Source organism: Pseudomonas sp. P4_D7, assembly GCF_056401755.1.
Genome location: NZ_JBFUIR010000025.1, coordinates 1 through 55,235, shown reverse-complemented (window position 1 = coordinate 55,235; position 55,235 = coordinate 1). Strand labels below are relative to the sequence as shown.

The following is a 55,235-nucleotide window of genomic DNA, read 5'->3' as shown; positions in this document are numbered from 1 at the left end:
GCGTGATGAACTCGACCAGCAAGTGCGCGACACCCTTGAAGAAGGCGCAACGCTGTTGCTCGGCGGCGGCAAGTCTGAAGGACCGGGCAACTACTACGAGCCGACCGTGCTGGCCGATGTCACCGACCGCATGACTTCGTTCAAACAGGAACTGTTCGGCCCGGTCGCCTCGATCATCACCGCTCGCGATTGCGCGCATGCCGTGGCCTTGGCCAACGACAGCGAATTCGGCCTGACCGCAACCATTTACACCGCCAACGTCGCACTGGCCCAGCAACTGACCAGCGAACTGGACACCGGCGGCGTGTTCATCAACGGCTACTCCGCCAGCGATCCGCGCGTGACCTTTGGCGGTGTAAAGAAGAGTGGTTTCGGCCGTGAGCTCTCGCACTTCGGCGTGCGCGAGTTCTGCAATGCGCAGACGGTGTGGCTGGATCGCAAATAATCCAGAGACCGGAAACCCCTGTAGCGAGCCTGCTCGCGATGAGGCCGGCCCAGTCAACATCTCCATTGTCTGACTCACCGCTTTCGCGAGCAGGTTCGCTCCCACATTGGGTTTATGCAGCAGCCTGTTGTGGCTCGGCGACACTGCGATCCTTGCTCAACAATCCCAGCACCACCGCCGCCGATGCGAGGGTGATCACCGTCAGGATGTGCAGCAGATACTGAAACGCCGCCGCATAACCTTGCACCAAACGTTCATTGGCCAGACCTGGCACGGTGTTGATCGCATGCGCCATATCGCCGGTGGTCACCCGGTGCGCGTTCTCGGCGATCAGCGACGCCTCGGCACCCGCCACCACGTGCACGGCACTGGCAGACTGGTGCCCGTACTATCCGGGTCTGCACTTGTACTACCCGAGCCGCCGTCATGTGCCGGCAGTGCTGAAGGCGTTTATCGACTTCGTGCGCAACCGGCGTTAGGCGTTTACAGATACTTCAACCAGGCAATGTCGCGGCGCCGCGCCTTCAACGCCGAAAACCAACGCACGGCCGGGAACAGTGCAATCGCCAGAATGACTGCGGCCAGCCAGATTGCCGAGACGGACGAAAAACCGAAATAGCTACCCTGATTCAGCCCGAACAAAGCCACGCCAATCAGGTACAAAACCTTCAACGCGTACAGATGCAGCAGATAGAAAAACATCGGCGCCGAACCGAACACAGTCAGCCAGCGAATCCAGCGACGATCCTGTACACGCTCGAAGGCCAGCAGCAGCAACAGCCCGACGCTCACGGTCAGCGCGATAAACAACAATGACGGCGGGTACTTGGTGATGTTGAAAAAACTCATCAGGGTTTGCACCGACGTGTCACCCACGGCCCATGGTTTTTCGCCATAGCCGTTGATCAGCCGCAGCCCGACAAAACCCAGCAGTCCGGCGCTACCCGCGATCAGCAGGTGGCGCTGACGCAAACCTGCTTCAACGCCACGAGCAAACCACGGCCCGAGCGCATAACCCAGACCGATCACACCGATCCACGGCAGTAACGGATAGGAGGTGCGCAGGCGCAGATTTTCACTGACTTCGATCCAGCCACGATCATGCAAAATCGCCCACGGCACATGCAGCGCCGACTCCACCGGGAAATGCACCGCGTCGAGCAGGTTGTGTCCGGCGATGATCATCAGGCTCAACGCCAGCAACAACCAGCGCGGCAGCCACACCAGCAATGACAAGGCGATCATGCTCAAACCGATCGCCCAGATCACTTGCAGATAAATCACACTCGGTGGCAGTTGGAAGGTCCACGCGAAGTTCACCAGCGTGAACTCCAGCACCACCAGAAACAGACCGCGTTTGAACAGAAACGCACTGACATCGGCCTTGCCTGCGTACTTTTCGCCGAACAACCACGCCGACAATCCCGTCAGCAGCACGAACACTGGCGCACACAGATGCGCCAGCGTGCGACTGAAAAACAACGCCGGTTCAGTGCTGGCAATGTCCATCGGGTCGGCGACCTGGCGGTGCAGCAAAAAAGTTTCGCGCACGTGGTCCAGCAGCATGAACAGAATGACCAGGCCTCTGAGGGCGTCAATGGACAGCAGCCGGCCAGTGGGCGAGGCAGAATGGGGGAGCGCAATTGTCATGAGCGTTTCGCAATCGAAGGGTTAACAGCGGGCGCCGACAAGGACGGCCCTGAAAATTTTTCGTTACCTTATAACACTAAAAAGCAAAATCCAAAGCCCAATCGATAGCAATTCTCAGAAAACCGCAGCCGATCACACCGTCCAGGTTGCCCAATAGCCTCAGGCTTCTATAGTGATCAGGTCCCCCTGCCCTTGCGGCCTGTTGTCGAGCGTTGTCCATGGTCAACACCGAACACCTGATCATTTGCGAGCACTGCGACTGCGTGTACGAAAAAGCCGTGCTGGCCAAACACCAGAAAACCTCGTGCGTGCGTTGTGGCGGCGTGCTCCAGCGCTTCAACGGTTTGACCGTCGAACAGCGCCTGGCCCTGACCTTCACGGCGGCGATGCTGTGGCTGTTTGCCAATTTCTATCCGGTGATGAGCATCAGCCTCAAAGGCCTGAAAAACAGTGCGACGCTGTGGGATTCTGTGCTGGCGCTGAGTCAGGGGCCGATCACCTTCATAGCGATGGTCGCGGCAATTTCGATCATTATTGCCCCGGCATTTCAACTGGTCCTGCTGACCTGGGTGCTTAGCTTCGCGCTGTCATCGCGACGCGCACCGGGGTTCAAGTTGTGCATGCGCTGGCTGGAAACCCTGCGGCCGTGGAGCATGCTCGAAGTGTGCCTGCTGGGGGCGATGGTCGCGGTGTTCAAACTGGCGGGATTGCTCGACGTGTTGCCCGGCATCGGCCTGTTCGCATTGGCCGTGCTGAGTTTGATGATGATCAGGATTGCCGGCCGCGATATCCGCGACCTATGGGATATTCCATGAACCGACCCGCGACTGCCAGCGAACTCAACCTGTGCCTGTGCCACAGCTGTGGCCTGGCTTGCGACATGACCGACGAGCCGCATGAATGCCCGCGCTGCGATGCGCCGCTGCACCGGCGCAAGACCAATTCACTGGCGCGCACCTGGGCCTACATGCTCGCGGCGCTGGCGTTTTACGTGCCGGCCAATCTGCTGCCGGTGATGAACACCACCATGCTTGGCAGCGGGTCTGACAGCACGATCATGAGCGGCGTGCTGGAGTTCTGGCAGCATGGCGCGTGGGACATCGCACTGATCATCTTCATCGCCAGTATCGCCGTGCCGGGCGTCAAGTTCGTCGCCCTGTCGCTGTTGTTGATCACTGTGCAACGCGACAGTAGCTGGGCACGCCGGGAGCGCTCGAAAATGTTCCGCTTCGTCGAGCTGATCGGCTACTGGTCAATGCTCGATGTGCTGGTGGTCGCACTGGTCGCAGCGTTGGTGAAGTTCCAGACACTGGGCGATATCGAACCGCGACCGGGCATCCTGTTCTTCGGCATGGTCGTGGTGCTGACCATGCTTTCGGCAATGAGCTTCGACCCTCGGCTGATCTGGGACAACGCTCCAGACGATGAACCACTCAGCGACGCAGAGCCGTCAGCAACACCTGCAACGGATGGCGCAGTGCCTGATCCGACTGGCGCTTGACCTGACTGCGGCAGGAATACCCCGTGGCCAACGCTTCGCCCTGCTCTGCCGGAGCCGCCACCTGACGGGCCCACGACTGCTCGTAGATCACCGCTGAGGTTTCGCGGTTGCGCGCTTCGTGGCCGTAGGTCCCGGACATGCCGCAGCAACCGGTGGCTTGCGTGGCCAGTTTTAACCCTGCGCGCTCGAACACCTGTTCCCACTGCCGAGTCGCGGCCGGGGCGTTGGTTTTCTCGGTGCAATGGGCGAGCAGTCGGAACGAGGCGGTTTTATCCTGCGGCGCCTGCTCTGGCATCACCTTGAGCAACCATTCCTGCACCAGTGCCACCTCCGGGCATTGCTGCATTCCCGGGACTTTCAGGTATTCCTGGCGATACACCAGCGTCATCGCCGGATCGAGGCCCAGCAACGGCACACCGATGTCCGCCAAATCACGCAACTGCCGAGCGTTGCTCAACGCCGCGCGGTTGAACGCCGAGAGGAAGCCTTGCACATGCAATGGCTTGCCGTTGGCGCTGAACGGCGCGAGATACACCTGATAACCCAGACGCGAAATCAGCTCGACCAGATCGGCCAACAGCGGCGCTTCGAAGTAGCGCGTGAAGGCATCCTGCACGATGACCACACTGCGTTCGCGTTGCGCTGGAGTCAGCGCCGCCAAGGTCGACACCGTCGCTGGCTGCACTTGCCAACGGCGCATCGCCGCGTGGAAATCGAAGCGACTGAGCAACGGCACATCGATCATGCCGCCGACGCGTTCCAGCAGCCCGCGAACCCATGCAGCGCCCATCAACCCGTTATACAGCGCCGGAATCCGCGCCATGTACGGGATGCTATATTCCAGCGAGGCGATCAGGTAATCCCGCGCCGGGCGCAGATAACGGCTGTGATACAGCTCGAGAAAGCGCGAACGAAACTCCGGCACGTTGACCTTGACCGGGCACTGCCCCGCGCAGGACTTGCACGCCAGGCAACCGGCCATGGCGTCGTAGACTTCGTGGGAGAAGTCTTCGGCCTGCGCACGACTGTTGCGCCAGCGCTGCCACAACGTGCTGAAAAACGCCGGCTTGCGAATCGCCTCGGACAACACATCGACACCCGCCTCGCCCTGCAAACGCAGCCACTCGCGGATCAACGAGGCACGGCCCTTGGGCGACTGAGCGCGCTCGCGGGTGGCTTTCCACGACGGGCACATGGCGTCGTCGGGGTCAAAGTTGTAGCAGGCGCCGTTGCCATTGCAGTGCATGGCCGCGCCGTAGCTCTGCCAGACCTTTTCGTCGATCTGTCGATCGAGTTCACCGCGCAAAGTGACTTCGTCGATTTTCAGCAGCGCTGCGCCAGTGTTGGCCGGGGTGGCGATTTTGCCGGGGTTGAACTGATTGAACGGGTCGAACGCGGCTTTCAAGGCTTGCAGCGCCGGGTACAGTTCACCGAAGAAGGCCGGCGCATATTCCGAGCGCAAGCCTTTGCCGTGCTCGCCCCACAGAAGGCCACCGTAACGCTGGGTCAGCGCGGCGACACCATCGGACACCGGACGCACCAGCGCCGCTTGCTGCGGATCTTTCATGTCGAGGATCGGCCGCACGTGCAGCACGCCTGCATCGACGTGACCGAACATGCCGTATTGCAAACCGTGGCTGTCGAGCAGGTCGCGCAATTCAGCGATGTACTCGGCCAAGTGCTGCGGCGGTACCGCGGTGTCTTCCACAAACGGCTGCGGCCGCGCTTCACCGGCAACGTTGCCGAGCAGGCCTACCGCGCGTTTGCGCATGCCGTAGACCTTGTTTACCGCAGCGTGCCCGACCGCCAGCGTGTGGCCCAAACGCTCGACTGTGCGGTCGCTGCTCAAGTGCTCGACGAACGCCTCGACCCGACCTCGCAGCTCTTCAGGATCGTCGCCGCAGAACTCCACCAGGTTGATGCCCAGGGTCGGCCGCTCGGCGCTTTCCGGGAAATACTCGGCGACGCCGTGCCAGACGATGTCCTGCATCGCCAGCAGCAAGACTTTCGAGTCAACGGTTTCGATCGACAACGGTTTGAGCGCCATCAAGGCGCGGGCGTCGCGCAGTGCGTCCATGAACCCGGCGTAGCGGATATTCACCAACATTGTGTGCTTGGGGATCGGCAAGACATTCAGCCGCGCTTCGACGACAAATCCCAGCGAGCCTTCGGCACCGCAGAGCACGCTGTTGAGGTTGAAACGGTTGTCCGCCTCACGCAGGTGCGCCAGGTCATAACCGGTCAGGCAACGGTTGAGATCGGGGAAACGCTGTTTGATCAGCTCGCCCTGCTCATCAATGATTTGCCGCGCACAGCGGTAGACTTCACCGACGCGATCTTCGCGGGCGCACTGGGCTTCGAGTTCGCTTTCCTCAAGAGGCAGACCGTGAAGACGCTCACCGCCACGCAAGATCATGTCGAGTTCGAGCACATGGTCGCGCGTCTTGCCATAGGTGCAACTGCCCTGACCACTGGCATCGGTGTTGATCATGCCGCCGACGGTGGCGCGGTTGGAGGTCGACAATTCCGGGGCGAAAAACAGCCCGGCGGATTTCAGCGCGGCGTTGAGCTGATCCTTGACCACTCCGGCCTGCACTCGCACCCAGCGCTGCTCGACGTTGATTTCCAGAATGCGGTTCATGTGCCGCGACAGGTCGACGACAATACCGTCCGTCAGCGATTGGCCGTTGGTGCCGGTGCCGCCACCGCGCGGGGTGATCACCACTTGTTGATAGGCCGGTTCGGCGATCAGCCGCGCCACTCGTGCCACGTCATCAGCGTCCAGCGGAAACACCGCCGCTTGCGGCAGGCGCTGATAGATCGAGTTGTCAGTCGCCAGCACGACACGGCTGGCGTAATCGGCGCTGATTTCACCGCGAAAGCCGCTGGCTTTCAGGGCTTTGAGGAACTGCTGGTAATCGCTGGTCAGGGCTTTGGCGGGGGACAGCTGGGCAATCATCGGTCAGGTTATCTCGGTCAAATCGGGCCGCGTGGCGGTGAACAGTTGTACGCAACGAATGATTGCGTCAGGCTCCGCCATCTCATGGTGTCCATGTTCATTGCTGGCGAACGCCGGGACAACCGTAAATTCGACCCGCTATTGATGACTTTTACGAATGAATCCGCGCACACTCACGCCTTCCATGTCGTTATTGCTGGCTTTCGAGGCCGCCGCACGCCACGAAAGCTACACCCGCGCTGCTCATGAACTGTCGCTGACGCAGAGTGCGGTCAGCCGTCAGGTGCAGATTCTCGAGAAAATGCTCGGCATGCGCCTGTTCACGCGCGAAGGCCGGCAAGTGGTGCTGACCGATGTCGGACGCATGTATCAGCGCGAACTTGCTGAAGCGCTTGGGCAGATTCGCAGCGCGACGTTGCAGGCCATGGCGTTTGGTTCGGGCATTCACAGCTTGCGCCTGGCAACGCTGCCGACTTTCGGTTCGAAGTGGCTATTGCCGCGACTCAAGGATTTCTACACCGCGCACCCGGGTATGACCGTGCATTTGCATTCGCGGATCGAAGCGATTGATTTCGATACCAGCGAAATCGATGCGGCAATCTGTGTCGGCGGTGGTGACTGGCCGGGGCTGGCCGCCCTGCCCCTGCACACGGAAGAATTGGTGGTGATTGCCAGTGCGCAGCTGTCCGACGCCGAACGCGACGACGCCGAACAACACATCGCCGGGCAACTGCTGCTCAATGTCAGCAGCAATGCCCAGGCGTGGGCGGAGTGGTTCAGCCATCAAGGTCTGCCGCACCGCAGCATGCGTATCGGGCCGAGCTTTGAAATGACTTCGCACTTGATTCAGGCAGTGCGGGCCAATATTGGTGTGGGGTTGGTGCCGCGGATTCTGGTTGAGGATGAGTTGTTGAAGGGTGAACTGCTGCAGCTGGGTGAGGCGATTACCAGTCGGCGCAGCTATTACCTGGTGTATCCGCCGCGCAATGAGAATTTACCGTCGCTGAAAGCGTTTCGGGATTGGCTGGTGCATACACTCTGAAGGAATGAGTCGCCCCCTTCGCGAGCAAGCTCGCTCCCACAAAGGATTTGTGAACGCCACAGATCAAATGTGGGAGCGAGCTTGCTCGCGAAGAGGCCAGCGAGCACGACATCAAAATCTCGGCTTGACCGCCTTCCAGTCCGGCTTGTAGCGCTGCATCTGCCGCACATCATCGCGCTGACGAATCCCGCACGTCAGGTACTGATCATGCAGCTTGCCCAACTGATCCCGGTCCAGCTCCAGCCCAAGCCCCGGCGCGCGGGTGATCTTCACGCAACCATCGACAATCGGCAGTTTGCCACCCTTGATCACCTCCTCATCCGGCTCCTGCCACGGGTAATGGGTGTCGCAGGCGTAATCCAGATTCGGCACCGCCGCCGCGACATGCGCCATCGCCATCAGGCTGATACCCAGGTGTGAATTGGAATGCATCGACACACCGAGACCGAACACATCGCACATCTTCGCCAGCGTCTGCGTGTCGCGCAGGCCACCCCAGTAATGGTGATCGGCAAGCACGATCTGCACACTGTTCTGCGCAACGCTGCGACGGAACTCGTCGAAATCGGTGACCACCATATTGGTCGCCAGCGGCAGACCAGTACGCTTGTGCAGTTCGGCCATGCCGTCGAGGCCCGGGGTCGGGTCTTCGTAATACTGCAAATCATCGCCGAGCAACTCGGCCATGCGAATCGAGGTTTCCAGCGACCAGTTGCCGTTCGGATCGATGCGCAACGGGTAACCGGGAAAAGCCTTTTTCAACGCTTTGATGCACGCCACCTCATGCTCCGGCGGCAAGGTGCCGGCCTTGAGCTTGATGCTCTTGAAACCGTACGCCTCGATCATCCGCGCGGCTTGGGCGACGATCTGCTGCTCGCTGAGCGCCTCGCCCCAATTGTCCGGTTTGTACGGCGAATCAACATGCTGCGCATACTTGAAGAACAGGTAGGCGCTGAACGGCACTTCATCGCGAATGGCACCGCCGAGCAGATCCACCAGCGGCACATTGAGGTAATGCGCCTGCAAATCGAGGAACGCCACTTCGAACGCCGAATAGGCATTGCTCACTGCTTTACTGGCGTGGGAACCGGGCGCCAGTTCGGCACCAGCAATGCTTGCAGGTTTGTTCGCGGCAACGGTGGCCTGCACGATCGCGCGCAACTGGTTGAGGTTGAACGGGTCGAGGCCGATCAGTTGCCCCTGCAACTGCTGCTGGATCGCCAGCGCCGGGGCATCGCCATAGCTTTCGCCGAGGCCGATGTAGCCGTTATCGCTTTCGATCTCGATGATCGAACGCAGGGCAAACGGTTCGTGGATGCCGCTGGCGTTGAGCAGCGGCGGATCACGAAAGGCAATCGGGGTCACGGTGACACGGGTGATTTTCAAGATAACGCTCCTGACAGATCAACAATCAATTCAATGGCTCGCGGCCGGTCTGGCCGTCGCGACAACGGCGGTCTCGTCATGGGGCTTTGCCGGAGTTTTACCCTTGGCACCCGGGGCCGTGCGAGCAAAGAAGATCACCACCGCAGCGACCAGTGACGTCGCCGCCAGGCCATAAAGACCGCCCTCGATGGAGCCGGTGGTTTCTTCGAGGATGCCGAACGCCGTCGGTGCAACGAAGCCGCCGAGGTTGCCGATGGAGTTGATCAACGCGATCACTGCAGCGGCAATGCGCGCATCCAGATAGCTTTGCGGAATCGGCCAGAACAACGCCGACGCAGCCTTGAAGCCGATGGCGGCGAAACAGATGGCAACGAAGGCGAAGATCGGCCCGCCAGTGGTCGACATGAACATGCCGATCGCCGCGATCACCAGTGTCAGCGCGACCCAGGCCTGCTGGAATTTCCACTTGCCGGCCATCGCCGCGAAACCATACATAGCAACAATCGAAATGATCCACGGAATCGAATTGAGCAGGCCGACCTGGAAGTCACCGAGGTTGCCCATCTTCTTGATCATGCTCGGCAGCCAGAACGTCGCGCCGTAAATGGTCAGGGCAATGGAGAAGTAGATGAAACAGAACAGCGCAATCTGCCGATCCGCCAACAGCTTGAACATCGACGGTTTGGCCACTTGCACCGCCTCACGAGCACGCTGCTCCTCGGCAATCGCCGCCACCAGCGCTTCGCGTTCCTCTTCGCTCAGCCACTTGGCCTGACGCGGATGCGATTGCACCCAGAACCAGACAAATGCGCAGAGCACCACCGATGCGGCACCCTCGATCAGGAACATCCACTGCCAGCCATGCAAACCCAGGCCACTGATATGCAGCAACGCACCGGACACCGGGCCGGAGATCACCGAAGCAATCGCCGAACCGCTGAGAAACACCGCCATGGTCTTGCCGCGCTCGGAGGCTGGCAGCCATTGGGTGAAGTAATAAATGATCCCCGGAAAGAACCCTGCTTCGGCCGCGCCGAGAATAAAGCGCAGCACATAGAAACTGGTTTCACCTCTAACGAACGCCATGGCCATGGCGGCCGCGCCCCAGGTGAACATGATCCGCGTCAGCCAGACCCGTGCGCCGTAACGTTGCAGGAGCATGTTGGACGGCACTTCGAACAGCGCGTAGCCAACAAAGAACAAACCGGCACCGAGGCCGTAAGCCGCCGCACCGATGCCGAGGTCGGTTTCCATGTGGCTGCGCACGAAACCGATGTTGACCCGATCGATGTAGTTGACGATGAACATCACCACGAACAGCGGCAGCACGTGGCGCTTGACCTTGGCGGCGGCACGGGCAAGCACCGTGACGTCCAGCGGACTCTGGAGGGTTTTCAAGGGGCGACTCCCGATCTTGTTTTTTTAGGGATGGCGTAAAGCGATGGGCCGATCATGGACGGGGTCATTGATCCCGTCTAATCTAACTTGGCATTCGATTGATACCCGGATTAGATCAATGTTCGAACTGACTCAACTGCGCTGCTTCACCACGGTCGCCACCGAACTCAACTTTCGCCGCGCCGCTGAGCGACTGAACATGACCCAGCCGCCACTGAGCCGGCAGATTCAATTGCTCGAGCATCACCTCGGCGTCGAACTGTTTACCCGCAGCACTCGTAGCGTCGCGCTAACGGCTGCCGGTCGGGCGTTCTTCGTCGAAGCACAGAACCTGCTGGAGCGCGCACAGCAAGCAGCCGTCACTGCCCGACGGTTCGCAGAGGGCGACATCGGTACGGTGAACATCAGTTTTGTCGGCAGCGCGGTGTATGAATTTCTGCCTAAGGTGATTGCCGAGGCGCGCCTGAAACAACCGCAGGTGAAAATCGATCTGTCGGAGATGAACACTTACCAGCAGCACGAAGCCCTGCGCGCGCGACGCATCGATTTGGGCATCGCCCGCGCGCCGCTATTGGAGCCTGGCTACGCGACTGAATGCCTGGTGCGCGAACCGTTTGTACTGGCGGTGCCGAGCGGACACCCATTGGCGTCGGCGGCTGAAGTGGCGGTCAGTGATCTGGATAAACAACCGTTCCTGATGTACTCCCATGCCGCGTATCCGCCATTCAACGAATTGCTCACCGGAATGCTGCGCTCGGCTCGGGTTRCGCCGGATTATGTGCAGTGGCTGGGCTCATCGTTGACGATTCTGGCACTGGTGAATGCCGGGATGGGCCTGGCGCTGGTACCGCGCTGCGCCACCAGTGTGGTGTTCAAGAATGTGGTATTTCGCGATATCGATCTGGGTGAAGGCGTGCAGAGCGAGCTGCATCTGATCTGGCGCGAGAACAACGACAACCCGGCGTTTGCGATGTTGCTGGAAGCAATTCGCCGGGCAGTGGCTGAGGGTTGGGGCTAAGGAAATACTAGCTCTTCAGCGGTGGTGGAGCGCTCGGTGCTCTAGGCTGCGCATTTGCCACTGGCTTGCCATCTTTCGTGTAACGACGCGCTACCCATTCCGGCATTGGTTGCGGTGCTCTGGCTGTCATAAAGAAACCTCCGATTTCGGGCCGAATTCGACCCACTTGACCTTGCCGGAATCTATCAGCAAAAACTCAGCGCCAAAAGGCACTTCTGCCCCTTCGGCATCCAGCCAACAGGGATTCTGCATCACGAACTGGCCACTGCTGGATTCCGGTGGCCACTCCACGGGCCAGCCAAAAACGCGCCTTTCATCGTTCAAATGTAGCGTGACCAGACGATGATGTTGGGCAAAAACGCTGAACCATTCGCTGGGGTAGGAAGTTTGTTTCGTGACATTTCGACTGCGTAACCAGCCATGCAATTTGTCATTCGTGGCCAGGTAGCAGGAAAGCAACCCGAGCGTCACCGACACAACGAATGCCCAAATTGTTTCGGCCTTGGCATCCCAACGTCCTACAGAAAAGCCTTTCGAGCCTACCCACAAACACATCGCCCCAATCCCCAAAACCGCTCCCTGAATCACAAATGTAAAAATCAGCGCCTGGACAATCTGCCCGAACGTATCGGGTCGTTTGAATGCCGTCAGCGAATAAAAAATCCACGCCGACAAAAAACCGGGAATCAGGTACTGCAACAGCGGAATTACTTCTTTGACCAGATCATCCATGATCCGCGGCTCCTTGAAAGACCGGCCGATCTGACTATCGACCGCCCCTCAAAAGCCTAGTGCACACGGCTGAAAACCCTCACGCGCAACTGTCACCACTCATTACGCATCCTGCAAAATCAGATCCGCGCCCTTCTCCGCCACCATCAACACCGCTGCGTGAGTATTGCCCGAGGTCACATTCGGAAAGATCGACGCATCAACAATCCGCAACCCTTGGAAACCGTGCACCTTAAGCCGCTTGTCGACCACCGACGTCTGCTCGTCAGCGCCCATCGCGCACGAACCGCATAGGTGATAAATCGAGCCACAGTTATCGCGGAAGTACTGCAACATCTGTTCGTCTGTTTCTACCGCCGGCCCAGGCAAAACCTCGTCAACGGTAATGGCCTTTAGCGCCGGCGCATTCATGATCTTGCGCATCAGGCGACTGCCTTGAATCACCTCGTCGATATCCTTTCGCGTGCTCAGGTAATTCGGATCGATCAGCGCCGCATCCCGGGGATTTTTCGAGGCGATTTCGATATGCCCACGGCTGGTCGGCCGGCACGGATTGAAGCACAGCAGAAAGCCGGAATACGGCTCAGGCTTGAGGCTGGCCTTGTTGTTTTTCGGGATCTGGTACGACAGCGGGTTGAAATACAGCTGCAGGTTCGGGTGATTCTGCTGCGCGTCGCCACGGAAGAAACCACCGGCCTGATTGACGCTCATGGCCAAGGCGCCCTTGCGCGTCAGCAGGTATTTCACGCCGAGTTTGAACTGACCGAACAGCGAACTCAGTTCATCGTTGAGCGTCGGGATATTGGCCTTGTAGTAATAGCTGGCGCACAGGTGATCCTGCAGGTTCTGCCCGACTGCCGGCAGGTGTTTGACCAAGGGAATCTGATGTTTGGCCAGAAGCTCACGATCCGCCACGCCGGACAGTTGCAGGATCTTCGGTGTGTCGACGGCACCTGCACACAAGATCACTTCCTTGCGTGCGGTAAAGGTTCGTACTACGCCATGCTGAGTAATCGAGATCCCGGTCGCCTGTTGTTGCGCGTCATCAAACAACACCCGATCCACCAGCGCGAAGTGCTCGACCGTCAGGTTCGGCCGTTTCAGTGCTGGATGCAGATGCGCGAAGCTGCTGGAGCAGCGCTGACCGTTCTTGGTGTTGACGTCGTAGAGACCCGCCCCTTCGAACTTCGCTCCGTTGAAATCTTCACTGCGCGGATAGCCAAGTTCCGAGCAGCCCTCAAGAAACACATCGCAGATCGGGTGAGTCTGGCCCTTCATCGGCGTAATGCTGATCGGGCCGCTGCCACCGTGGTATTCGCTGTCGCCGAGCGGGTGGTTTTCCAGTTTGCGGAAGTACGGCAACACGTCCTTGAAGCCCCAGCCGTCGTTGCCGTTGGCCGCCCAATCATCAAAATCATGAGCCTGGCCGCGCACGTAGATCATCGCGTTGATCGAGCCGGAACCGCCCTGCACTTTGCCGCGCGGTGCGTAGATTTCGCGGTTGCTCAGTTGTTTCTGTGGCTGGCTGTAATACATCCAGTTGAAGGTCGGGTTGTAATACATTTTGGCGAAGCCGACCGGAATCTTGAACCACAGGGAACTGTCCTTGCCGCCCGCTTCCAGCAACAGCACGGTGTATTGGCCCGAGGCCGAGAGCCGGTTGGCCAGCACGCAGCCAGCGGCGCCGGCGCCAGCGATGATGTAGTCGTATGTCATGCACGGTTACCGCGTAAGTCGTTGTACAAAATTCGCCGCCCTTGTGGGAGCGAGCTTGCTCGCGAAGACTGCCTGTCAGCTCGCATTTTCATTGCCTGACACCCCGTCGGTTCGCGAGCGAGCTCACGCCCACAGGGGACTGGCCTGGCAATCAAAGCCTGTGTCAGCCGCGAGCGGGTGAGTTGTCTTTCACGTCCACCGGGGTCGGCGCCATCTGCAAGTGCAAACGCTCGCCGGTGTACGGCGAATGCTTGCGCACCACGTCCATGTTCAGCTCAACCCCCAGGCCCGGCTCGGTGGACGGAATGATGTAGCCGTCCTCCCACTGCAACGGTTTGGTCAGCACTTGCGCGTGGAAGCCACCCCACGTCTCGATGCTTTCCTGAATCAGGAAATTCGGCGTACAGGTCGCCAACTGGAAACTCGCCGCCGCGCCAATCGGCCCGTTGTACAAATGCGGGGCGATTTGCGCGTAGTAGGCTTCGGCCATGCTGGCGATCTTCTTGGCTTCGAGCAGACCGCCGCAGCGCGCCACGTTCATCTGCAGAATCGACGCGCCGCCAGCCTGCAACAGCTTGAAGAATTCGTACTTGGTGGTCAGGCGCTCGCCAGTGGCGATCGGGATGCTGGTCTTCGCCGCGACCTGCGCCATGGCCTCTTCCTGTCCCGGCGGCACTGGCTCTTCGAACCACAGCGGGTCGTATTTCTCCAGACGCTTGGCCAGGCGGATTGCCGACGAGGGCACCATCTGCCCGTGGGTACCGAAGAGCAGGTCGCACTTGTCGCCGACTGCTTCGCGAATCCTGCGGCAGAAGGTTTCGCATCGCTCCAGCACTTCCAGCGAAATCTGGTGCCCGGAGTACGCGGTGTAAGGGCCGGCCGGATCAAACTTCACGGCGGTGAAGCCCTTGTTCATGTTCTCTATCGCGCACTCGGCGGCCAGATCCGGGTCGTCGTAGTCGTACTCGCCACGGCTGTTGACGGGGTACAGGTAGGTGTAGGAACGCAGACGTTCATTGACCTTGCCGCCGAGCAACTCGTAAACCGGTTTGTTCGCGGCTTTGCCGATGATGTCCCAGCAGGCCATCTCCAGACCGCTGACCACGCCCATCATGGTCAAATCGGGACGCTGGGTGAATCCGCTGGAATACGCCTGGCGAAAGAAGCGCTCGATGTGGTGCGGATCGTGATTGAGCAGGTAACGTTCGAACACGTCCTCAATGATCGGCAACATGGCTTTCGGGCCAAAGGTCGCGGCGTAGATCTCGCCGACACCTTCAATGCCACAATCGGTCTTCAGCTTGACGAACAGCCAGTACATGCCGCCGATGTGCGGTGGCGGTACGGCAACGATATGGGTTTCAAGGGCGATGATTTTCATCTCAGGCACCTGCTTTTTTCGAAGATTGACGATTGATTCGGGCACGCAAGGTCACGGCAGCGAGGGTGCCGATCAGACCGATAGTCGCGATGTAGCCGAAGTAGAGCTTGTAGCCGAGCGCGCCGGGAAAGTGCTCGGTGAGGTAGCCGTTGATCAGCGGGATAAAGGCATCCGGCATGTAACCGACCACCGAGACGATACCGATGGCCAGACCGGTGATGCGCAGCGGAATGTTGCAGCTGTCGAGAATCGCCCAGTACAGACCACGAATCGCGTAAGTCATCAGGCCGATGAAAATCACCGTGCCGATCAGCAGCCCCATACTGTTGAGTCCCGGAAATACGATAAGCCCGACGATGGCCAGACTGGCCAGCAGCAGCGCGACGATCAGCACCGAGATATTCGAGAATTTGTCGCCCAGCCAGCCGCCACCGATGCCGCCGATCGGGCGCATCCACAACTTGATCGTGGTGATGGTGCCGGCCATGACCGCCGTCATGCCGCTGCCTTGCAAGTAATCGGAGAAACTGTAGGTCGCCCAGAAGATGTGATACCCGCAGAACACGATGGCGGTCACCAGCCACAGCTCCGGGATCTTCACCAGCGTGCCCAGATCGCTGAGCAGATTGAACTTGCCCTTCTCCACCGCGGGCGTGTCTTCCATCGACTTCGGGTCCTTGATCAGCACCAGCAAGCAGCCGATGGCGATACAGGTGAAGGCATACAGATAAACCACGTGTTTGAAGCCTTCGGCGGTCGACTCGCCCCGGGTCTCCGTGGCAAACGCGAACAGACCCAGCGCGACCGTCGCCAGCAACGCCTCAACCAGCCCGCGACCACCGTCGAGAATCCCGAAGAACCGGCCCTGTTCCGTGTGATGAGCAATCATCTTCACGCGCTTGAGCACCGAGGCCCAAAAGGTCAAACCGGTGGTCACCCCCCAGCAACCGAAGATGATCATCAGCCCGCTCATCGACGGTGCCGTCGAGTACCAAAGGCCCAGAGCACCAGTGGCCACCAGCGAGAAGAAAATCAGAAAGCGCGGCGCAACGCGGTCGGCCAGCCAACCGCTAGGTAGGTAGCTGAGCAGAAAAATCGTGCCAAGCATCGAGTACAGATAACCCAGCTCGCTGTGGTTGATCTGGAACACCTCGAGCATGGTCGTTTGATAGACCTGACGAAGATAGAGAATCGGATAGATTGCGCCGGCGGCGAGCACCAGCAACATCAATTGGAAATAGCGACTTCCCTTGTCGCTCTGGCTTTTCACAGCCGACGTGGAACCCTGAACAGCGGCAGCAGAGGATGCATGCTTGGACATTGAAGTGACCTCGGGCGACCCGTGCTCCGGGCGCCCCTGATAATTGTTTTTATAGGTGCAGCGTGAGGCGTGTTGCGGTGGATCAGTACTTCATGACCACGAGTCGGGTCTGGGTGAATTCGAGCATGCCGTGCTTGCCGTCATCGCCGCCCAGGCCCGAGCGTTTCCAGCCGGCGTGGTAGCCCTGATACGGGTCGGCCGGGGTGCGATTGACGTACAACTCGCCGGCCTCGATGGCGTTGGCGACTTTCTGTGCGGTGCGGTAGTTCTCGGTGTAGAGCACCGACGACAGACCGAACTGATGATCGTTGGCCATGGCCAGCGCTTCGTCGATGTCGCGGTATTTGAGTACCGGCAGCACCGGGCCGAAGATTTCTTCCTGAACGATTTCCATGTCCTGACGGCAACCGCTGAGCAGTGTCGGCGGGTAGAAATGCCCCGGGCCTTGCGGCAGCACGCCACCGCTTTCGAGGATTGCGCCGGCAGCGATGGCGCGCTCGACCAAAGCATGGATGTTCCGCTGCGAACTGGCGTTGACCAGCGGTCCCATCAGGTTGGCGTCGGTGGCGCGGTCGCCGAATTTCACTTCAGCGATTTTGGCCTTGAGCAGTGCGAGGAACCGGTCGTAGACACTTTCCTGCACATAGACACGCTCTACCGCCGTGCACAACTGGCCGCAATGCGTGGTTTTCGACGCGATGATTGCTGTCGCGGCCGCTTCCAGGTCGGCATCCGCTTCGATGATCGCCGGGGTCTTGCCACCCAGTTCCAGCGAAGGTTTGGCGATGTTTGCCTTGCAATAATCGAGAACGATGCGCCCGGCGTTGACGCTGCCGGTCAGGGTAATAAGGCCCACGGCCTTATGTGTGCAAACCGCCGCTGCCGTGGCGTGATCCATGGTCAGGATGTTGATCACACCGGCCGGCATGCCCGATTGCTGCACCGCTTTGGCAATTTCAAATGCCGAGGTCGGTGTGTTGTTGCTCGGGCGCACCACCACGGTGTTACCGGCGATCAATGCCGGGGCGATTTTGCGCAGCAACGTGTAAACCGGGTAGTTGAACGGGATCAGGCAGGCAACGACGCCGATCGGCTCGCGGTGCAGAAACAGGTTTTCGTCAGGGCTGTCGCTGGGGATGATTTCGCCTTCGATACGGCGCGCCCACTCTGCGTGGTAGCGAGTGATCTGCGCGGCGTAACGGGCTTCGTTGCTGGCATCGCTAACGCTTTTGCCGGATTCGGCGGCCAGTGCGGCACCGATGGTTTCAGCGCGATCTTCAAGGGCGGTGGCCAAGGCTCGCAGATGTTCGGCGCGCTCGATGCTGGTGAGTTTGCCCCAGACCTTTTGTGCCGCTGCCGCCGCATCGACCGCCGCGGTGGCTTCTTCGGCGGTGGCACCCGACACATGGCCGAGCAACGCTTCGGTAGCAGGGTTGTAGACCGCGATCAGCGCCGCGCTGGCAGGCTCGATAAATTGGCCGTTAACAAAATTTCGCTCGATTCGCATGTGCATCGCCCATCGTTTGTTTTTATCAATGCCACCAGTCTTGTCATCATTCAACGATGATGTGACTGATACACCGCCATCGCGAGCAGGCTCACTCCTACAAGGGAATCTGGGCTGATTCAGATAGCAGCGGTCGAGGGCTCTAACTGGCGCTGCGCCAGCCAGATTTCCTCTTGCAGCCATTGCGAAAAAACCTGCAACTGCGGCATCTCGGTCTGCTCCGGCCGGGTCACCAGCCAATACGACTGGTGCCCCTCCACATGCACATTCAGCACTTGCGTCAACTGCCCGCTGGCCAGTTCCGCAGCGACCATGTGCCAGTCGGCTATGGTGATGCCCAGACCATCGGTCGCCGCCCGAATCGCCAGATCCAGCAGATCGAACTCGTAGCCGCCCTGGGTATCCACGCCGGTGATCCGCGCCGCATCGAGCCAATGTTTCCAGGTCAGATAACGCTGATCCTCTTTGGCCAATACGTGCAACAAGGTAAGGCGATTGAGATCAATGCCCGACTCGCCACTTTCGCGGGCATACAGAGAGGGGGCGCACACGGCGATATGGCGCTCCTGAATCAACAATGAACTGTCGAGACCGTCCCACTCGCCGTCGCCAAAACGGATCGCACAATCGAGCGTGCTGGTTTCCGCGAGGCTGTCCTGCAAGCGTGTGGTGATGCTCAACTCAAGCTCCGGGTGTTGCTCGCGCAAACGGCCCAGACGCGGCATCAACCAGCGGCTGGTAAAGGTGGGCGGTGCGTTGATGTGCAAGCGGTTGGAGTGGGTTTTCTGCTGAATACTGCGCACTGTCAGCTCGATCTTGTCGAATGACTGGTGCAATGCCCGCAGGAGAATCTTGCCGGCACCGGTCAGCTCCAAATGGTGATGGCGGCGCTCCAGCAAACTCTCGCCGAGCTGTTCTTCCAATTGCCGCACCTGCCGGCTGACGGCGCTTTGGGTGACATTGAGCAACTCGGCGGCGCGGGTAAAACTACCGGTGCTGCCGGCCACCTCGAACGCTTTGAGTGCGTTCAGGCCGGGCATTTTGCGTTTCATATCAAGGCACTCGAAAACCACTGACAGGGCACAAAGCATCCCACGACTGTGCCGGACTGTCCTACAGGAATTTCCGAGTAACATGCATTCGATGCAGGTTTACTCACCGTTTTTATCGTTTGTTCAACCACCAGCGGATGGCAAAACTGCGCGGCATCTCTAATAAAAACAATCGAGAGCCGCTCCATGCCCTTCTCTGCTTCCTTTCGCTTGCGCACCACGTCCATCGTCCTGTTCTGCAGCATTGCCGCTCCGGCGATGGCTGTGCAGGTCACCGACAATCTTGATCTGGGCGGCGCCATTCGTGCGCGCTGGGACCTGGACCCGGATCGCGACATTCAGAAGTTCGGTCTCGACACGGTATTCCTCAGTGCCAAGTACAATTCCGACAGCTGGATCGGTGAAGCGCAGTACCGCTTTTACGGTCGTTCGTATCCCTACCAGTACACGAAAAACTACGGCGACATCCAGTTCGCCAAGTTCGCGTGGGTCGGCTACAAATTCAATCCCGATCAGCAAGTGCAGGTCGGCCTGAACACCGTGCCGTTCGGCTTGCAGCCGTACTTCGGCAGCACCTTCTACGAAACCCTTGGCAACGTTATCGGCCTCGAAGACGTGCAACAGGTCGGCGCCAAGTACATCCAGCAAAGTGGCGACTGGAACGTCCAGGCCGGTTACTACCTGCGCCCGGCGTGGCAAGGCAAAGGCACCAGCAATGGCGTGAGCTACTCCAGCATCGTCTCCGAGGCCGACAGTTACGTGGCTGACGGCAGCGACAATCAGGAGCGCAACACCCTGGTGCTGCGCGTGGCCAAGGCACTCGATCTGGGCCCGTGGAAGTCCGAGGTCGGCGTCTCCGGCCTGACTTCCAGCCTGCAAAACCGCGACACCCACAGCGATGGCCGGCGCAACGCCGTGGCCATCCACTATCTGGGCAAGAACGGGCCTTGGGGCGTGCAACTGCAAGCGGCGCGGCAACAGATGTCGCCGCGCAATCCCGGCAGTGATGAAGTGGTCACCCTCGGCGGCTACGACGGCACCTACAACGTCGCCAGTCGCGGCAATCTGTACGTGGCCGACCTGAGCTATGACGTCGGAGGCAAATACCTCTTTGATCAGGTCAGCGGGGTCAAGCTTTACGCCAACTACAGCGCCTTCGACAAATCCGCCAGCGGCTACAAGACGTCAGAGCGGATGATCCTCGGCAGCTCGTTTTCGGTGAGCAAATTGTGGGTCGCGGCCGAGTGGTTGTTTGGCCGGAATGATCCGTACATTGGCGGCAGCAGTTACACCCAGAGTCTGGCTGCGGGCGGGCTGGATCAGTGGGAGAACCAGGTGTATGTGAACGTTGGTTACTACTTCTGATCCAGATTGTTCGAATTCATGAAATAGCTATCGCGAGCAGGCTCGCTCCCACATTGGAATGCATTCCAGGGTAGGAGCGAGCCTGCTCGCGAAGGCGCCCGCACAAACTCCACTTGCATCAAACCCTCACCAATAGTCAGATACCCCCTACAAACAAAACCTACAAAAACAAACCGAGCCAAACGCTCGATCCGGGGTTCTGCCTCCATGCGTCAACTGCCCTCCCTCAACACCCTGCGCGTGTTCGAAGAAGTCGCGCGTCATCGCAGCTTCAGCCAGGCCGCACTCGGCCTTAACGTCACCCAGGGCGCAGTCAGTCGCCAGATCAAACAACTCGAAGACTACCTCGGCGTCGCGCTGTTCGTGCGCACCCCGCAAGGCCTCTCGCTGACCGAAGCCGGCAGCAATCTCAAACCGCATCTGGCCGAAGCCTTCGATCATATGGAGCGCGCCCTGCAAGCGGTACGCGTGCCCAATCTGCGCCAGCGCCTGCGCGTACTCGCCCCACCGACCTGGGCCACGCGCTGGCTGTCGCCACACCTGCGCGCGTTCTGCCAGCGCTACCCCGACATCAGCCTCAGCGTGACCAATCAGGCCAGTCACGACAGCCTCGCGGACATCGATTGCCACATTCGTTTTGGCCTCGCCGCGTCAACCCACTGCGCCAGTCAGCTATTGGTCATGGAACGGCATATTGCGGTGGCCAGTCCGGAGCTGTTTAACGGCGATCAAGCGCCAGACCTGCACGAGTTTCCGTTGTTGCACATTCTGCATGACGGCAAACGCCTGAAGGTCTGGGAGAACTGGCTGGCGGCGATGGGGCGAGAGGATATCGATGCGGGACAAGGCTTGGAATTCAGCACACTCGATCAGGTGATTCACACCGCACTGGCGGGTGGCGGACTGGCGGTGATTGATCGGCAGATGATCGAGAAGGAGTTGGCCAACGGCAGCCTGGTGCCGATCACTCCGATTGAAGTGATCGGCCCGTATGGGTATTGGCTGGATGTGGCGAATGACAAGCAAGGCCTGTCGAAAGTGAAGCTGTTCACCGATTGGCTGAGCCTGGTGAGCAATCCCTGAAAGAGCCCCTCACCCTAGCCCTCTCCCGGAGGGAGAGGGAACTGACCGAGGTGATTATTCGAACTACGCCGACCTGAGATACCGAGTCGAACGTAGATTTTGAATATTACATAGATCGCCCCCTTTCCCCCTCGCCCCCCTTGGGGGCGGTCCGACGTTTCGGGAGGGCTGGGGTGAGGGGGAGGTTTTAAGCCTTGCACATCAAATCGGCGTAGCGACTTTGCTCACCACAATCGAACTCCCCTCCACCGTGGTCTGCGCCTTGCACGCCTGACTCAACGTCAGCGATTTGGTCTCCGGCGCCCACGCCCACGACAGCCATGCGCCAATCGCCAGAATCGCCGCGAGAATGCCCATCGTCGGGCTCAAGCCGATCCCGGCCACACTCACCGGCAGCAGGAACGTACTGACGGCCGACCCCAAACGACTCACTGCCGTCRCCAGCCCGATACCGCTGGCGCGAACCTCGGTCGGAAAGCTCTCCGCCGGGAACACCCCGACCAGATTGCTCACCGCCGACAACACCAACGTAAACAGACCAAACACCAGCACCATCAGCCACGCCGCACTGCCCGGCAGTACCGCCAGCAGAAACAGCGCCGCCGCGAGAATGATGAACGAGTTGATGAGGAATCCACGCCGGGTGAATTTGATCGTGCACCAGATACCGATCAGCGCGCCGAGGATCAGCAGCATGTTCAACATCAACTCGGTACCAAATCCTTCGGCCAGGCCCATCTTCTGCAAAATCGACGGCAGGAACGTGTAGATCGCAAAGTACGGCATCACGATGCACACGAAGAACAGGCAGTTGAACGCGGTGCGCTTGCGGTACTCACGGCTGAACAGCACCGCATACCCGGAACGGGTTTCCGTGGAGCGGGTTTCGTCGAGTTCGACGTTATCGCCCAAGTGTTTTTTGACGATCGCCCGCGCCTCGGCGATGCGTCCCTGATTGACCAGCCAGCGTGGCGATTCCGGCGTGCCGATGCGCGCGATCAGGATCAATGCCGCCGGAATCGCCGACGATGCCAGCATCCAGCGCCAGGCATCATCGCCAAGGCTGAGCATCGCCGTGCCGACGAAGGTTGCGGCAACGTAACCGAAGGTCCAGATCACGCTGAAAGAACCGAGCAAAACGCCGCGATATTTCTTCGGCGAGAACTCGGCCAGCATCGCGTGGCCGACGCTGAAATCGCCGCCCAAGCCGATGCCGATCAGCACCCGGCAGAGAAACAGACTCATCGCTGTTTCGACATAAAACTGCATCATCGAGGCCACGGTGATCAGCACAAAACTGACCAGAAAGATTTTCTGGCGGCCGACCTTGTCGGAGATCCAGCCGAAAAACAGACTGCCGAGAAACAGCCCGATCAACGCCGACGCGCCGATCAAGCCTTGCCAGAACGCATCCAGCTGCATCTGCGGACTGAGCAAGGTGAACGCGATACCGATCAGGCCGAGAATGTAGCCGTCGGTGAAGTGCGCGCCGAAGGTCAGGCCGGCGATCTTGATGTGAAACCGGCCGATCGGCAGGTCATCGATTTTTATGGGTTGAGCGGACATGTTCGTCTCCAATTGTTGTTATTGACGGAGAAACCGATTGCTCTTGCTTTTGCTTTTTGTGGGAGCCGAGCTTGCTCGCGAAGGCGGCATGTCAGTCACATTACTTTCCACTGATAGACCGTCTTCGCGAGCAGGCTCAGCGCCCACAAAGATTGTTGTTTTCGGGGAATCAGAGACCACCCATCAACAGGTATTTGATCTCCAGATAGTCATCCAGACCGTACTTCGAACCTTCGCGGCCGAGGCCCGATTCCTTGATTCCGCCGAACGGTGCCACTTCCGTGGAGATGATCCCTTCGTTGATCCCGACCATGCCCGCCTCCAGGCCTTCAGCCATACGCCAGACCCGGCCGATGTCGCGGCTGTAGAAATACGCCGACAACCCGAAAGGCGTGTCATTGGCGCGTTCCAGCACTTCGGCCTCGTCCTTGAAGCGGAAGCACGCTGCCACCGGACCGAAGGTTTCGTCCTGGGCAATCAACATGTCGCCGTTGACCTCAGTGAGGATGGTCGGCTCGTAGAACGTGCCGCCCAAGGCGTGACGACGACCGCCACACAACAATGTCGCGCCCTTCTCCAGGGCATCGCTGACATGGCTTTCCACCTTGGCCAGCGCCGCGCTGTTGATCAGTGGACCTTGTTCGGTATCACCGTCCAGTGCACTGCCGACGCGCATCGCCGCCACCGCTTCCGCAAGCTTGCCGGTGAAGGCTTCGTAGACGCCGTCCTGAATAAAGAAGCGATTCACGCACACGCAAGTCTGCCCGGTGTTGCGGAATTTCGAGGCCATTGCGCCTTTGACTGCGGCATCCAGATCGGCATCGTCGAAGACAATGAACGGCGCATTGCCACCCAGTTCCAGCGAGACCTTTTTCAAGGTGTCGGCGGCCTGACGCATGAGCAACTTGCCGGTGCGAGTAGAGCCGGTGAAGGACAATTTGCGCACGATGCTCGATGCCTGYAGCGCGCCACCGATGGCGACGGCATCGCCGGACACAATGTTGAAGACACCAGCCGGAATCCCCGCCTGCTCGGCCAACACGGCCAAGGCAAAGGCCGACAGCGGCGTCTCTTCCGATGGTTTGAGAATCATCGTGCAACCCGCCGCCAGCGCCGGCCCGACCTTGCGAGTGACCATCGCCAACGGGAAATTCCACGGGGTGATCGCCGCGACCACACCAATGGCTTCCTTGACCACGATGATTCGCGCATCGGCCTTGTGGCTCGGGATCACATCGCCGTAGGCCCGCTTGGCTTCCTCGCCGAACCACTCAAGAAAACTCGCCGCGTAAACCACTTCACCCATGGCCTCGGCCAGCGGCTTGCCTTGTTCACGACTGAGCAGCGTGGCCAGATCCTTCTGGTTGGCGAGCATCAATTCGCTCCAGCGCTTGAGGCGTTGACTGCGTTCCTTCGCGGTCAATTTGCGCCACGCCGGCAGTGCGCGGTGGGCGGCGTCGATGGCCAGGCTGGTCGCTTCGGCGCCAGCCTTCTGCACCTCAGTGATCAGCTCGCCGTTGGCCGGGTTGCGCACCGGATAGGTCGCGCCGCCCTGCCCCCACTGGCCATCGATGAAGTTGCCGTGACGGATCAAATCGCTCATGCCACCGCTCCCTGCAGAGTGAAACGCTCAAGCCCCGGCCGCGCCGAGCGGAGGATGCGTTTTCCGGCGGTGTAATCGTTGATCACGTCGCACGGGGTGTAATTGCGTTCCAGCTCATGCAGTTCATCAGCGTCGAGCCTGGTTTCAAGTGCGGCCAATGCGCTGTCGAATTGCGCGGTGGTGTCGGCGCCGACCAGCATGCAATCAACGCCCGGATGGTTCGCCACCCAAGCCTGGGCGATCTGCGCATTCGACACACCGCGAGCACGGGCTACGCGCTGCACCGAGTGGGCGATTTCGAACGAGGCTTCGTCGCTGTACATCTGCTGAGTGAAAAAGTCGGTCTGGTTGCGGGTCGACTGCACGTCACCGGTCAACAGACCACGCGCCAAAGGACTGAACACCGATACGCCGATGCCCTGATCGCGACAGAACGGAATCATTTCGCGCTCTTCTTCGCGGTAAGCACAGTTCAGTTGCAGCTGCATGTTGATCGGTTTGACCCAACCATTGCGCTCGCAGGCCATGAGGATCTTCGCCAGCTGCCCGGTGAGCATGGTCGAAACGCCGATGTAACGGGCCTTGCCGGAGCGCACGATGTCATTCAAGGCGTCCATGGTTTCTTCGACCGGGGTGTTCACATCGAAGTAATGCAGCATGAAGACGTCGACGTAATCCATGTCCAGACGCTTCAGCGAGGCATCGATGCTGTCCATGATGTGCTTGCGCGAATGGCCGCTGGCGTTGATGCCGCTGCGGGTGCCGTAACCGACTTTGGTGGTGATCACCAGGTCTTCGCGACGGGCCAGACGCTTGACGATGCGACCCACCACCTCTTCGCCGACACCGGCGGAATAGAAGTCGGCGAGGTCAATGAAGTTCACGCCGTTGTCCAGTGCGTGCGCGACGATCGGCTCACTCTGCTTTTCATTGAAGATCCACGGTTTCCAGTCCGGCGTGCCCATGTTCATGGTGCCCAGGCACAGACGCGAAACCTGCAGGCCGGAGTTGCCCAAACGGATGTATTGCATGGCGTCGACCTCAGGCTTTTGGCGTGTAGAAAGGATTGCTGATGTGCGCAACGACGTCTTTCAGTTGCGCGGTTTCCGGCTTGCCGGTCAGTGCCGCGCGGATCGCGGTGCGGCAGGCGTTGTAGTTGTTCAGGTACACCGCATCGAGGTCGTCGCACGCAGGATTGACCCAATTGGCGGTGACGATTGCCCATTCGTCTTCGGCTTCCGGCGGCAGCGTGCCGTCGAGCAGCGCTTCGAGCACGGCTTTGGCGATCCCGGCCTGCGAGGCGCCCCACGTGGCGTTGCCGTGCAGGTCGCTGCTGATCGCGGCTTTATTCACGTACAAGGTCATCGGTTTGACCGGGATGTTCGGTTGCGCGATCACCATGAACGGGCAGTGGCCCTGGCTAGGCGATGCGAGGCTGTTGGCGAACGCCTGCCCCGCCGGACCATTGCGCGGGCCGATCAGAATATTGATGTGTGCGGCGTTGACGCCCGGGCCTTCGAAACCTTCACCGATGTACAGGTCGAGTTCTTTCATCAGTCATTACTCTTGTGCGATACGAGGGATGTTCGATAGCTCACGCGCACCTGATAGCGAGCGTGTTCAATAACGGGCGGAGGGAGAGTCGGCGGGATAAAGGGGACATGGCTGCAAACGCTCTCTGGTTGTTATTGATGAGCTGTGTTTGCGATTTTTTAACACCGGGACTGGAGCCGGCTGTAACCATTAAAAATCATGGGGCAATGAGTTTTAGTCATAGCCCTTCTCGCGGGCAAAAAAAACCCGCTCAGAGAGCGGGATGGTTGAAGGCGATGCGTCCGGATTGGCCATTGATGGCCGGTGCTCGATTCACACCGCCTGCAGGCGTCGCTACAGACAGTCACGCACCGATTGGCGCAACGACCCGGACTTGGCCCACGGCGGCCCCTGATACAACGAAACCCGGCTGCCATCCTTGTACTTGACGATGTCGAGGATCTCGTCAGCAGTGATGATGCTTGGCGCGGTGATACGGTAGCCGTTGGAAATCGACGTCTGCGAAGTCTTGGCCACATCCTTCTGCCACAACGGTAATAAACACGCAGCATAGTCCTTGGGCGACTTGGTACTGGTCTTGCTGATATTCGGCTCACCCGGCACCAGCGATGCCGGCAACGAGCAACCTACCAACATGGCAAACGCCAGACTCCCGATCCATATCCGCATGGTGTATTCCTGATCTGAAAAAAGTGAATGTAGCGTGTAAGCGGCGCTACATCCATCGTGGCACCGCGCCCTTGGCGCAATCTGCACAACTTTTCACAACCGTTCAGCGTGCTGACGAACAGGCTTTGCCCATCGACGAAAAATGCGACTACTCTTTTCTACCGAGAATGTTCTGGAGGTGATCATGCGGCTCAATGAATATGAACACGAACTTCAACGCGACCTGCAAAGCGTTGCATCGGACTTGAGATGGTCGGCGGTCGACCTCAAACGTATCGCAGAACAACTGCGCAAATCCGGCAACGAGGCAGATGCGCAAAGCGTGCTGAGATCCTGTGAGGTGCTGCAAAGCGATGAGGAACGGCTGCAACTCTATGCCAAGGAAGTGAAAGCCCGCGCCATCAGCCGGACCAAGGTCCACTGAGACCCACCCACCTACCTCAAACAAAAGCCCCGACACATGCCGGGGCTCTTTCGTTACGGCCTGCCTGTCAGTGGGTTTTGTGACTTTGCGCGCGCGCCGAGCGTTTTTTGTAGCCAGGCAACGCAGCGGCATAGGCCAGTGCTTCCTCCCTGCTGCCAAACGACGCCAGCCGATCGCCCTGAGTGCAAACCCGCCATGGGCCATTGTTCACGCTAAGCACGTCATAGCCGTTCATGTGCATCTTGATCAACATCGGCATGCTCATGGACACCTCCATTTTCGCTAACGGTCAGATCCAGCTTCACGCTTTTACCTTACACCCTGATCCGCCCGAAATGCCGACCGAATGTCGCAAGCCGCGACCATCATGGCGCGGGCACTTTACGCTGCAGCCAACGCTCCAAATCCAAATGAAACCTTTGTTGCTGGCCCCGGCTCAAATATTGCAGTTTTATTACTATTTCGTGACAAGCAATAAACAGGTAACAGATGAAAGTACGCGCAACCGTTATATGCGAACAGGATCGCCACGTTCTCCTGGTACGCAAACCCCGCTGCCGCTGGACATTGCCCGGCGGCAAGGTCGAGCCCGGGGAAACCCGAGCGCAGGCTGCCGTACGTGAACTGCAAGAAGAAACCGGCCTGGACGCCGACGATGTGTTGTATTTAATGGAATTGCAGAGCGGCAGCACACAGCATCATGTCTACGAGGTCTCCGTGCTGGACTTCGAACAGGTGCGGCCGCAGAACGAGATCATTGATTGCATCTGGCATCCGCTGGACGCAGTGCGCAATCTGCACACCAGTGAGGCGACATTGCGCATTGTTGAAGCGTTTCGACGACGTTTATGAGGCGTTAACCAGCAAAGGCCCGGCGACCGGCGCTCATTTCGGTGCGTAACTCACCGATGAAGTTGGAAATGTCACGGATCGTGACGAGGTGTTCCGGGGAAACGCCAGTGAGCAGCAATTCGACACGCCCGCTGTCCGGCTCATAAACCTTGATTTGCAGCAGTCCCTGCGCACTCGGAATGCAGTCACACTTGAACGCAGGAAAGCCGGATTCGACAATCCGGCAAATATCGTCAATGGCAAGCATGAGTGCACGCCTCGCAGGCGTTGGTCGGTCGACTCGTTGAGCATAGATGAGCCATTTGTGGCTTGCCCGATACAAAATGCCAACCCGATCACAACAATCCACCTCGCCCTCAGTGTGCGTCGTGATCCCAGATCCAGTTCCACATCCCCGGCAAATTTACCGGCTCCGAACTTTTTTCCACCGTACGGGCCAATGCGGCTTTCTCAAGTTCAGCGTGATCATCGTAGAAAGGCTTGTCAGCCAGCTTCACGCCCGTGGCGGCGGCGCTATCGAGCAGAATCTGCAGGTATTCGCGCGTGTGCCGCGCGGTATAGCGATTCAGATCATGAAACGTCACTACTACCGGAATCACCCCGTCAACGGTCGGAAATTCGCCAAGGGCAATCCGTTCACGAACTTCTGATAATTGTCGCAGCATGTTTGCCCGACGCCTCGGGCTGGCATTGAAGCCCCAGATCTTGCCATCGTTGGCACTTAAATCCGTGAGCAACACATGCAAATCATGCTGTTGATAAGCGGCAAAGGTACGTTTGTCGTAATTCCAGAACGGCGGGCGCAGCAACTTCGGCGGCGCGCCAGTGATGGCAGCGATATCAGCCGTGCCGTTGGTCAGCGATTCTTCGAGTTCTTGCGGATCGAGCAAGCGATGATTGGTGTGCCAGTGGGTGGCCGTGTGAAACGCCAGTATGTGGCCTTCCTCGTACTCACGCCGCATGATGCCGCGACCGATGTCACTGTTGCCCGCTCGCGGTGCGCGCGTCTGTACGAAGAACACCGCTTTGATATTCGGCATCAGCGAATTGTCCTTGAGGCTGTCGAGCACCGTCGCCGACGGATTCCAGAAACTGGATGCGCTGGGGCCGTCATCGAACGTCAACAGGAAGCGCACCGGTGCCTGAGTTTTCAGGCGCGTTTCGGTTTGCGCGGTCATTTCTATCGGGGCGGCGATACAACCGGCCAGCCCGAGGACGATGAGCGCTGCACAGAGAAGCTTGAATCCGGATGTCATGTTTTGCCTTGAGCACGGCGGCTGCCGTCATGTTGTCGATTGGCAAAACTCCCTCGCCCTTATCCATCCTTGCGCCCCGATCTGCGAGCGGAGGTTGGATAAGGTACACAGGGTTTGGTTCCGGCGCTCGCTCAGTGAGCCAATGCCTGTTGAAAGGACGTGTCAATAATGCCGGCAGTGGCTAACGGAGCCGGCAGCGCTTTCACTTTGAACAGGAAGTCGGCAGTACTTTGCAAATCCGTCGCCGCTTGTGTGTCAACGGGGCCGACCGTCATGTGCGCCTGACGCAACCAGTGGCGCGACACCTGCTGATCGAGATTGGCTTTCTTCGCCCACAGATCGGCGTATTCATCCGTGTGGCTGTCGACCCAGGCCCGCGCCTGCTTCAAGCGCCCGAGAAAATCCGCTATGGCTGCATGTTTGCTGTCGATGGACGGTGTCGACGCCGCGATAGCACTGAGGCCCGGCATCAGATTCTTGGCGGTCAGGATCGGCCGCGCGCCGGAAAATACGATCTGCTGGGAAATGTACGGTTCCCATACCGGGAAAGCGTCGATGCTGCCCTGTGGAAGGGCTGCGGCGGCATCGATCGGCATCAGTTTGACGAAATCGACGTAGTTTTCCGGCAGACCGCCCTGCTCCAGGGCGCGCAAGGTCAACTGCTGACTCCAGGCGCCAGGCCAATAAGCGACTTTCTTGCCTTTCAGATCAGCGATGGTTTTTACCGGCGAGTCCTTCGGCACGAGTAACGCGATGGTGTCCGGATTCTGCCGCGATACGCCAATCAGTTTCACCGGCGCCTGCTTGGCAGCCAGAAACAGAAAACCGGAATCGCCCAGAAAGCCCAGATCCAGCGAACCGGTTTGCAAGGCTTCCGCCAAAGGTGCAGCGGCCTGGAAGTGCTTCCAGTCGACGGTATAAGGCGCGTCTTTCAACACGCCGGACGCCTCCACCGAGGCACGGATGTTGTAGTAGTTCTGATCACCGACGTGCAGGACCAAGGGCTCGGCTGCGTAGGAAAGTGGCGAGGTAAATAATGCAGTGATTAACGCACTGCGGAGGAAACGAGAAAGCTTCATGGCGAGCCCTGCGAAAGTAATTGCATAGACCATAACGCTGTTGACTCAAGGTTTTGAAATTCGATAAATGCATAAGCTCCTCACGGTTGATACTTGCTGTTTGCTTGCCAACAGTAGCGAATCACACTGTTTCCCACGCAACAGCTGAAATCCTGCACCTGGCGTTAAAACCCTTGTAAACCGGCGCTCTCAAGCACATGGCACAGAGCCTGCAATATTCCATTCATGCAGGAAGCATTCGATAAAAATATCTTTTTGGACATAAGAAACCTGTGCCTTTGCCGGAGCGCTCCATGACATCGTTCTTTCCTTATTTCAAAACACTGCTGGCCGCCAGCGCCGTGATGCTGAGTCTGCAACCGTTCGCCCACGCGACTGAGACCGCGCCGGCGGAAGTGCATCTCGACTACGCCTATTACTCGCCGGTCAGTCTTGTGCTCAAGCACTTCGGCTTCCTCGAAAAGGCCTTGCCGCAAACCAAAGTCAGCTGGGTACTGAGCCAAGGCAGCAACCGTTCGCTGGAATACCTCAACAGTGGCGGCGTGGATTTCGCTTCTAGCGCCAGCCTTGCCGCCGTGCTAAGCCGGGCCAATGGCAGCCCGATCAAATCGGTCTACGTCTACAGCCGCGCCGAATGGACAGCGCTGGTGGTGCGCAAGGATTCGCCATATCAGACGGTCGCCGACCTCAAGGGCAAAAAGATCGCCGCCACAAAGGGCACCGACCCGTACCTGTTCACCCTACGCAGCCTGCAACAGGCCGGACTCAAAAAAGACGATGTCGAACTGGTTCACCTGCAACATCCGGACGGCCGCACCGCGCTGGAAAAAGGCGATGTAGACGCCTGGGCCGGACTCGATCCGCACATGGCCGCCAGTCAGGTTCAGGCCGGCTCGCGCCTGCTCTACCGCAACCCCGCGTTCAACAGCTACGGCGTGGTCAGCGTCACCGAGCAGTACGCCAAGGAACACCCGCAGACCATAGACACCGTGATCAAAGCCTACGAACAGGCCCGCGACTGGGCGCTGAAAAATCCTGATGAGTTCGCTGCCCTCCTCGCCAAGGAGTCCGGCTTGCCGCTGGACGTAGCCAAGCTGCAACTATCGCGCACCGACCTGAGCAGCCCGCAACTGACCCAACAGGACATCAGCGCCTCCAAGGCTGCGGCGCCGATTCTGGTCTCTGAGGAACTGGTGCGCCGTGGGGTGAATGTCGATCAAGTCATCGATCAATTGCTCGACAGCGGTGTGCAGCAAGCCATCGCCCGCCAGTAACCGATCAGCCTCAGGACAAATCCGCGCCCGTCGCGGATTTGTTGTGAGCGGAGCCAAAAACCATGACCACTCACTGCAAAGACTTGCCCGCGCCACTTGCCGTTCCGCGCCAGCGTCCTGCGCGTTTAAATCCGGCATGGCAGCGCCGCTGCAAGGGCCTGGCCCTGCCGCTGCTGATCATCGTTGCGCTGGAAATTATCGTACGCATCGGGTGGCTGCCGTCCTACCAGATGCCGGCACCGAGCGAGATTGCTCTGACCCTCACCGACCTCGCTGAGGGTGCGCTGTGGAAACACATCGGCGCCAGCCTGATACGCGTGCTGCTGGGTTTTACCATTGGCGCCAGTCTGGCGCTGGTGTTTGCCGCCTGGGTCGGTTTGAGCCGCGAAGCCGAGGCCTATCTGGAACCGACTTTCGCCGCCCTGCGTTCAATCCCGAGCCTGGCCTGGGTGCCACTGCTGTTGTTGTGGCTGGGCATCGACGAGACCTCGAAAATTGTCTTGATCGCCATTGGTGCGTTCTTTCCGGTATACGTCAACGTGGTCGCGGCCATTCGCAACATTGATCGCAAACTGGTGGAAGTCGGCCGCATCTATGGCTTCAGCCGCTTGCAACTGGTGCGACGAATATTGCTGCCGGCCGCCCTGCCCGGCCTGTTCACCGGGCTACGCAGTGGCATGAGCCTGGCGTGGATGTTTCTGGTGGCGGCGGAACTGATCGCGGCCACCAAAGGCTTGGGTTATTTGCTCAGTGACGGCCGGGAAACTTCGCGGCCGGACATCGTGCTGGCCGCAATCATCGTGCTCGCCTTGCTCGGTAAACTCAGCGATGGCTTGCTGGCCATGCTCGAACGCCGCTGGTTGAACTGGCGTGACACATTCACCGGCCAAGGCGCCAGCGACTAAGCTGAAATCTCCAACCGGAGATTCAGCCGATGTGCGGAAGACTCTCGCAGTACCGTGGCATTCACGACTTCGTCGCGGTGCTGAGCATTCCCGACGCGTTGATCAATCACGTCGGCGATGCACCGCTCGACCGCTACAACGCCGCGCCGACTACCGCGCTGGCCGTCCTGCACCAACAAGGGCAACAGCTGCAGGCCGACAATCTGCGCTGGGGCTGGCGCCCGCACTGGGCCAAGGATCGCCCACCACCGATCAATGCCCGGGTCGAGAAAGTCGCCCATGGCCCGTTCTTCCGGACGATCTGGCGACATCGCTTGATTGTGCCCGTGGACAACTGGTTTGAATGGGTTGATAGCGAAGACAAATCCCGACAACCGTGGCTGATTCGTCGGGCGGATCATGGGGCGGTTTTCTGCGCTGCCATCGGCCAATTTCCGACAGCCGAAACAGCGACCCGGGACGACGACGGTTTCGTGATCATCACCGCCGATGCCGCCGGCGGCATGCTCGATATCCACGATCGTCGACCGGTGGTGTTCCGCGCAGAGTTGGTGCGCGAATGGCTCGACCCCGCAACCCCTGTTGAGCGCGCCGAGCAAATGCTGTTGTTCGAAGGTGAAGGCAGTGAAGTGTTCGAATGGTACAAAGTCGGCAAAGCGGTCGGTAACGCACGCAATCAGGGGGCCAGTTTGATTATTGAGCAGACTTAAACATCTGCCGACTTCACGCGTCTATCAATGTAGGAGCTGCCGAAGGCTGCGATCTTTTGACGCAGCGTTAGAAGAATAAAACTATTGCAACCTTCAGCGACTCAGAAAGGCGAATCACTGCCGTTACAAACTCTGTTTCATCTTTGAAACGCTGCAAATAAAACACACGTTCGAATGAACAAACCGCCTGTCTGACATTTCAACCGTCATACATACATTTAGATGCACTACGGCTAGCATGCGCGCCGCCTTTCCGATTGGTATACCAGTTGACCAAAGAGTCAACAAACCAGGAATCCCCATAACGTCTACAAGCCTTGCAGAGAAATAAGTTGCGCGACGATTTTGCAATCAAACAGGTCAGCGGCCTGGAGTGTATTTATCTGTCGATGACAGAACGCTTTGAACTCGACTGTTTTATCGGCCACTACATCAAGACCCGAAACCTGCGTGCCGTTCCCGATATCGAACGCATCCTGCGCACCACCCTCGAAGGGTATCCCGGCCACGCGCCGGTGATGGTCAACGAGCTGAACGCATGGATCGACCGAACATTGGGATATCGGGCTTCACACCCCGATTTCACGCAGCTGGACGATCTCTGACCCCCAAAAAAACCCCGCATGTGCGGGGCTTTTTCGTAAAAATCTTTAAAACTTGCGGTCAGGATCTGAAAGCTCTGTGGATTCATCGCGCTTCCAGGTCTGTTCGTTGTGTTTCTCCCGCTCTATTTCTTCTTGCGTCGGTTCATCCGTGTCTTGGTCATCCGCCTCTGGCTGCTTTGGCTCAGTCGTCATGTACACCTCCCGTCATCAGTTACCCGTCATCCTTGAAGCGTAGAACAGTTTCAAACGTACAACTTACAACCACCACCGCAGCAAAAAGAAGAACGCCATGCTCAACAACATACTGAGCAAAGTACTGCGCGTGTAAATCACCAAAGCGATCGCCACCAGCGAACTAAGCAGGTACGGATTGTCCCACTGCAGATTCAGCTGTTTGTCCGGCATGAAGACAATCGGCCCGCAGATCGCGGTGAGCATCCCCGGTACTGCAAAACCGAGAAACTGCCGCGCATTGCTACTCAAGCGCACCGGCAAACGCGGTTCAAGAAACACGTAGCGATTGAGAAACACCAGAATCCCCATGCCGAAAATCACCGCCCAAACCATCATGTGCGCTCCCGATACAGCTTGTTGCAGATAAACCCTGCGGTCATTCCTGCCAACCCCGACAACACCAGGGCCGAGCCCCATTGCCAGTAACTGAACAGCACCGAACAAAACAGCGACACTGCCACGCAAACCACTGTCGGCACGTTGCGCACTACCGGCGTGATCAACTCGATAAACGTGGCGGCAATCGAGAAGTCCAGCCCCAGGTGCTCAAGCCCCGGAATGCTGCTGCCGAGGACAATGCCGGCCAGGGTGAACAGATTCCACGCGATGTAAAACGTCAGGCCGACACCCAGCGCATACCAGCGGTTGAACTGCTGGCGATCATGTTGACTGGTCAGTGCAAACAACTCGTCGGTGAGCAAAAAGCCCAGCCCGATGCGCCAGCGCCCCGGCAGTGGCGAAATCACCGAACGCATGCTCATGCCATACAGCAAGTGCTGTGAAGTCAGCAGCAGCGTGGTCAACAGAATCGAAAAAATCCCCGCGCCACCCTTGAGCATACCGATCGCGACCAATTGCGCCGCGCCGGCAAACACGATGCTCGACAAGCCCTGCCCTTGCAGCGGTGTGAGGTTGGCCTCGACCGCCATGGAGCCAGCCAGTAATCCCCAAGGCGCGGTGGCCAAAGACAACGGCATGATCGCGATAGCGCCGCGAAGGAACGCACTGCGCGGCATAAGTGAATCAGACATATCGCTCTTCAACAGTGGAAACAGCAGCAGACTCTGCCAGCAAATCCCCTTGTCCGGCTTGAACAATCTTGCGCAATTGCGCTAAATCGCGCCGACTGTGGACGGCCATCGGCGTACCATGTGAGCCATTCACAAATGCGTCAGGGAGACGACATGCTGTACCGAATCGCAGCCGACGGGCTGGTGCTGTTTCATTTGTCCTTCATTCTGTTTGTGCTGTTTGGCGGGCTGCTGGTCCTCAAATGGCCACGTTTGATGTGGCTGCATTTGCCGGCTGCGGCCTGGGGCGCGGCGGTCGAGGTGCTGCACCTGACCTGCCCGCTGACCTACTGGGAAAACCTCATGCGCCACGCGGCCGGGCAGACTGAATATGCCGGCGGCTTCATCGAGCATTACATCTGGCCAATTATCTACCCGGCAGGCCTTACCCCGCAGATTCAACTGGCGCTCGGCAGTGTGGTGCTGGCGGTCAACCTGTTGGTGTATGGCCGTTTAATCCGTTCGTGGAAACTGCGTCGAGCGGTGTAATCAACGCGAAGTCTTCAAGGCTTCCAGCCAGACCGGATCCAGGCGCGTCTGCTCGGTATCGAGTCCCAGCGCCTGCATCCGCGCCTTGTGCGTTTCAACTTCCCGCCACAGTTGCCCGTGATCACTGGAGTTGCCGTCCAGTTCGTGCATTTGCGTCAAGCCGAGATGGTAAAAGCGCAGAACCTTCATAGCCGTCGGATCATTCTGCTCCACGGCTGCAGTGACCTGATGCATGACGTTGGTGATGCTCATCAGATTGCGCTTGAGTCGCCAGCTGTACACGGCTGGCGCCATCCAGCTCTGATTCCAGAAGCGCCCGCGCAGTAACGCTGCGGTCAGCAGAAACGCCACAAACACGCCGCCGACATTGAAGCGCAGGTTATCGCCGCCAGGCTCGCCGAACAGCGCCACCGCCACGCTGGAAAACAACATCGCCAGCACCAGGAACAGCACGGCGATGATGATCGTGCTGCGGCGGGTCTGCTGGCGAAAAGTGGCGGCATCCATCGGCTGAATCTCGAACATCACAAATGACTTCCTTGAGCGACAAAAGGGCTAACTGAAAAAACCGGCCGGCGCATTATCGCCTCTACCGCGGATTTAGCTATGCTGGGGCTCCTTTTCATCTTTTCAGCGTCCAACGGGGACATGGCGGTACAGCGCAGATCGTGCCATCTTCATTCATGGATACACACTATTCGGATGCCATCGCCTAGTCTTGAGATGACATCGTTTTAAGGATCATTGCATGACCCAACGACACGTAATCAATGCCTCGGTCAGCCCGAAAGGCAGCCTGGAAACCCTTTCTCAACGTGAAGTTCAGCAACTGAGCGAAGCCGGATCCGGCAGCACCTACACCCTCTTCCGCCAGTGCGCCCTGGCCATCCTCAACACCGGCGCCCATGTCGATAACGCCAAGACCATCCTCGAAGCCTACAAGGACTTCGAAATCCGCATTCACCAACAGGATCGCGGCGTACGCCTGGAGCTGCTGAACGCTCCGGCCGACGCCTTCGTTGACGGCGAAATGATCGCCAGCACCCGCGAAATGTTGTTCAGCGCCCTGCGCGACATCGTCTACACCGAAAACGAACTCGACAGCCAACGCATCGACCTGAGCACCTCGCAAGGCATCAGTGATTACGTCTTCCACCTGCTGCGCAATGCGCGCACGTTGCGTCCGGGTGTCGAGCCGAAAATCGTCGTGTGCTGGGGCGGCCACTCGATCAACACCGAAGAATACAAATACACCAAGAAAGTCGGCCACGAACTGGGCCTGCGCAGCCTCGACATCTGCACCGGCTGCGGCCCCGGCGTGATGAAAGGCCCGATGAAAGGCGCGACCATTGCCCATGCCAAACAGCGTATTCATGGCGGTCGTTACCTGGGTTTGACCGAGCCAGGCATCATCGCTGCCGAAGCGCCGAACCCGATCGTCAACGAGCTGGTGATCCTGCCGGACATCGAGAAACGTCTGGAAGCCTTCGTGCGCGTTGGCCACGGCATCATCATCTTCCCGGGCGGCGCCGGTACGGCTGAAGAGTTCCTCTACCTGTTGGGCATCCTGATGCACCCGGACAACAAGGGGCTGCCGTTCCCGGTGATCCTCACCGGGCCGAAACATGCCGCGCCGTATCTGGAACAACTCGACGCCTTCGTCATCGCCACTCTCGGCGAAGCGGCCAAGCAGCACTACGAAATCATCATCGACGACCCCGCCGAAGTGGCGCGGCAGATGACTCAAGGCCTGAAAGCCGTGAAGCAATTCCGCCGCGAGCGTAACGATGCGTTCCACTTCAACTGGCTGCTGAAAATCGACGAAGGCTTCCAGCGCCCGTTCGATCCGACCCACGAAAACATGGCCAACCTCAAACTGCACCGCGACCAGCCACCGCACGAACTGGCGGCCAACCTGCGTCGGGCGTTCTCGGGCATTGTCGCCGGTAACGTCAAGGACAAGGGCATTCGCCTGATCGAAGAACACGGGCCGTACCAGATCCGTGGTGACGCGGCGATCATGCAACCGCTCGATGCGCTGCTCAAAGCCTTCGTCGCCCAGCACCGGATGAAACTGCCGGGCGGCGCGGCGTATGTGCCGTGTTATCGAGTGGTGGCGTAACCTTTAAGCCATCACACAATCCATGTGGGAGCTGGCTTGCCAGCGATAGCGGTCTTCCAGTCAACAGAGATGTTGAATCAGATGACCCCTTCGCGAGCAAGCTCGCTCCCACAGGTTCTGTGGCGTGGCACAAATGGTATTTGCAACCTGAATCCCCTGTGGGAGCGAGCTTGCTCGCGAAGGGGCCCGATAGAACAACCTCAACCCGCCAATCGCACAGCCAGCGCCTTGGCCTGCAACGCCACATCCGTCACCGCCGTACTCTCCCACCACATCCCGCGCAATGGCGGCCCCATGGCAAATAACCGGTCAGCGGCACATCCCTCGGCATCCAGCACCGCGCCATCCACTGCCGCTGCGATTCCCAGCGCCAATGGCCCCGGCTGCATCAAACCCCGCGCCAGCAGCTGCTGCGGCAACGGTCGTGCGACGCGGCGCCAGTCGTATTCGATGCCACTGGAATTAATCAGTACAGCGCCCTGCACTACGCAAGTTCCAGACTCACCGCGACGCCGAATACAAATGCTGACGCCACCTTGCGGACTCGGCACCAGCCCTTTGAACGAAGCCGCCTGAATCCGCAACCGCCCTTCTGCGTGCAACCGTTCAACCAGCGCCGCACTCAGCGGCGGCGAACGGTGATGGTGGCTTTCCCACCACGGCCGCACATGCCGTACGAATTGTCGACGCTGCGTGTCAGTCGCCTGGCTCCATAAGCGGGCGATGTGCACTCGAACCGTGTCCAGCGGTGCTTGCCAATCGATGCCTTGTGCGATGGCTGCCTGGCATTGCTGGCGTAATTCGCGCAACAGCTGCCGAGGCGTACGCAGGCTGTGATCGTCACCAAGAAAATCCACCCAGGCCGGAGGTTGTCGCCGCACATGGGGCAACAAACCATGGCGGGAAAATACTTCGATCGACCCGCGATGCCCGGCTTGCTCCAGCGACACCACGGCATCGACCATGGTCAGGCCGGAGCCGATGATCAGCACGGTCGATTGCGGGTCGAGCTGGCGCATGGCCGCGACATCCCACGGATCGAGCGCGGCGGCGTTGAGTCCGCTGGAGGTTGTCTGCGGGGTTCGCGCGGCCGGGAACATTCCAGTCGCCAGGACCGCGTAGCCACCGCGCAGTGCCTGACCATTGCTCAGTGTGAGCTGTACCGAATCGGCCTCGACTTGCAGGTCGACGACCTCCGCGCGAATGTGCTCAACGCTTGAGCCATTTCTCGCACCGACAAGGCGCGCTTCGGCCAAGCGCTGCTGCACATAGACCCCGAACAATCCACGCGGCGGAAACAGTTCACTGATCGGCACCTTCTGCTCGGCAGACTCTGGCCAGCCGCCAGCGGTAATGTGCTCGGTGAGCCACTGCGTCAGATCATCGGGATTATCCGGATCAACGCTCATGCGCGCGGCGTTGCCGTTGAGCGTGTGACCCAACTCGATGGCACTGTACGCTTCGCCCCGCCCCAGTTCGGCGCGTGGCTCGATGATCAGGATTTTTAGCTGGCCTGGCCGCCTCARCAATTGCACCGCGAGCATCGTACCGCTGAGGCCGCCGCCGATGATCAGGATATCCGCGTTGCTCTGATGAGTTATTGCCTGTTCGCTGAGTACTTCGCTCATACCACTCGCTCGCTACCAAAATGGCCGACCACTGCTGCCATTACATCAAATGAAAAATGCGCAACTCGGGTCAGCAAACAACCGCGTGAAGAATATCTATAGAAAAAAGTATTTTTTCTATCCCATAACGAAAAAAATGCCCGACCGATACCAGCCGGTCGAGCATTTCAACTTTTCGTGTTTTTATCAGTGAAGGATACGGTAAAGGGTTTTTTCAGAAATGATTTCGTTTATACCACCCGCAAAGTATGTGTACTGGAAAACCAAGGGTTCTGAACTCCCTGCAAAATCGATCAGCCACTCCCGCGGCAGGGTGAATTCATACACTCGATCAACAACTGGACCAAGCTCAATGTAGTCAGTCTTCATGTTTCCAACCAGAATATGAATGCCATCGCCATCATCTTCAATTGGTTGCTTGGGAATAATGGCAGTCGGGCCATTGGGAATATCCTTCATGGATATAAAGCCTTCCTTTGCCTCTTTAACTCGAAGTGCTTCAGGCAATGCAGTTGATAAGTCCCGCATATCAAAACTCCTTTTGATGATTCAAAGAAACTTGAGCCGGCAAGGAAGATATCCGTGCCGGGAGCGAATAACGTTTGCATCCGCCAAGCCATCAAATGCTGGAAGGGTCAGTTCGTCTACTGTCAGAAATTACAGGTAACCACGATTTACCGACGAACGGTCATATGACCACATTGCGCACAAACCGCACCTCAACATCGCCATCATTGCGATAGGAGTGCGGCTGGTTACTGGCAAACATAAAAAACTCACCTGTACCGATGTGCTGCGGCTGGTCGCCGAGCATCAGGGTCAGGCAACCTGCAAAGACGAAAATCTGCTCGCTCCAGCCCTCGGCATCCGCTTGCGAGGGGTAGACCTCGCCGGGTTGCAGGCACCATTCCCATTGCTCGACTTCGCGGGTCGCCGTGGCTTTGGAGAGCAGCACGGCTTTACTGCCCGGGTGGGTGCCCGCCCAGGCCACCTCGTTGATGCGGCTCGGATCACGGGCATCCGGCGCCTGGATCAGGTCGCTGAACGCGACATCGAGCGCTTCGGCGACGCGATCAAGGGTGGTCAGGCTGACATTCTTCTCGCCCGCCTCGATCGCCACCAGCATTCGCCGACTGACACCGGATTTTTCTGCCAGCGCGGTCTGACTCAGGTCGGCGGCATGCCGCAGACGCCGGACGTTCTGGCTGACGTGTTGCAGGACGGATGCCCTTTGCATTGAATCTTTGTGCACTATATTGCTCACTCGGTGAGGTTGGGCAGTATACTGCGCAACGTTGGGCGCATTGTGCGGCCTCCTTTTTATAGTGCGCAAGGTCATGACGTCGCAGAACAGCTCCCCCACTCCCCCTCGTTTCTCTCGTTTCAGCAAAGCCGAGTGCGTGCTGGTGCTGATTACCATGGTCTGGGGCGGCACGTTCCTGCTGGTGCAGCACGCGATGACGGTCAGCGGCCCGATGTTTTTTGTCGGCCTGCGTTTTGCGGCAGCGGCTTGTATCGTTGCGCTGTTCTCATGGCGTCATCTACGCGAACTGACCCTGTTCGAACTCAAGGCCGGCGCCTTTATTGGCGTGGCGATCATGCTTGGTTACGGTTTGCAGACGGTCGGGTTGCAAACCATTCCGAGTAGTCAGTCGGCGTTCATTACTGCGTTGTATGTGCCGTTCGTGCCGTTGCTGCAATGGCTAGTGCTCGGGCGTCGTCCGGGCTTGATGCCGAGCATCGGGATCATGCTGGCGTTTACCGGGTTGATGTTGTTGTCGGGGCCGTCCGGGGCTGCGCTGAATTTCAGTCCGGGCGAGATCGCCACATTGATCAGTGCGATCGCGATTGCCGCTGAAATCATTTTGATCAGTACCTACGCCGGCCAGGTGGATGTGCGTCGGGTCACTGTGGTGCAACTGGCCACGACTTCGGTGTTGTCGTTCCTGCTGGTGGTGCCGACTGGCGAATTGATTCCGGACTTTTCCTGGACCCTACTGGTGACTGCGCTGGGGTTGGGCGCGGCGAGTGCGGCTATTCAGGTGGCGATGAACTGGGCGCAGAAAAGTGTTTCGCCAACCCGGGCGACATTGATCTATGCCGGTGAGCCGGTATGGGCCGGGATTGTCGGGCGAATTGCAGGGGAACGGTTGCCGGCGATTGCGCTGGTGGGCGCCGGGTTGATTGTGGCGGCGGTGATTGTCAGTGAGTTGAAGACCAAGGGTAAGGTTGCAGAAGCCGAAGCTGAGCTGGAGCGGGAAACCCAAGGTTAATCTGCAATATCTTTAGTGCCTGGACTATAGCTATCGCGAGCAGGCTCACTCCTACACTTGAAATGCGTTCCCCCCTGTAGGAATGAGCCTGCTCGCGATGAGGCCATTCCAAGCAACATCGATCTACCTGAAACAATGCCAAACAGAAAATTCCAGACTACTTTGTAGGATTCTGAGACATCCTGGCGTTTGGTGATCGGGGAGCTGGCACGTATGATGCTTCACAAACTTCCGCAGATTAGAAGCCTATGTCCCTGATAGTTCTACTGCTTCTGCCATTCATTGGCAGCTGTCTGGCAGCGGTGCTGCCACACAATGCGCGTAATACCGAATCCCTGCTGGCAGGTCTGGTCGCTCTGATCGGCACCGTCCAGGTCGCGATGCTGTACCCGCAAATTGCCCACGGCGGCGTCATTCGCGAAGAGTTCATGTGGCTGCCCAGCCTCGGTTTGAATTTCGTTCTACGCATGGACGGTTTCGCCTGGCTGTTCTCGATGTTGGTGCTCGGCATCGGCACCCTCGTCTCTTTATATGCCCGTTATTACATGTCGCCGGACGATCCGGTGCCGCGTTTCTTCGCGTTTTTTCTGGCGTTCATGGGCGCCATGCTCGGCCTGGTCATCTCCGGCAATCTGATTCAGATCGTGTTTTTCTGGGAGCTGACCAGCCTCTTCTCGTTCCTGTTGATCGGCTACTGGCACCACCGCGCCGACGCCCGTCGCGGCGCTTATATGGCGTTGATGGTCACCGGTGCCGGCGGGTTATGCCTGCTGGCGGGGGTCATGATTCTCGGCCATGTCGTCGGCAGCTATGACCTCGACAAGGTCCTGGCCGCCGGCGACATGATTCGCGCACATTCCCTCTACCCTATCCTCCYTCCCCTTATTCTCATTGGCGCCCTCAGCAAAAGTGCGCAGTTCCCTTTCCACTTCTGGCTGCCGCACGCAATGGCGGCGCCGACACCGGTTTCGGCGTATCTGCATTCGGCCACCATGGTCAAGGCCGGGGTTTTCCTGCTTGCGCGTCTGTGGCCGTCGCTGTCCGGCAGCGAAGAATGGTTCTACATCGTCAGCGGCGCTGGTGCGTGTACGCTGTTGCTCGGCGCCTATTGCGCGATGTTCCAGAACGATCTCAAAGGTCTGCTGGCTTACTCGACCATCAGCCACCTCGGCCTGATCACGCTGTTGTTGGGTCTCAATAGTCCGTTGGCCGCTGTAGCGGCGGTATTCCACATCCTCAATCACGCGACATTCAAAGCCTCGCTGTTCATGGCCGCGGGCATCATCGACCATGAAAGCGGTACTCGCGATATCCGCAAACTCAGCGGCCTGATCAAACTGATTCCCTTCACAGCGACGCTGGCCATGGTTGCCAGCGCCTCGATGGCAGGCGTGCCGCTGCTTAACGGCTTCCTGTCGAAAGAGATGTTCTTCGCCGAAACCGTGTTCATCAATGCCACAGCGTGGGTCGAAGCGGCGTTGCCGATTGTTGCGACCATCGCCGGTACATTCAGCGTTGCCTATTCCCTGCGTTTCACCGTCGATGTGTTCTTCGGCCCACCGGCCACCGACCTGCCGCACACACCGCACGAACCGCCGCGCTGGATGCGTGCGCCGGTAGAGCTTTTGGTATTCACCTGCTTGCTGGTGGGGATTTTCCCGGCGCAGATCGTCGGCCCATTGCTCGCGGCGGCGGCATTGCCAGTGGTTGGCGGCACACTGCCGGAATACAGCCTGGCGATCTGGCACGGTCTGAACGCACCGATGATCATGAGCCTGATTGCCATGTCCGGCGGCATCATCGTCTATCTGTTGCTGCGCAATCAGCTCAAGCGCGGGCGTTTCAAATATCCGCCACTGGTGGGCCGCTTCAACGGCAAGCGCCTGTTCGAGCGCAGTCTCGTGGTGATGATGCGCCTGGCCCGACGCCTAGAGCGGCGCCTCGGCACCAAGCGTCTGCAGATGCAATTGTTCCTGATGGTATTGGCGGCGGTGCTCGCCGGTCTGATCCCGATGTTGCACAGCAGCCTGAGCTGGGGCGACCGGCCGAAAATTCCCGGCTCGATCGTCTTCGTGACCCTGTGGTTGCTGGCCATCGCCTGCGCCCTCGGCGCCGCGTGGCAAGCCAAGTATCACCGTCTCGCCGCCCTGACCATGGTCAGCGTCTGCGGGTTGATGACCTGCGTGACCTTCGTCTGGTTCTCCGCACCGGATCTGGCCCTGACGCAATTGGCAGTGGAAGTGGTCACCACCGTACTGATTCTACTCGGCCTGCGCTGGTTGCCACGCCGCATCGAAGAAGTCTCGCCACTGCCGAGCAGCCTGCGCAAAGCACGCATTCGTCGTCTGCGCGACTTGCTATTGTCGATTGCCGTCGGCGGTGGCATGGCGCTGCTGTCCTACGCGATGCTGACGCGGCAAACGCCGAACGACATCTCCTCGTTCTACCTGAGCCGCGCCATGCCCGAGGGCGGCGGCAGCAACGTGGTCAACGTGATGCTGGTGGATTTCCGTGGCTTCGACACCCTTGGCGAAATCACCGTGCTGGTTGCCGTGGCGCTGACCGTATTCGCCCTGCTGCGGCGCTTCCGCCCACCGAAAGAAAGCCTGCAATTGCCAGCCCAGCAACGCCTGCTCGCGCCGGACGTGGTCACCGATCTGGTCAACCCGCGTTCGGCCAGCGATACCGCGCTCGGCTTCATGATGGTGCCGGCAGTGCTGGTGCGTCTGCTGCTGCCGATTGCGCTGGTGGTGTCGTTCTACCTGTTCATGCGCGGGCACAACCAGCCGGGCGGCGGTTTCGTCGCCGGTCTGGTGATGTCGGTGGCGTTCATCCTGCAATACATGGTCGCCGGTACCCAGTGGGTCGAGGCGCAAATGAGCCTGCGGCCGTTGCGCTGGATGGGCACCGGATTGCTATTCGCCACCGCTACAGGTCTGGGCGCGATGCTGGTCGGTTATCCGTTCCTGACCACGCACACCTGGCATTTCAGCTTGCCAGTGCTCGGTGACATCCATGTCGCCAGTGCGCTGTTCTTCGACATTGGCGTGTACGGCGTGGTGGTCGGTTCGACGCTGTTGATCCTCACCGCCCTCGCCCACCAATCGGTGCGGGGTCACAAGACCGCATCGCTGCCCAAGTCCGTCGCCAGCAAAGGAGCCGTCTGATGGAAGAAGTCATCGCAATCGCCATCGGCGTGCTCRCCGCCTCCGGCGTCTGGCTGATCCTGCGGCCACGGACATTCCAGGTGGTCATGGGCCTGTGCCTGCTGTCGTATGGCGTCAACCTGTTCATCTTCAGCATGGGCAGCCTGTTCATCGGCAAGGAGCCAGTGATCAAGGACGGTGTCACCCAGGACTTGTTGCACTACACCGACCCGCTGCCACAGGCACTGGTACTCACCGCGATCGTCATCAGTTTCGCCATGACCGCGTTGTTCCTCGTCGTTCTGCTCGCCTCGCGCGGCCTGACCGGCACCGACCACGTCGACGGCCGGGAGCCTAAAGAATGATGGCGATGACTCACCTGATCGCCGCACCGATCCTGCTGCCGCTGCTGACTGCCGCGATCATGCTGATGCTCGGCGAGCGGCACCGACCGTTGAAGGCGAAAATCAACCTGTTCTCCAGCCTCGTCGGCCTGTTCATTTCGGTGCTGTTGCTGCACTGGACGCAAACCACCGGCGTGCCCGGCTCCATCGGGGTTTACCTGCCGGGCAACTGGCAGGCGCCGTTCGGCATTGTGCTGGTGGTTGATCGCCTGTCAGCGCTGATGCTGGTGCTGACCGGGATCATCGGCGTCAGCGCTTTGCTGTTTGCCATGGCCCGTTGGGACGGCGCCGGGTCGAGCTTCCACGCACTGTTCCAGATTCAGTTGATGGGCTTGTATGGCGCGTTCCTGACCGCTGACCTGTTCAATCTGTTCGTGTTCTTCGAAGTGTTGCTCGCCGCGTCCTATGGCCTGTTGCTGCACGGCTCGGGTCGGGCGCGGGTTTCATCGGGGCTGCATTACATTTCGATCAACCTGCTCGCCTCATCGCTGTTCCTGATTGGCGCGGCACTGATCTACGGCGTGACAGGCACGCTGAACATGGCCGATCTGGCGCTGAAGATCCCGCTGGTGCCGGAAGCCGACCGTGGCCTGCTGCACGCCGGTGCGGGGATTCTCGCCGTCGCGTTCCTGGCCAAGGCTGGCATGTGGCCGCTGAACTTCTGGCTGGTGCCAGCCTATTCCTCGGCCAGTGCGCCGGTGGCGGCGATGTTCGCGATCATGACCAAGGTTGGCGTCTACACCCTGCTGCGTCTGTGGACGCTGTTGTTCTCAGGGCAGGCCGGTGCGTCGGCATTCTTTGGGGGCGACTGGCTGATCTATGGCGGCATGGCGACCATGGCCTGCGCGGCGCTGGCGATTCTGGCCGCGCAACGGCTGGAGCGCATGGCCAGCCTGAGCATTCTGGTGTCGGCGGGGATTCTGCTGTCCGCCGTCGGTTTCGCCCAGCCAAACCTGATCGGCGCGGCGCTGTTTTATCTGGTCAGCTCGACCCTGGCGCTGAGTGCACTGTTCCTGCTGGCAGAACTGATCGAACGCTCCCGTTCGGCCAACGAGATCCCGCTGGAAGACGAAAGCGAACTGCTGCCACGTCCACAGGAATCCCTGCAACCGCCCAAAGGCATCAACCTCGATGACGAGCAGAAAGCCGTGGTCGGCCAGGTTATCCCGTGGACCATGGCGTTTCTCGGCCTGAGCTTCATCGCCTGCGCTTTGCTGATTATCGGCATGCCGCCGCTGTCCGGATTTATCGGCAAACTCAGCCTGATCGGCGCCTTGCTCAACCCGCTAGGCCTGGGCACTGGCGCGCCGATATCCAACGCGGCCTGGGCGTTGCTGGCGTTGCTGATCCTCACCGGGCTGACGTCGTTGATGGCGTTCTCGCGCCTCGGCATCCAGCGCTTCTGGACGCCCGAAGAGCGGCCGTCACCACTGCTGCGCAAACTCGAATGCGCGCCGATCTTCCTGTTGCTGGGGCTGAGCATCGTCTTGACCTTCAAGGCTGAGCCGCTGCTGCGCTACACCCAGGCCACCGCTGAGGCACTGAACAATCCGCAGCAATACGTGATGGCGGTGCTCGGCACCCGCGCCGTACCGAGCCCGGAAGCCAAATCGGCGATGCTGGAGGTGCAGCCATGAAGCGTGTGTTTCCTGCACCGCTGTTGTCGCTGGCGCTGTGCGCCCTATGGCTGACCCTGAACCTGTCGGTCAGCCCGGGCAATCTGCTGCTCGGCGCGATACTGGGTTTTGCTGCACCGTTGATGATGCGCAAACTGCGTCCGAAACAGGTACGCATTCGCCGTCCGGGAACGATTCTGCGCCTGTTCCTGCTCGTCGGTCGTGACGTGGTGATGTCCAACCTGATCGTCGCGTGGGGCGTGCTCAATGCCGGTCGCTGCCCTCCGCGCTCGGGATTTGTCAAAGTCCCGCTGGACCTGCGCGATGCTCACGGCCTCGCAACGCTGGCGATGATCTGCACGGTGGTGCCCGGCACGGTATGGTCAGAGCTGGCGCTGGATCGCAGCATTCTGTTGTTGCACGTCTGGGATCTGGATGACGAATCGCAGTTCATCGAGCACTTCAAGAGCACCTACGAGCGGCCGCTGATGGAGATTTTCGAATGAGCACATTACTGTCGAACGCGATCCTGCTGACGCTGTTCCTGTTCTCGCTGGCGATGGTGCTGACCCTGGTGCGCCTGTTCAAAGGCCCGTCGGCGCAGGATCGGGTACTGGCGCTGGACTACCTGTACATCGTCGCGATGCTGATGATGCTGACCCTGGGCATTCGGTATTCAAGTGACACTTACTTCGAAGCGGCGCTGCTGATTGCGCTGTTCGGCTTCGTCGGCTCGTTTGCCCTGGCGAAATTCCTGCTGCGTGGCGAGGTGATCGAATGAATGCTGAATTGTCGCTATGGATCGAGATTCCAGTGGCGATCCTGCTGGTGCTCAGCGGCCTGTTTGCGCTGATCGGTGCGATCGGATTATTGCGTATGAAGGATTTCTTCCAGCGCATGCATCCGCCGGCACTGGCTTCGACGCTAGGCGCATGGTGTGTGGCGCTGGCGTCGATCATCTGTTTTTCGGCGCTGAAGTCCGGGCCGGTCATACATGCCTGGCTGATTCCGGTTTTGCTGGCGATTACTGTGCCGGTGACTACTTTGTTGCTGGCGCGGGCGGCGTTGTTCCGCAAGCGCATGGCTGGGGATGATGTGCCGGCAGAGGTCAGTAGCCGGCGGACTGAAAGCGGTAGCTAGTCCAGAGCTTCGTGTCTGGACTGGCCCCTTCGCGAGCAAGCTCGCTCCCACAGTGATTGTGGGTATTCACAGATATGTGACTTCACCCAAAACCCTGTGGGAGCGAGCTTGCTCGCGAAGGGGCCAGCCAGGTCATCACAAATTTCAGATCAATTTCAAACCCAAGCCACCGCCAACAACCCCGCCCCCAATACCGCACACAACGGCGAATACACCCAGGTGTCCAGTCGCGCAAACCGCGAATCCTTCACGTCCTTGAAGAATCCGACCAGATTCGAATCACCGATCGCCCGGGCAAACATCAACAGCGCAATCGCGCTGATCACCCATTGCAGCGCTTTGTGTGTCACCGCCGGCACTCCCCAGCCAACCCGCATACACACCAACGCAGCAATCACCAACAATGCCGCCGCCACAATCAACGTGAGCCAGCCTGACGGCTTGAACGCCGGCCGTACCGTTGCGACAAATCCGCGCACCGGCACCTGCGGCACCACCACCGCTGCCGCCCACTGCCCACCCAGCGCCCAATACACGTGCATCAAGGCGATCACCGCAAACGTTGTCACCAGCCATTGAGCCAACACAAAGGTCATGGTTGAAATCCTTGGAAAGGGATTTGAACAAATCAGCCTAGTCGCATTTTTTCCAAGTGCACGACCGATCAGCGGTACGGTAAAGTGCCGCCCCATGAAATTCTCCCGTTCCGATCGCTCACTGCTGGCCTGGATGCTCTATTGCTGCGTCCTGTTCAACGTGTTCGCCTGCAGCATCGGTCACGGGCAAATGGTCGGCATGCAACTGAACGGTATCGGCGGCCAGTTCTGTACAGTCGACCCGGCCACTCAAGCGCCGCTCGCCAGCAACCCCACTGAAGAACAGCTGCCCACTCTGTCCAAGGCATTTGGCTGCCCGCTGTGCTCGGTCGGCGGAGGCATGGGCCCGGCGTTCAACTCCAGCCTGACGCTGGCGATCCTGCCCGAACAACACAGCCCACCACTGGCGCCCATCGTCAGCGCCGACCTCCCTGCCCGCTTCACCTGGCCTTCGGCCAACCCTCGCGCCCCACCGCTCGCCTGAGTGTCTCTGCCTTTTTGATTTGTCAGCCTACTGCGCCAACGCGCCGCGTTCGCCTGTGCGCTGACTCCTAGACAAGCATTCAGGATTCAATGATGAAACAACTCACTCTGCTGGCGAGCCTGTGCGGCTGCCTGTCCATTAACGTCTGGGCGCAATCCACCGTGGATCTGGCGCCAATCACCATTGATGGCGAGTCCGGCGCAGAACCGGGTCTGAGCCTCGACCAATCCAGCGGCATGGCCTCGCGACTGGGTTTGAGCGTGCGCGACACGCCGGCCTCGGTGGCCATCGCCAATCGCAATGACATCGAACGCCATGGCGCGCAGAACTTCCAGGACGCCGCCAACACCTTGCCCGGGGTCAACGCCAGCGCACCGCCGGGGTTCGGCGGCTTCGTCTCCTATCGTGGCTTCACCAGCAGCCAGATCACCCAGATGTTCAACGGCATCAACGTCTCCGGCGGACTCGCGCGACCCGTCGATTCATGGATCTATGATCGGGTGGAACTGGTCGGCGGCCCGTCGTCGCTGATCAACGGCGCAGGCTCGGTGGGGGGATCGCTGAACTACGTGACCAAACTGGCCACCCGCGATGAGCAAGCGGTTGAAGGCCGGGTCAGCTACGGCACCTACGACAGCAGCGAAACCGCTTTCGGCCTCAACCACGCCCTCACCGACCCGAGCGCCGACGTTCAGCACTACGCGCGCCTCGACGTCAGTCACAACACCAGCAACGGCTACATCGACCGCCAGGAGCGCGATGCCTGGAGCGTGGCGTTCTCGCTGCTCAGTGACCTCACCCCCGACCTGTCGCACACGTTGGCCCTGGAATATCAGGATGAACACGAAGACAGTCCGTACTGGGGCACGCCCGTGCTCAATCCCAAGGCCGGCGAGTTGAAGATCGATAAACACAATCGCTTCAATAACTACAACGTCGGGGACGGTCGTTACGAGCAGCGAACGATCTGGATTCGCTCGATCGTCGACTACCGGATCAACGACAGCACCACCCTGCGCAATACGCTGTACCACCTCGACAGCCAACGCGATTACCGCAACCTCGAAACCTACCAGTACAACGCCGACAACACCGCGGTGAATCGCTCCACTGCGTATCAGGTGCGTCATCAAGGCGAGCAGAACGGCAACCAGTTCGAGTTGCGCCATGACAACACGCTGTTCGGTCTCGATACGACGTGGTCGGGGGGCTTCGAATACAAGGTCAACCAGACCACTAACTCACCACTGAACGTCAAAGGTGCGAGCACGGTGGATCCGGACAACTACCGTCCGGGGCACTTCTACGACATTCCCGGTACCAACCCGAAATTGATCAGCGACAAAACCAACGAGGTCACCACCAAGGCATTGTTCGTGGAAAACCGTTTGGCGTTGACCGACAACCTGTCGCTGCTCACCGGTCTGCGCTATGACGACATTGACCTCGACGTGACCAACCATCGCACGGTAACCGCTACCAACCCGAAACACCTCAAGCGCAGTTGGGAACCAGTCACCGGCCGCGCTGGCCTGACGTACCAATTCATTCCGTCGGCCAACGTTTACGTGCAATACAGCACCGCCGCCGAGCAACCGAACGGCACGCAGGACTTCGACGTTTCCACCGGCAAGCAATGGGAGATTGGCAGCAAATTTGATTATCTGAACGGGCGCGGCTCGGCGACGATTGCGGCCTACACCATTGAGCGAAAGGACTTCGCCGTGACCGATCCGCTGGACCCGACCAGCAGTATTCCGGTCGGTCAGCAGACGTCGAAAGGGTTAGAGATCGCCAGCTCGTTGCGGATCACCGACAAGCTGCTGGCTGAAGGCAACTTCGCTTGGGTCGATGCGCAATACGATGATTTCACCGAAAAGAATGCCGCCGGCGCGGTGGTATCACGCAAGGGCAACACGCCGACCAACGTGCCGGATCGGGTTGGCAATCTGTGGCTGACTTATGATTTTTCGCCGCAATGGCAAGGTGGGGTGGATGCACGATATGTGGCGTCGGTGTATGCCGATACTGCGAATACCATGACCGTGCCGTCGTACACATTGTTCGGCAGCTTTCTCAGCTACAAGGTTGATTCGCATACCACCGTCACCGGGCGCGTGCGTAACCTGACCAATGAGGTGTATGCCGAGTTTGCGCATGTTTCGCCGGCGTATTACCTCGGGACACCGCGTACCTTCGAATTGGCGGTGATGACGAAATTTTAAGAGCTTCGCGAGCAAGCTCGCTCCCACAGTGTTGTGAACGACACATATCCATTGTGGGAGCGAGCTTGCTCGCGAAGAGGCCGGCCGCTAAGGCCTCTATTTAAGATCAGCCGAAACCTTCTCCGCCACATCCTTCGGCAACCACGCCTGCCACACATCCGGGTGGGCCTTCATGAAGGCCACCGCCGCATCACGCGGCGCCGTGTGCTTCTCGCTCATCTCGGCCAACGCCTTGTTCAACGGCTCGATCGGAAAGTCCACTTTGCTGAAGAATTCGGCAATCTGCGGATACTGCTTCTGGAACGGCGTCGACACACCAATCGACAGCTTCGAAGCCAGCGACCGGGTCGGTTTCGGATTGGGATTATCCGCATCGGTTAGCGTCTTCCAGGCTTCGGCATCAAATGGCGGCTCTTCCAGTTGCACCAGTTTGAACTTGCCCAGTAGCGGTGTTGGCGACCAGTAGTAAAACAGCACCGGCTTACCGCGACGAATCGAAGAACTGATCTCAGCGTCCAGTGCCGCACCGGAGCCACTGCGGAAATTGGTGTAATCGTCCTGCAGACCATAAGCCGTCAACTTCTGCTTGTTGACCACTTCCGACGTCCAGCCGATCGGACTATTGAGGAAACGCCCCTTGCTCGGGGTTTCCGGATCCTTGAACACGTCCTTGTACTTTTTCAGATCACTGACGCTGCGCAGATCCGGCGCCAGCGGCTTGATGCCTTTGGCCGGGTCGCCCTTGATCACGTACTCCGGCACCCACCAGCCCTCGGTAGCGCCTTTGACGGTATCGCCCAGGCTGACGACTTTGCCTTCGGCCTCAGCCTTGACCCACACCGGACTGCGCCCGGCCCACTCCTCGCCAATGACCTGAATGTCATTGTTGGCCAGTGCGGTTTCCAGCGTGATGGTGGTGCCAGGCAAGGTGTCGGTCGGCAAGCCGTAGCCCTTCTCAACGATGACCCGCAGAACATCGGTAATCAGGCTGCCGCTTTCCCAGTTCAGGTCGGCAAAGTGGATCGGCGCCTGGGCGGCCAGCACCGATGGCGCTGATGCCAGCAAACCAAACGTGGCCACGCTGGCAGCCAATAACCGTCGAAATCCGTTCATGCATTGCACCTCGTGCTGTTCACAGCAATGGCAGGATGGCCTGACAGAAGACCGCAAGCCTCTGAATACTCAGTCAACTGACTGTAGCCGAGGTTCCTGCTTTTTCCGGGTCATGCTGCGGACGAGGTTATGAATCAGACTTTTCCTGCAGGCTTTGCAGCTCGCGTCTGACCATGCTGGCGTATTCCGCGGGGCGCAACTGATAGATCTGCGCAGCCAGCCAATTCAGCCAGGCACCTTGCAGTTCCGCCTTGGCGGCGAACAACCGCTGGGCTTCCTCGCGTGCAGTGTCGAGGTTCTGCGCATGGAAATCCGCGCGGCTCACTCGCTGGCCTTGAACGTCACCAGTTCGCCCTTGCGCCACTTGGCGGCTTTGGCCGTAACGGCTTTCAGGGTTTTGGTCAGGCCTTCCTGCAATTGCTCATGGGCGGCGAACACGGTCACCACGCTATGGCCTTCCTTGAACAGGATGGCGTGCCCGTCAGCGGTATCGACGAAAGCGTAATCGCCCAGTCCATAGACCGTGAGTTTGATTTCGCGAAAACGCAGATCCATCTTGCCGCCTTCGCGGCTGGGCAAGACCGATGCACTGAAATGATCGCCAACCTTAAGCTTGAGCCCCGGTTTGTCATCGACCACCAAGGCACTTTCGGTGTCGATCTCGGCCACGTAAATGCCTTCGGCGTTCTGCTCGGTGATGTAAACAAAACGCGACTGGAACAGCTTGACCAGCTTTGCACGCAAATCACCCAACACGAACAAAGCATGCATATCGAGATTACTGACTGCCAAAGAAACATCCCCACATCTGAAAAAACCGCACACGGAAAACGCGCACGGCAAAAAAACGGCCAGGCCGATGTCACTGCAAACAAATCAATAAAGCCCGAATCGAGCAGAGTGCTCATTCAACGCGAGGTTGGTAAGACTACTGGATTGTCACTCGGGAAACTCATCCCGATGTCGCCAAAACCTGAAGGAAAAATCCTCAGCGTCGGCAAGAGCAGTCTGACTACGAACTTTAGGGAAAATTCTCACGAAAAAAAGCACTTCTCCGACATATCGCTGGCGAAAAATTGCTTTAGATAAGCCCTGTCGTCAACAGGTACTGGCGATTCTAGAGCAGCGATGCTCATTCCGACTACCCGAAACGGCCGGTAAATACCGGCCAACTGATGAAAAGGACTTCATATGTGCACTCGGACTCACTTTGCCATGACCGTTGACGCCCGGATCGAATCGCCGCTGATACTAAGTGCCCCCCCTATCAACGACGATTACCCGCGTTTCCAAGTGGTACCCGCCGGCAACGCTTTCTTCCATATAAAGGAAACATCGACCGGGCGCGTAAGAGGTTTCCGTGAAGATCACAACGAAGCCTGCGCCCTCGCCCGCTCACTTGAGTCAAAGATCGAACTCCTGGCGAGTGGATGCCTCAGATAAAGAGAGCGATCAACTGCGCCCTACCGGCGCCTATTGAAGGAGTACACGATGGAACTGCCAGCATACGATCTGAAAACCCTGTTCGATCAACTGGGGTTGCCTTCAGAAGGTAACGCAATCGACGATTTCATCGAGGCACATCCACTGGACGCCAACATTAAACTGATTGACGCCGATTTCTGGTCACCGCAACAGGCGCAACTGCTCAAGGAATGGCTAAGGGCCGATGGAGAGGAAGCGGTGATGGTCGATGAACTGAATGTCCGCCTGCACCGAGGCAAATAACCAGGGCTCAGTGAAGGCTGTCAACCGGCTCGGCGTGCAACTGCGCGAGCCACGCAGCCTTGCACTCCTCGGCCTCGTTGCGACTGGCAAACGCGGTACCGCGACGCTCGCCATTGAGCAAAACCACCCAGCACACGCTCTGCCCCAACGCGCGCAAACCGGCCGGCACGCCACTGCCGATCATCACAGCAACATCAACTCTGCACTGCATGCAGCCCCCGAAATCATTAGCAACCTAACTAAGCGGGCAGATTAATGGTTTCTTTCGAGCGGAAACAGCAAGCTCCGTGCACAGCTTCATTGCACCGCAAGTAACAATCCCTCAGCGCGGTTTCTCCGGCTTATAGCCCAAACGCAATCCACCCCAGTGCCGGCCCTTGATCATGATCGGCACCGACAGGTCATGCATCAGTTCACCGGTGTCGCGGGTGTAAGTCTGCAACAGCACCGGTTGCTGATGGCTGCCGCAGCGAATACCGGTGCGATCCGCGAACTTGCGTTTGGTGCGATTGTTCACCGCATCGACCTGCGCATCGCCAGTCAACGGCTGACTGAAGAGCTGATTGTGCGTCGGCACATAACCTTGCTGCGTGCAGGCAATAGCGAACACCAACCCCTCGTGACGCGGCAACAATGGCTCCTGAATTGCCGGCAGCACCTGATCGGTGTAACGGTCGAAACGGGTCTGAAACTTCGCCGGTTGGGTATTCGGGATCGGCTGATACTGGCGATCAAACAGATCCTCGAGGCTAATCTTTCCTTGTTCGACATCCGCCTCGAAACGTGCGGCAATCTGGCTCGCCCCTTCGCGGGCCAGATCGTAGATGCGCTGGTGATAGTCATCCAGACCGACTGCGGCCAGCCGCTCGCTGATGGTTTCCGCCTGCCCTTCCATTTGCACCGCCGCCTCAGCG

Annotated in this window: 59 protein-coding genes and 2 pseudogenes (1 of these 61 running past the window's edge); 28 read left to right on the top strand and 33 right to left on the bottom strand. The window is 59.1% G+C overall.

Translation table 11 applies throughout. The annotated features are described in order from the left end of the window. Window positions 1–445, top strand: the end of a protein-coding gene (locus AC1DVF_RS17265) for an aldehyde dehydrogenase family protein (protein WP_320337052.1). Its footprint begins 947 nt before the window's first position; 445 of the gene's 1,392 nt are visible here — the last part of the coding sequence; its start codon lies off the left edge, out of view; it ends in the stop codon at window positions 443–445. A 112-nt stretch (window positions 446–557) separates the two neighbouring features. Here AC1DVF_RS17265 and AC1DVF_RS17260 read toward each other — a convergent pair whose 3' ends face one another. Beyond that, window positions 558–755: a hypothetical protein gene (locus AC1DVF_RS17260; protein WP_460090578.1), complete on the bottom strand. Its 198-nt coding sequence runs from the start codon at window positions 753–755 to the stop codon at window positions 558–560. Window positions 756–813: 58 nt separating this feature from the next. On the opposite strand from AC1DVF_RS17260, the pseudogene AC1DVF_RS17255 reads away from it, so the two are divergent. Next, a pseudogene (locus AC1DVF_RS17255) lies at window positions 814–924 on the top strand (LysR family transcriptional regulator); the annotation flags it as partial. 4 nt (window positions 925–928) lie between these two features. Here AC1DVF_RS17255 and AC1DVF_RS17250 read toward each other — a convergent pair. Then, window positions 929–2,095, bottom strand: coding sequence for an acetyltransferase domain-containing protein (locus AC1DVF_RS17250; RefSeq protein ID WP_477782839.1), 1,167 nt, complete (start codon window positions 2,093–2,095; stop codon window positions 929–931). Between the two features lie 218 nt (window positions 2,096–2,313). Here AC1DVF_RS17250 and AC1DVF_RS17245 point away from each other — a divergent pair, with 218 nt between their 5' ends. Both AC1DVF_RS17245 and AC1DVF_RS17240 read left to right on the top strand, forming a co-directional pair. Further along, window positions 2,314–2,910, top strand: coding sequence for a paraquat-inducible protein A (locus tag AC1DVF_RS17245; protein ID WP_093437478.1), 597 nt, complete (start codon window positions 2,314–2,316; stop codon window positions 2,908–2,910). Continuing rightward, on the top strand, window positions 2,907–3,596 hold the full coding sequence (locus AC1DVF_RS17240) for a paraquat-inducible protein A (RefSeq protein WP_476333898.1): 690 nt from the start codon (window positions 2,907–2,909) through the stop codon (window positions 3,594–3,596). Before AC1DVF_RS17245 ends, AC1DVF_RS17240 begins: the two co-directional genes overlap by 4 nt. On the opposite strand, the gene ydiJ is transcribed toward AC1DVF_RS17240, so the two are convergent. After that, a complete protein-coding gene (gene ydiJ / locus AC1DVF_RS17235) occupies window positions 3,529–6,555 on the bottom strand; it encodes a D-2-hydroxyglutarate dehydrogenase YdiJ (RefSeq protein WP_477782838.1) in 3,027 nt (1,008 codons plus the stop codon). The two genes, AC1DVF_RS17240 and ydiJ, sit on opposite strands and share 68 nt — an antisense overlap. Window positions 6,556–6,712: 157 nt before the next feature. Between ydiJ and AC1DVF_RS17230 the strand changes: the two genes are divergently transcribed. Further along, window positions 6,713–7,597, top strand: a complete 885-nt coding sequence (locus tag AC1DVF_RS17230) for a LysR substrate-binding domain-containing protein (protein WP_477782837.1) — start codon at window positions 6,713–6,715, stop codon at window positions 7,595–7,597. 111 nt (window positions 7,598–7,708) lie between these two features. Here the strand turns inward: AC1DVF_RS17230 and AC1DVF_RS17225 are convergent, their stop codons facing one another. Both AC1DVF_RS17225 and AC1DVF_RS17220 read right to left on the bottom strand, forming a co-directional pair. Continuing rightward, on the bottom strand, window positions 7,709–8,983 hold the full coding sequence (locus tag AC1DVF_RS17225; protein WP_460128127.1) for a glucarate dehydratase family protein: 1,275 nt from the start codon (window positions 8,981–8,983) through the stop codon (window positions 7,709–7,711). Window positions 8,984–9,013: 30 nt separating this feature from the next. Continuing rightward, a complete protein-coding gene (locus AC1DVF_RS17220; protein ID WP_460090574.1) occupies window positions 9,014–10,381 on the bottom strand; it encodes an MFS transporter in 1,368 nt (455 codons plus the stop codon). Window positions 10,382–10,499: 118 nt separating this feature from the next. On the opposite strand from AC1DVF_RS17220, the gene AC1DVF_RS17215 reads away from it, so the two are divergent. After that, entirely contained in the window at window positions 10,500–11,399 is a 900-nt protein-coding gene (locus AC1DVF_RS17215) for a LysR family transcriptional regulator (protein ID WP_477782836.1), read from the top strand. Between the two features lie 126 nt (window positions 11,400–11,525). On the opposite strand, the gene AC1DVF_RS17210 is transcribed toward AC1DVF_RS17215, so the two are convergent. The 6 genes from AC1DVF_RS17210 to AC1DVF_RS17185 all read right to left on the bottom strand — a co-directional run bounded on the left by AC1DVF_RS17210 (window position 11,526) and on the right by AC1DVF_RS17185 (window position 19,108). Further along, window positions 11,526–12,131, bottom strand: a complete 606-nt coding sequence (locus AC1DVF_RS17210; protein ID WP_093437445.1) for a DUF6338 family protein — start codon at window positions 12,129–12,131, stop codon at window positions 11,526–11,528. A gap of 102 nt (window positions 12,132–12,233) precedes the next feature. Continuing rightward, entirely contained in the window at window positions 12,234–13,847 is a 1,614-nt protein-coding gene (locus tag AC1DVF_RS17205) for a GMC family oxidoreductase (RefSeq protein WP_477782835.1), read from the bottom strand. Window positions 13,848–14,010: 163 nt separating this feature from the next. Beyond that, window positions 14,011–15,228, bottom strand: a complete 1,218-nt coding sequence (locus AC1DVF_RS17200; protein ID WP_477782834.1) for a mandelate racemase/muconate lactonizing enzyme family protein — start codon at window positions 15,226–15,228, stop codon at window positions 14,011–14,013. Between the two features lies 1 nt (window position 15,229). Further along, the gene (locus AC1DVF_RS17195; protein WP_477782833.1) at window positions 15,230–16,549 is read right to left on the bottom strand and encodes an MFS transporter; all 1,320 of its coding nucleotides are present in this window, start codon (window positions 16,547–16,549) and stop codon (window positions 15,230–15,232) included. Between the two features lie 82 nt (window positions 16,550–16,631). Next, window positions 16,632–18,056 carry an aldehyde dehydrogenase gene (gene aldA / locus AC1DVF_RS17190; protein WP_477782856.1) on the bottom strand — a complete coding sequence of 475 codons (1,425 nt, stop codon included), beginning with the start codon at window positions 18,054–18,056 and terminating at the stop codon, window positions 16,632–16,634. Between the two features lie 119 nt (window positions 18,057–18,175). Further along, the gene (locus AC1DVF_RS17185) at window positions 18,176–19,108 is read right to left on the bottom strand and encodes a LysR substrate-binding domain-containing protein (protein WP_186623582.1); all 933 of its coding nucleotides are present in this window, start codon (window positions 19,106–19,108) and stop codon (window positions 18,176–18,178) included. Window positions 19,109–19,294: 186 nt separating this feature from the next. Here AC1DVF_RS17185 and AC1DVF_RS17180 point away from each other — a divergent pair, with 186 nt between their 5' ends. Then, a complete protein-coding gene (locus AC1DVF_RS17180; protein ID WP_477782832.1) occupies window positions 19,295–20,473 on the top strand; it encodes a hypothetical protein in 1,179 nt (392 codons plus the stop codon). 207 nt (window positions 20,474–20,680) lie between these two features. After that, entirely contained in the window at window positions 20,681–21,556 is an 876-nt protein-coding gene (locus AC1DVF_RS17175; protein ID WP_093437416.1) for a LysR substrate-binding domain-containing protein, read from the top strand. A 201-nt stretch (window positions 21,557–21,757) separates the two neighbouring features. Here the strand turns inward: AC1DVF_RS17175 and AC1DVF_RS17170 are convergent, their stop codons facing one another. The 5 genes from AC1DVF_RS17170 to AC1DVF_RS17150 all read right to left on the bottom strand — a co-directional run bounded on the left by AC1DVF_RS17170 (window position 21,758) and on the right by AC1DVF_RS17150 (window position 26,948). After that, window positions 21,758–23,122 carry an MFS transporter gene (locus AC1DVF_RS17170; protein WP_477782831.1) on the bottom strand — a complete coding sequence of 455 codons (1,365 nt, stop codon included), beginning with the start codon at window positions 23,120–23,122 and terminating at the stop codon, window positions 21,758–21,760. Between the two features lie 169 nt (window positions 23,123–23,291). After that, window positions 23,292–24,725 (bottom strand): NAD-dependent succinate-semialdehyde dehydrogenase, encoded by a 1,434-nt coding sequence (locus AC1DVF_RS17165; protein WP_099758718.1) that lies wholly within the window; start codon window positions 24,723–24,725, stop codon window positions 23,292–23,294. Further along, window positions 24,722–25,756: an aldo/keto reductase gene (locus AC1DVF_RS17160; RefSeq protein WP_477782830.1), complete on the bottom strand. Its 1,035-nt coding sequence runs from the start codon at window positions 25,754–25,756 to the stop codon at window positions 24,722–24,724. Before AC1DVF_RS17160 ends, AC1DVF_RS17165 begins: the two co-directional genes overlap by 4 nt. A 10-nt stretch (window positions 25,757–25,766) precedes the next feature. Beyond that, complete coding sequence (gene fae / locus AC1DVF_RS17155) at window positions 25,767–26,279, bottom strand: formaldehyde-activating enzyme (RefSeq protein ID WP_093437400.1); 513 nt, start codon at window positions 26,277–26,279, stop codon at window positions 25,767–25,769. A gap of 333 nt (window positions 26,280–26,612) precedes the next feature. Then, window positions 26,613–26,948, bottom strand: a complete 336-nt coding sequence (locus tag AC1DVF_RS17150) for a hypothetical protein (RefSeq protein ID WP_477782829.1) — start codon at window positions 26,946–26,948, stop codon at window positions 26,613–26,615. A gap of 184 nt (window positions 26,949–27,132) precedes the next feature. Between AC1DVF_RS17150 and AC1DVF_RS17145 the strand changes: the two genes are divergently transcribed. Continuing rightward, on the top strand, window positions 27,133–27,372 hold the full coding sequence (locus tag AC1DVF_RS17145; RefSeq protein WP_016983018.1) for a hypothetical protein: 240 nt from the start codon (window positions 27,133–27,135) through the stop codon (window positions 27,370–27,372). A 67-nt stretch (window positions 27,373–27,439) separates the two neighbouring features. Here the strand turns inward: AC1DVF_RS17145 and AC1DVF_RS17140 are convergent, their stop codons facing one another. Beyond that, a complete protein-coding gene (locus AC1DVF_RS17140) occupies window positions 27,440–27,637 on the bottom strand; it encodes a DUF2188 domain-containing protein (protein ID WP_116255438.1) in 198 nt (65 codons plus the stop codon). A 224-nt stretch (window positions 27,638–27,861) separates the two neighbouring features. Between AC1DVF_RS17140 and AC1DVF_RS17135 the strand changes: the two genes are divergently transcribed. Beyond that, complete coding sequence (locus AC1DVF_RS17135) at window positions 27,862–28,224, top strand: NUDIX hydrolase (RefSeq protein WP_093437386.1); 363 nt, start codon at window positions 27,862–27,864, stop codon at window positions 28,222–28,224. A gap of 4 nt (window positions 28,225–28,228) precedes the next feature. Here the strand turns inward: AC1DVF_RS17135 and AC1DVF_RS17130 are convergent, their stop codons facing one another. The 3 genes from AC1DVF_RS17130 to AC1DVF_RS17120 all read right to left on the bottom strand — a co-directional run bounded on the left by AC1DVF_RS17130 (window position 28,229) and on the right by AC1DVF_RS17120 (window position 30,559). Continuing rightward, window positions 28,229–28,471 carry a DUF1652 domain-containing protein gene (locus AC1DVF_RS17130; protein ID WP_093437383.1) on the bottom strand — a complete coding sequence of 81 codons (243 nt, stop codon included), beginning with the start codon at window positions 28,469–28,471 and terminating at the stop codon, window positions 28,229–28,231. A 109-nt stretch (window positions 28,472–28,580) separates the two neighbouring features. Further along, on the bottom strand, window positions 28,581–29,480 hold the full coding sequence (locus AC1DVF_RS17125; RefSeq protein ID WP_460128114.1) for a polysaccharide deacetylase family protein: 900 nt from the start codon (window positions 29,478–29,480) through the stop codon (window positions 28,581–28,583). A 131-nt stretch (window positions 29,481–29,611) separates the two neighbouring features. Next, entirely contained in the window at window positions 29,612–30,559 is a 948-nt protein-coding gene (locus tag AC1DVF_RS17120) for an ABC transporter substrate-binding protein (protein ID WP_093437374.1), read from the bottom strand. A 293-nt stretch (window positions 30,560–30,852) separates the two neighbouring features. On the opposite strand from AC1DVF_RS17120, the gene AC1DVF_RS17115 reads away from it, so the two are divergent. From AC1DVF_RS17115 to AC1DVF_RS17100, 4 genes are all read left to right on the top strand, one after another. Beyond that, window positions 30,853–31,833 carry an aliphatic sulfonate ABC transporter substrate-binding protein gene (locus AC1DVF_RS17115; protein ID WP_116255436.1) on the top strand — a complete coding sequence of 327 codons (981 nt, stop codon included), beginning with the start codon at window positions 30,853–30,855 and terminating at the stop codon, window positions 31,831–31,833. A gap of 62 nt (window positions 31,834–31,895) precedes the next feature. Then, on the top strand, window positions 31,896–32,738 hold the full coding sequence (locus AC1DVF_RS17110; protein WP_093437364.1) for an ABC transporter permease: 843 nt from the start codon (window positions 31,896–31,898) through the stop codon (window positions 32,736–32,738). Window positions 32,739–32,767: 29 nt separating this feature from the next. Beyond that, entirely contained in the window at window positions 32,768–33,448 is a 681-nt protein-coding gene (locus AC1DVF_RS17105; RefSeq protein WP_320337069.1) for an SOS response-associated peptidase, read from the top strand. 332 nt (window positions 33,449–33,780) lie between these two features. Continuing rightward, a complete protein-coding gene (locus AC1DVF_RS17100) occupies window positions 33,781–34,053 on the top strand; it encodes a hypothetical protein (RefSeq protein WP_093437355.1) in 273 nt (90 codons plus the stop codon). Window positions 34,054–34,098: 45 nt separating this feature from the next. Here AC1DVF_RS17100 and AC1DVF_RS17095 read toward each other — a convergent pair whose 3' ends face one another. The 3 genes from AC1DVF_RS17095 to AC1DVF_RS17085 form a co-directional block, all read right to left on the bottom strand. Beyond that, window positions 34,099–34,245, bottom strand: coding sequence for a hypothetical protein (locus AC1DVF_RS17095; protein WP_177413101.1), 147 nt, complete (start codon window positions 34,243–34,245; stop codon window positions 34,099–34,101). A gap of 63 nt (window positions 34,246–34,308) precedes the next feature. Beyond that, the gene (locus AC1DVF_RS17090) at window positions 34,309–34,620 is read right to left on the bottom strand and encodes an AzlD domain-containing protein (protein ID WP_174244501.1); all 312 of its coding nucleotides are present in this window, start codon (window positions 34,618–34,620) and stop codon (window positions 34,309–34,311) included. Then, entirely contained in the window at window positions 34,620–35,318 is a 699-nt protein-coding gene (locus AC1DVF_RS17085; protein WP_477782828.1) for an AzlC family ABC transporter permease, read from the bottom strand. The genes AC1DVF_RS17090 and AC1DVF_RS17085 overlap by 1 nt, the downstream gene beginning before the upstream one ends. A gap of 153 nt (window positions 35,319–35,471) precedes the next feature. Here AC1DVF_RS17085 and AC1DVF_RS17080 point away from each other — a divergent pair, with 153 nt between their 5' ends. Next, window positions 35,472–35,846 (top strand): DUF2784 domain-containing protein, encoded by a 375-nt coding sequence (locus AC1DVF_RS17080; protein ID WP_460090561.1) that lies wholly within the window; start codon window positions 35,472–35,474, stop codon window positions 35,844–35,846. Here AC1DVF_RS17080 and AC1DVF_RS17075 read toward each other — a convergent pair whose 3' ends face one another. After that, window positions 35,847–36,371, bottom strand: coding sequence for a DUF3087 domain-containing protein (locus AC1DVF_RS17075; RefSeq protein WP_194934376.1), 525 nt, complete (start codon window positions 36,369–36,371; stop codon window positions 35,847–35,849). A 223-nt stretch (window positions 36,372–36,594) separates the two neighbouring features. Between AC1DVF_RS17075 and ppnN the strand changes: the two genes are divergently transcribed. Beyond that, on the top strand, window positions 36,595–37,968 hold the full coding sequence (ppnN, locus tag AC1DVF_RS17070) for a nucleotide 5'-monophosphate nucleosidase PpnN (protein WP_007910770.1): 1,374 nt from the start codon (window positions 36,595–36,597) through the stop codon (window positions 37,966–37,968). Between the two features lie 200 nt (window positions 37,969–38,168). Here the strand turns inward: ppnN and AC1DVF_RS17065 are convergent, their stop codons facing one another. The 3 genes from AC1DVF_RS17065 to AC1DVF_RS17055 all read right to left on the bottom strand — a co-directional run bounded on the left by AC1DVF_RS17065 (window position 38,169) and on the right by AC1DVF_RS17055 (window position 40,848). Further along, complete coding sequence (locus AC1DVF_RS17065; RefSeq protein ID WP_477782827.1) at window positions 38,169–39,596, bottom strand: FAD/NAD(P)-binding protein; 1,428 nt, start codon at window positions 39,594–39,596, stop codon at window positions 38,169–38,171. Window positions 39,597–39,782: 186 nt separating this feature from the next. Next, complete coding sequence (locus AC1DVF_RS17060) at window positions 39,783–40,124, bottom strand: hypothetical protein (protein WP_460090557.1); 342 nt, start codon at window positions 40,122–40,124, stop codon at window positions 39,783–39,785. A 160-nt stretch (window positions 40,125–40,284) separates the two neighbouring features. Next, window positions 40,285–40,848, bottom strand: a complete 564-nt coding sequence (locus AC1DVF_RS17055; protein ID WP_186623556.1) for a helix-turn-helix domain-containing protein — start codon at window positions 40,846–40,848, stop codon at window positions 40,285–40,287. An 85-nt stretch (window positions 40,849–40,933) separates the two neighbouring features. Between AC1DVF_RS17055 and AC1DVF_RS17050 the strand changes: the two genes are divergently transcribed. The 7 genes from AC1DVF_RS17050 (at window position 40,934) to AC1DVF_RS17020 (ending at window position 48,175) form a co-directional block, all read left to right on the top strand. Then, a complete protein-coding gene (locus AC1DVF_RS17050) occupies window positions 40,934–41,869 on the top strand; it encodes a DMT family transporter (RefSeq protein ID WP_477782826.1) in 936 nt (311 codons plus the stop codon). Window positions 41,870–42,117: 248 nt separating this feature from the next. Continuing rightward, window positions 42,118–45,036, top strand: coding sequence for a monovalent cation/H+ antiporter subunit A (locus AC1DVF_RS17045; RefSeq protein ID WP_477782825.1), 2,919 nt, complete (start codon window positions 42,118–42,120; stop codon window positions 45,034–45,036). Continuing rightward, window positions 45,036–45,380 (top strand): Na+/H+ antiporter subunit C, encoded by a 345-nt coding sequence (locus AC1DVF_RS17040; protein WP_477782824.1) that lies wholly within the window; start codon window positions 45,036–45,038, stop codon window positions 45,378–45,380. The genes AC1DVF_RS17045 and AC1DVF_RS17040 overlap by 1 nt, the downstream gene beginning before the upstream one ends. Further along, window positions 45,377–47,056 (top strand): monovalent cation/H+ antiporter subunit D, encoded by a 1,680-nt coding sequence (locus tag AC1DVF_RS17035; protein WP_093437311.1) that lies wholly within the window; start codon window positions 45,377–45,379, stop codon window positions 47,054–47,056. The genes AC1DVF_RS17040 and AC1DVF_RS17035 overlap by 4 nt, the downstream gene beginning before the upstream one ends. Beyond that, window positions 47,053–47,541 carry a Na+/H+ antiporter subunit E gene (locus AC1DVF_RS17030; protein ID WP_477782823.1) on the top strand — a complete coding sequence of 163 codons (489 nt, stop codon included), beginning with the start codon at window positions 47,053–47,055 and terminating at the stop codon, window positions 47,539–47,541. Before AC1DVF_RS17035 ends, AC1DVF_RS17030 begins: the two co-directional genes overlap by 4 nt. Continuing rightward, entirely contained in the window at window positions 47,538–47,816 is a 279-nt protein-coding gene (locus AC1DVF_RS17025; protein WP_099758703.1) for a K+/H+ antiporter subunit F, read from the top strand. Before AC1DVF_RS17030 ends, AC1DVF_RS17025 begins: the two co-directional genes overlap by 4 nt. Further along, complete coding sequence (locus tag AC1DVF_RS17020) at window positions 47,813–48,175, top strand: Na+/H+ antiporter subunit G (RefSeq protein ID WP_093437301.1); 363 nt, start codon at window positions 47,813–47,815, stop codon at window positions 48,173–48,175. The genes AC1DVF_RS17025 and AC1DVF_RS17020 overlap by 4 nt, the downstream gene beginning before the upstream one ends. Window positions 48,176–48,330: 155 nt before the next feature. On the opposite strand, the gene AC1DVF_RS17015 is transcribed toward AC1DVF_RS17020, so the two are convergent. Beyond that, window positions 48,331–48,771: a DUF3995 domain-containing protein gene (locus AC1DVF_RS17015; RefSeq protein WP_093437296.1), complete on the bottom strand. Its 441-nt coding sequence runs from the start codon at window positions 48,769–48,771 to the stop codon at window positions 48,331–48,333. A gap of 94 nt (window positions 48,772–48,865) precedes the next feature. Between AC1DVF_RS17015 and AC1DVF_RS17010 the strand changes: the two genes are divergently transcribed. Then, the gene (locus AC1DVF_RS17010; RefSeq protein WP_016982997.1) at window positions 48,866–49,255 is read left to right on the top strand and encodes a DUF2946 domain-containing protein; all 390 of its coding nucleotides are present in this window, start codon (window positions 48,866–48,868) and stop codon (window positions 49,253–49,255) included. Window positions 49,256–49,347: 92 nt separating this feature from the next. Further along, on the top strand, window positions 49,348–51,480 hold the full coding sequence (locus tag AC1DVF_RS17005) for a TonB-dependent receptor (RefSeq protein ID WP_477782822.1): 2,133 nt from the start codon (window positions 49,348–49,350) through the stop codon (window positions 51,478–51,480). A gap of 96 nt (window positions 51,481–51,576) precedes the next feature. Here AC1DVF_RS17005 and AC1DVF_RS17000 read toward each other — a convergent pair whose 3' ends face one another. The 3 genes from AC1DVF_RS17000 to AC1DVF_RS16990 all read right to left on the bottom strand — a co-directional run bounded on the left by AC1DVF_RS17000 (window position 51,577) and on the right by AC1DVF_RS16990 (window position 53,364). After that, a complete protein-coding gene (locus AC1DVF_RS17000; protein WP_099758701.1) occupies window positions 51,577–52,593 on the bottom strand; it encodes an ABC transporter substrate-binding protein in 1,017 nt (338 codons plus the stop codon). 127 nt (window positions 52,594–52,720) lie between these two features. Continuing rightward, entirely contained in the window at window positions 52,721–52,918 is a 198-nt protein-coding gene (locus AC1DVF_RS16995; RefSeq protein WP_099758700.1) for a hypothetical protein, read from the bottom strand. Further along, on the bottom strand, window positions 52,915–53,364 hold the full coding sequence (locus tag AC1DVF_RS16990; protein WP_175559647.1) for a hypothetical protein: 450 nt from the start codon (window positions 53,362–53,364) through the stop codon (window positions 52,915–52,917). Before AC1DVF_RS16990 ends, AC1DVF_RS16995 begins: the two co-directional genes overlap by 4 nt. Here AC1DVF_RS16990 and AC1DVF_RS16985 point away from each other — a divergent pair. The 3 genes from AC1DVF_RS16985 to AC1DVF_RS16975 all read left to right on the top strand — a co-directional run bounded on the left by AC1DVF_RS16985 (window position 53,359) and on the right by AC1DVF_RS16975 (window position 54,321). Beyond that, on the top strand, window positions 53,359–53,682 hold the full coding sequence (locus AC1DVF_RS16985; protein ID WP_139213432.1) for a hypothetical protein: 324 nt from the start codon (window positions 53,359–53,361) through the stop codon (window positions 53,680–53,682). The two genes, AC1DVF_RS16990 and AC1DVF_RS16985, sit on opposite strands and share 6 nt — an antisense overlap. A gap of 102 nt (window positions 53,683–53,784) precedes the next feature. Next, window positions 53,785–54,036, top strand: coding sequence for a hypothetical protein (locus tag AC1DVF_RS16980; protein WP_477782821.1), 252 nt, complete (start codon window positions 53,785–53,787; stop codon window positions 54,034–54,036). A 48-nt stretch (window positions 54,037–54,084) separates the two neighbouring features. Further along, window positions 54,085–54,321 carry a DUF2789 domain-containing protein gene (locus AC1DVF_RS16975; protein WP_257358232.1) on the top strand — a complete coding sequence of 79 codons (237 nt, stop codon included), beginning with the start codon at window positions 54,085–54,087 and terminating at the stop codon, window positions 54,319–54,321. A 7-nt stretch (window positions 54,322–54,328) separates the two neighbouring features. On the opposite strand, the gene AC1DVF_RS16970 is transcribed toward AC1DVF_RS16975, so the two are convergent. Continuing rightward, window positions 54,329–54,532: a hypothetical protein gene (locus AC1DVF_RS16970; protein WP_477782820.1), complete on the bottom strand. Its 204-nt coding sequence runs from the start codon at window positions 54,530–54,532 to the stop codon at window positions 54,329–54,331. Window positions 54,533–54,643: 111 nt separating this feature from the next. After that, window positions 54,644–55,235, bottom strand: a pseudogene (locus AC1DVF_RS16965) (methyl-accepting chemotaxis protein); the annotation flags it as partial.

Coding starts and splice junctions, on each gene's coding strand:
- AC1DVF_RS17250 (WP_477782839.1), bottom strand. CDS start 2,095: ATGACAATTGCGCTCCCCCATTCTGCCTCGCCCACTGGCCGGCTGCTG.
- AC1DVF_RS17245 (WP_093437478.1), top strand. CDS start 2,314: ATGGTCAACACCGAACACCTGATCATTTGCGAGCACTGCGACTGCGTG.
- AC1DVF_RS17240 (WP_476333898.1), top strand. CDS start 2,907: ATGAACCGACCCGCGACTGCCAGCGAACTCAACCTGTGCCTGTGCCAC.
- ydiJ (WP_477782838.1), bottom strand. CDS start 6,555: ATGATTGCCCAGCTGTCCCCCGCCAAAGCCCTGACCAGCGATTACCAG.
- AC1DVF_RS17230 (WP_477782837.1), top strand. CDS start 6,713: ATGAATCCGCGCACACTCACGCCTTCCATGTCGTTATTGCTGGCTTTC.
- AC1DVF_RS17210 (WP_093437445.1), bottom strand. CDS start 12,131: ATGGATGATCTGGTCAAAGAAGTAATTCCGCTGTTGCAGTACCTGATT.
- AC1DVF_RS17205 (WP_477782835.1), bottom strand. CDS start 13,847: ATGACATACGACTACATCATCGCTGGCGCCGGCGCCGCTGGCTGCGTG.
- AC1DVF_RS17200 (WP_477782834.1), bottom strand. CDS start 15,228: ATGAAAATCATCGCCCTTGAAACCCATATCGTTGCCGTACCGCCACCG.
- AC1DVF_RS17195 (WP_477782833.1), bottom strand. CDS start 16,549: ATGTCCAAGCATGCATCCTCTGCTGCCGCTGTTCAGGGTTCCACGTCG.
- aldA (WP_477782856.1), bottom strand. CDS start 18,056: ATGCGAATCGAGCGAAATTTTGTTAACGGCCAATTTATCGAGCCTGCC.
- AC1DVF_RS17185 (WP_186623582.1), bottom strand. CDS start 19,108: ATGAAACGCAAAATGCCCGGCCTGAACGCACTCAAAGCGTTCGAGGTG.
- AC1DVF_RS17180 (WP_477782832.1), top strand. CDS start 19,295: ATGCCCTTCTCTGCTTCCTTTCGCTTGCGCACCACGTCCATCGTCCTG.
- AC1DVF_RS17175 (WP_093437416.1), top strand. CDS start 20,681: ATGCGTCAACTGCCCTCCCTCAACACCCTGCGCGTGTTCGAAGAAGTC.
- AC1DVF_RS17160 (WP_477782830.1), bottom strand. CDS start 25,756: ATGCAATACATCCGTTTGGGCAACTCCGGCCTGCAGGTTTCGCGTCTG.
- fae (WP_093437400.1), bottom strand. CDS start 26,279: ATGAAAGAACTCGACCTGTACATCGGTGAAGGTTTCGAAGGCCCGGGC.
- AC1DVF_RS17150 (WP_477782829.1), bottom strand. CDS start 26,948: ATGCGGATATGGATCGGGAGTCTGGCGTTTGCCATGTTGGTAGGTTGC.
- AC1DVF_RS17145 (WP_016983018.1), top strand. CDS start 27,133: ATGCGGCTCAATGAATATGAACACGAACTTCAACGCGACCTGCAAAGC.
- AC1DVF_RS17140 (WP_116255438.1), bottom strand. CDS start 27,637: ATGAGCATGCCGATGTTGATCAAGATGCACATGAACGGCTATGACGTG.
- AC1DVF_RS17135 (WP_093437386.1), top strand. CDS start 27,862: ATGAAAGTACGCGCAACCGTTATATGCGAACAGGATCGCCACGTTCTC.
- AC1DVF_RS17130 (WP_093437383.1), bottom strand. CDS start 28,471: ATGCTTGCCATTGACGATATTTGCCGGATTGTCGAATCCGGCTTTCCT.
- AC1DVF_RS17125 (WP_460128114.1), bottom strand. CDS start 29,480: ATGACATCCGGATTCAAGCTTCTCTGTGCAGCGCTCATCGTCCTCGGG.
- AC1DVF_RS17120 (WP_093437374.1), bottom strand. CDS start 30,559: ATGAAGCTTTCTCGTTTCCTCCGCAGTGCGTTAATCACTGCATTATTT.
- AC1DVF_RS17115 (WP_116255436.1), top strand. CDS start 30,853: ATGACATCGTTCTTTCCTTATTTCAAAACACTGCTGGCCGCCAGCGCC.
- AC1DVF_RS17110 (WP_093437364.1), top strand. CDS start 31,896: ATGACCACTCACTGCAAAGACTTGCCCGCGCCACTTGCCGTTCCGCGC.
- AC1DVF_RS17105 (WP_320337069.1), top strand. CDS start 32,768: ATGTGCGGAAGACTCTCGCAGTACCGTGGCATTCACGACTTCGTCGCG.
- AC1DVF_RS17095 (WP_177413101.1), bottom strand. CDS start 34,245: ATGACGACTGAGCCAAAGCAGCCAGAGGCGGATGACCAAGACACGGAT.
- AC1DVF_RS17090 (WP_174244501.1), bottom strand. CDS start 34,620: ATGGTTTGGGCGGTGATTTTCGGCATGGGGATTCTGGTGTTTCTCAAT.
- AC1DVF_RS17085 (WP_477782828.1), bottom strand. CDS start 35,318: ATGTCTGATTCACTTATGCCGCGCAGTGCGTTCCTTCGCGGCGCTATC.
- AC1DVF_RS17080 (WP_460090561.1), top strand. CDS start 35,472: ATGCTGTACCGAATCGCAGCCGACGGGCTGGTGCTGTTTCATTTGTCC.
- AC1DVF_RS17075 (WP_194934376.1), bottom strand. CDS start 36,371: ATGTTCGAGATTCAGCCGATGGATGCCGCCACTTTTCGCCAGCAGACC.
- ppnN (WP_007910770.1), top strand. CDS start 36,595: ATGACCCAACGACACGTAATCAATGCCTCGGTCAGCCCGAAAGGCAGC.
- AC1DVF_RS17060 (WP_460090557.1), bottom strand. CDS start 40,124: ATGCGGGACTTATCAACTGCATTGCCTGAAGCACTTCGAGTTAAAGAG.
- AC1DVF_RS17050 (WP_477782826.1), top strand. CDS start 40,934: ATGACGTCGCAGAACAGCTCCCCCACTCCCCCTCGTTTCTCTCGTTTC.
- AC1DVF_RS17035 (WP_093437311.1), top strand. CDS start 45,377: ATGATGGCGATGACTCACCTGATCGCCGCACCGATCCTGCTGCCGCTG.
- AC1DVF_RS17030 (WP_477782823.1), top strand. CDS start 47,053: ATGAAGCGTGTGTTTCCTGCACCGCTGTTGTCGCTGGCGCTGTGCGCC.
- AC1DVF_RS17025 (WP_099758703.1), top strand. CDS start 47,538: ATGAGCACATTACTGTCGAACGCGATCCTGCTGACGCTGTTCCTGTTC.
- AC1DVF_RS17020 (WP_093437301.1), top strand. CDS start 47,813: ATGAATGCTGAATTGTCGCTATGGATCGAGATTCCAGTGGCGATCCTG.
- AC1DVF_RS17015 (WP_093437296.1), bottom strand. CDS start 48,771: ATGACCTTTGTGTTGGCTCAATGGCTGGTGACAACGTTTGCGGTGATC.
- AC1DVF_RS17010 (WP_016982997.1), top strand. CDS start 48,866: ATGAAATTCTCCCGTTCCGATCGCTCACTGCTGGCCTGGATGCTCTAT.
- AC1DVF_RS17005 (WP_477782822.1), top strand. CDS start 49,348: ATGAAACAACTCACTCTGCTGGCGAGCCTGTGCGGCTGCCTGTCCATT.
- AC1DVF_RS17000 (WP_099758701.1), bottom strand. CDS start 52,593: ATGAACGGATTTCGACGGTTATTGGCTGCCAGCGTGGCCACGTTTGGT.
- AC1DVF_RS16985 (WP_139213432.1), top strand. CDS start 53,359: ATGCATATCGAGATTACTGACTGCCAAAGAAACATCCCCACATCTGAA.
- AC1DVF_RS16990 (WP_175559647.1), bottom strand. CDS start 53,364: ATGCATGCTTTGTTCGTGTTGGGTGATTTGCGTGCAAAGCTGGTCAAG.
- AC1DVF_RS16980 (WP_477782821.1), top strand. CDS start 53,785: ATGTGCACTCGGACTCACTTTGCCATGACCGTTGACGCCCGGATCGAA.
- AC1DVF_RS16975 (WP_257358232.1), top strand. CDS start 54,085: ATGGAACTGCCAGCATACGATCTGAAAACCCTGTTCGATCAACTGGGG.
- AC1DVF_RS16970 (WP_477782820.1), bottom strand. CDS start 54,532: ATGCAGTGCAGAGTTGATGTTGCTGTGATGATCGGCAGTGGCGTGCCG.